Source organism: Streptomyces sp. NPDC002577, from assembly GCF_053594815.1.
This window is the reverse complement of sequence record NZ_JBSFWK010000006.1, coordinates 57,672-112,921: the sequence shown is the minus strand read 5'-3', so window position 1 is coordinate 112,921 and position 55,250 is coordinate 57,672. Positions and strand designations below refer to the sequence as shown.

Sequence of the window (55,250 nt, the reverse complement as noted above, 5' to 3'; positions counted from 1 at the left end):
ACGGTGCCACCCCGCAAGCCGTGCCGCTGTTCGCCACGACCACCGTGCCGGAGCCGTCGGTGCCGGGCGACGACGTGCTGAACCTCGGCATCGTCGCTCCGGCAGCGGACGACGACCGCGGGCCCTTCCCGGTCATGGTGTGGATCCACGGCGGCGCCTTCCTCGCGGGGAGCCCGGCCAGTCCGTGGTACGACGGCCGCGCCTTCGCCCGCGACGGCGTCGTCTGCGTCACCGTCGGCTACCGACTGGGCGTCGACGGATTCGCCGTACTGGACGACGTCCCCGCGAACCTCGGGTTGCGTGACCTGCTGCTCGCCCTCGACTGGGTACAGGAGAACATCGCCGCTTTCGGCGGTGATCCGGACCGGGTCACCGTCGCCGGCCAGTCGGCCGGGGGCGCAGCGGTGCTCGCGCTGCTCTCGTCGCCCGCCGGCAGCGGCCGCTTCCACCGCGCGGTCAGCCTGTCCGGTGGCACGTTCGCAGTAGGCGGAGACGCGGCACGCCACTTCCTGGGACGGCTCGGGGACAGGCTCGGCGTGCCGCCGACGCGCGCCGGATTCGGCAGTTGCACCGTGGAGCACATCCAGCAGGGTGTCCTCGATCTGCGGAGCGAGCGGGGCGACGACACGCTCGTGCTCGGCCCGTTCGTCGGCGACGACATACTGCCGGTGCCCATCGCCGACGGACTCAGCGTGCATGGGCACGGCGTGCCCGTGCTGCTCGGCGCGACGGGCGACGAGTTCGACGGCGATGCCATGCCCGGGCACCCTCACCCGAGCCCCTTCAGCACCGCCGAACTCGCCGCCGCCCGCGCGGCAGGTACCCGTGTGACAGACACCCTGTTCCGCGCCGCCTGCCCGCGCGCGGCGCACTCCCGTCGCGACGCCATCGCCGGCACCTGGCTGTATTCCTTCGAATGGGCATCGCCCGTGCTCGGCGGCGCCACGCACTGCATCGACGTCCCGTTCTTCTTCGACGTACTCGACGCACCGGGCGTCACCGAGGCGCTCGGACCGAACCCGCCCGCGGAACTGGCCACGTTGATGCACGCCGATCTGGTCGGCTTCGTCCATGGCCAGGAGCCGGCCTGGGCGAGGGCGACCGGGACGCTCGGCGATCCGGCTCGCGAATACGGTCGGCCCGGATCAGCGCTCGTGGCTGACACCACGGGCGTGTTCGATCCCGTGGTACGGGCGGTGTCCGAGGTGGCGGAGGCGTGCTGATGTCCGGGATGAACCAGAGCGCCGTCCGACGAGTCAACACCTCGGTCATCCTTCGCGCGTTGGCGGTGTCGGCCGGGCCGATGAAGCTGACCACCCTCGCCGAGCAGACCGGCCTTTCCCGCCGCACCATCGAACTCATCCTGGACTCGCTCGTCGAGGCGGGCTGGGTGACCGAGCTGGACCGCGTGCCGACGAGCGGCTGTGCCGGGCGCCCGGCCCGCCGCTACGAACTGCGCGCCGAACACGCGCTGCTGGCCGCCGCGCACATCACCACCTCGGACGTCTCCGCGGTCGTCGCCGATGTACGCGGCCGCATTCTCGGCCGGGCTCACCGGCCGCTGCGCGCCTACCAGGATCCGCAGGTCACGCTCGACGACGTGGCGGCGCTGGTGCTGGAGGCGCTCCACGACGCGGGCGGGTCGGCAGACCGTCTTCGCGCCGGCGCGGTCGCAGGCGGTGGTGCGATCGACGACGACGGAGTCGTGCGGCGCCTGGTGCACACGACGCGGTGGGAAGGTGTGAACCTGCCCGAAGAACTCACGCGACGCATCCGGGTGCCCTGGTTCGCGGACAACGACACCAACCTCGGTGCGCTCGCGGAGCGTTGGCGAGGGATGGCCGGTGACCACGACAACGTCGTATGGGCGGTGCTAGGGAACCGGACCGGTCTCGGCATCCTCATACGCGGGGCCGTGCACCGCGGTCTCGACGGCGCCGCGGGTGAGATCGTCGAGGCGGTGTCGATACCGACCGGCTCGGTCGAGGACCGCCCAGTGGCGTGGCTCACCTCACCGGAACCGGCCCAACGCAGGATTGCGCGCGACCGCTTCGACGTGGCCCGGGCCGGCGATGCGACCGCGCTCGCCGAGGTCGACGAATTCGTGGAGAACATCGCGTCGATCCTGACGACCTTGTCGTGGACGGTCGCACCGTCGCTCATCGTGCTTGGCGGCGGTCTGGAGGACGCGGCCGATGTGCTGCTGCCCCGGGTGCGTGAGGCGATGCGCGACGCGCGCACACCTGCGATCGAGCTGCGCGCCACCGGCCTGGGCCGAGACGCCGCGCTCATCGGCGCCGTCAAGTTGGCACTCGACCGCATGGACACCGAGTTGTTCGGCCCACTCGTCCCGAGCGCGTGACCTCCCACGGGCACTCACGCCTCCCCCTCAGCACCCGTGGCACAGACTGGAGTCTCACTGTGACCGACACCACCCGCACCGACGTCCTCATCGTCGGCAGCGGCATCATGGGATCCGTCGTGGCCCGACTGCTGCGAGACACCGATCCGGCACTGCGCATCACCATGGTCGACGGCGGCAACGCGATCGGCGAGGCCCCCGGCCTGCACCTGCACGACGTCGACGACCCGGTCCTCTGGTCGCGCTACAACGAACAGGTCGTCACCGGCGTCCAGGGCATGTACACGGGCGCCGAGGTGGTGCGCGAGGTAGCGGACCGCCTCACCGATCTCCCGCCCGGCATGTACCACGCACTCGCCTTCGACGAGGACGCCGAGGCGATGCCCGCGACAGCGCTCGCGTGGAACGCGGGTGGCATGGGCGTGCACTGGACCGCCGCGACGCCCTGGCCCGCCGGACACGAGGTGTTCGACTTCGGCGACCCGGCCCGCTGGGCGGAGGACCTGGACACCGCGTGCCGGGTGCTCGCGGTCACGCCCTCCGCGATCGGTCCGACCGAGGCCGGCCGGATGGTGCTCGATGTACTGCGCCGACGCTTCGACGGCATCGGACCGGACGATCGGCGACCGCAGCCGATGCCTATGGCCGTCACTGCGATGGCATCGGGTCCCATGCCGCGCACGGCTCCGGGGACGATCTTCCCTGCGATCGCGACGGGCGGGGACCCGGCCTTCACCCTGGTGACCGGTACGCTCGCGACGTCGCTCATCGTCTCGGGCGGCCAAGTCGCCGGCGCCCGGCTGCGTCGCATCGCCGACGGCGCCGAGTCGGAACTCCTCGCGGACGCCGTGGTGGTGTGCGCCGATGCGCTGCGCACCCCGCAACTGCTCTTCGCCTCGGGCATCCGGCCGAAGGCGCTGGGCCGCTACCTCAACGAGCACGCGTTCATCACCGCCCGGGTGCTGCTCGACCTCGACCGGTTCGGCATCGACCTCGACGCCCTGCCCCTGCCGCACGCCGGCGAGTTCAGCACGGATTCGCTCTGGCTGCCCCAGAACGGAGCGGCACAGCCGTTCCACGGTCAGATCATGAACCGAACGTACGTGGACGAAGACGGCCGCCCCCTGGCGCACTCCGTGGGCCTCTCGCTGTACGCCCCCGTCGAGTCACGCCCCGAGAACCGGCTCGTGTTCTCGGAGACCGAGACCGACCTCGCCGGAATGCCGCGGATCAGCGTCGAGTTCGGCTACTCCGACGCCGACCGCGCGCTGATCCGCCGGGCACTCGACGAGGTCCGGTCGATCGCCGAGGAATTCGGCTCGTTCGATCCCGCGACCGAACGTGCGCTGCTCCCGCCCGGCTCGTCGCTGCACCAGACCGGCACCGTCCGGGCCGGCGTCGCCGACGACGGCACCAGCGTGTGCGACCCGGACGGTCGGGTGTGGGGCTTCGACAACCTGTACGTCGCCGGCAACGGCGTGATCCCCACCGCAATGGCCGCCAACGTCACCCTGACCGGCGCGGTGACCGCCGTACGGACCGCCCGCGCCGTCGCCGAACGAAGCGCCGTGCTCACCGCACAGTGAGAGGAAGCCCGATAATGATCGACATCGCGAAGGAATACCGCGTGGCGCTGCCGGCGTGGATCGACGACGAACTGGCCGCCGTGCCCGCCGTCATCCCCGACCGCGACGACCGGATGCGCCTCGTGCACCACCTCGCCGACCGCAACTGGCGCGAGGGCAACGGCGGCCCGTTCGCGGCACTCGTCGCCGAGCAGGACACCGGCCGGATCGTCTCGGTCGGCGTGAACGTCGTGCTCGGCTCTGGTGTCTCGAGCGCGCATGCCGAGGTCGTCGCGCTCGGACTGGCGCAGACGGCGACCGGCGGTTGGGACCTCGGCGGCGACGGGATGCCGGCGCACGAGCTGGTCGTGAACTGGCGTCCGTGCATCCAGTGCTACGGCGCGGCGATGTGGTCCGGGGTGCGCGGCCTCGTGGTCGCCGGCGAAGGCCCGGAACTCGAGGAGATCACCACGTTCGACGAGGGCCCGCTCGGCACGGACTGGGCCGAGCAGTTCGAAGCACGCGGCATCAAGGTCACGCGGGACGTGCTCCGAGACGAGGCGCTCGCCGTGTTCCGCAGCTACCGAGACGCCGTCGACGCCGACGGCGTCGTCGTCTACAACGCCCGCGGAGGTGCCGAATGACACCACGGATCCGCCCGGAGACAGACCTCGTGGCACCACGTTTCGCAACCGACATCGTGACCTTCTACCACCCGGATTTCTGGGGACTCGAGTCCGCCGACGCCTTTCGCACCTGGGCCGTCAGGAACCCTGGGAGTTTCTGGGAGCGGGTGATGGACGCGCTGGCCGAGGCCGGTGTCACCGGCATCGAGCTGACCTTCCCGCCGGGCGACATCGACTCGGTCCTGCGAGCCTTCGGCAACGTACCGTCGTTCCGCCGCGAACTGGAGGCCCGAGGCCTGTCCGTCGTGAGCGCCTTCATCGCAGCCAGCGAATGCCCCGACTGGCGGGACAGCGAGAACCTGCCCGAGATCGTCGCCGACGCCGAGCGACGCGCAGCCTTCCTCGCCGACGTGGGAGCGGAACTCCTCGTCGCCGGACTGCCCATGCGTACGACGTTCGGGACGCGCCCGCCCTTCTTCGTCGACGCCGCGTACATGACCCGGATGGCTGAGATCGCCCACGTGGTCGGGGAGGCCGTCGCACAGCACGGTGTGAAGCTCGCCTTCCACACGGAGTCCAACAGCACGCTCTGGTACGAGAGGGACATCGACCTGTTCATGGCTCTGACCGATCCGCGCTACGTGTGGCTGTGTCCCGACTCGTGCCACATCGCACTCGGGGGAGGTGACCCCGTCGCCGTCGCGCGTCGCCACTCCCAGCGCATCGCACTCGCGCACTGGAAGGACGCGATCAAACCCATCGACGTCGAACTCACCATCGACGAAACGGTCTTCGCTCAGCAGCAGCCCTACATGACCGAACTGGGCACGGGCATCGTGGACTGGCGAGGATGGGCCGACGCGATGTCCCTCACTCCCGGCGCCGGCATCGTACTCATCGAGCTGGACGAGGCGGCTGATCCCGTTGCCGCTCTCCGGGCGGGGGCGGCCGTGGCGAAGATGGCTCGGGCCTGATCGACTTCGCCCCCGGCATCGAGGTGACGTTCCTCGAACACGACCGGGCACTCGACGACCGCGCCACGGCGATGGGCTGGACGCCGGGCTTCGGCCGCCTCGGCTCGATGCTCGCCCCGCCGCTGCTCGGGCTCATCATCGGGGCCGGGGGCGCGACCGGCTTCCGCTACCGGCCGCGCTGTCGCCTGCGGGGAAGGTTCCACCGCGGGAGGGGCCACCGCTTCAGGTGCGCATGAGGTCGGCCAGGAGTGCGGGTAGCAGGCGCTCCGAGGTACGGCGCCGCCCCGCGTCTTTATCATGGGGACAGGGCAAAGGCCCGGTCATGGAGACAGGGCAGAGGCCGGCGATGGGCTGGGGCCGATGAGCGTGCCTAAGACTTCCGGGCGCCGCAGCGCAGGATCACGAGACCCGCTGCGAGGATCGGAAACGGCCACCGCCTTCGTGGAAGGCACAGGCAGGATCGCCCTGTGGAGCCCGCAGGCAGAAGCGCTTCTCGGATATACGGCGGAGGTGGTCTGTGGAACGCCCGCAGTCAATCTGCTGACCACCCGGGAGTACCAGGAAGCGGCGCTCGCCGCCGGCGAGGGGCGGACAGGCGGGCAGGGCTGGGACGGCGTACTGACCTTGAGACACCGCGACGGGCATGAGCTGCGGGTCGCGCTGCGCATCCGCCCGGTGCTCGGCAGGGAGGACCTGGCCGGCTGGTCAGTCACAGCCGCCGACGCCCGCCAGGTGGAGCGGGAGGAGATCGATCACGCGATCCTGGAGGCGCTGTTCAGCCAGTCCCCGATGGCCATCACCGTCATGGACACCGAGCTGCGGTACCGATGGGTGAACGCCGCGACCGAGCGCGCGGTCGGCGTTCCCGCCGAGCGGCTCATCGGCAGGCGCATCGTCGATGACACACCAGAGGTCGACTTCCGGACGATCGAACAGGTCCTGCGCCATGTGCGGGACACCGGCGAGCCGGTGGTGGACTTCCACATGCGCGGCCGTATTCCATCGGATCCCGAGCGTGAGCGCGCCTGGTCGGGGGCCTCCTTCCGGCTGACCGACCCCCACGACCGGGTTCTCGGGATGTGCCAGACGTACGTCGACATCACCGACGGCTATAGGGCCCAACAGCGACTGGCGCTGCTGACCGAGGCCGGTACGCGTATCGGCACCACACTGGACGCGGTGACCACTGCGCAGGACCTGGCGGACGTTCTCGTGCCCGCTCTCGGGGACCTGGCATGGGTCGAGCTCGCCGAAGCGGTGTTCGACGGTGACGAACCCCCGAAGGTACTCGGCGGCGGAAGACAGCACTGGCGCCGGGCCGCCGTGTCCTCGGCCACCGGTGCATGGCCCTCCGGTCTCCTTGAGCGCGGCGCGACGGTTCCCCTGCTACCGGACATCCCCCACCTCCGCGGCCTTCAGCACGGCAAGGCCAAGGTGATCGACCGTGAGGCGATCGCCGTGTTCGGCGACCCGCAACTGGTCAAGCTGCTGGTTCCTGAGGGCGGGCGTTCAGGGATGGCGGCACCGTTGTTCGCGCGCGGTCTGGTGCTCGGCGTCGTCACGGTCTGGCGCACCGAGCAGCAAGAGCCCTTCGACGAGGGCGACGCGGAACTGCTGACCGAGATCGCTTCCAGGGCCGCGCTGAGCGTGGACAACGCCCGCCGCTACACCCGCGAGCATCGAGCGGCCGTCGCCCTGCAGCAGCGCCTCCTCCCGCCGGCCCTGACCGAGACCCCGACAGTCGGGACAGCGGGCTTCTACCTTCCTGCCGGCGGCGGAGCCGAGATCAGCGGCGACTGGTTCGACGTGATCGCCCTGCCCTCGCTGCGCACGGCGCTGGTCGTCGGGGACGTCGTCGGCCACGGCCTGCACGCCACCGCCACCATGGGCCGGCTGCGCACCGCCGTCCAGACCCTCGCCGATCTGGAGCTCGACCCCACCGAACTCCTCACCCACCTCGACGACCTCGTGCAGCGCCTCGCGGCTGAGGCGCCCCGCGGCCACCAGGACGCCGTCGGCGCCACCTGCCTGTACGCCGTATATGACCCCATCACCCGCCGCTGCACCCTGGCCAGCGCCGGCAACCCACCGCCCGTGCTGGTCCGGCCCGACGGCACCACCCGGCTCCTCGAGATCTCCCCCGGACCGCCCCTCGGCGTCGGCGGCATGCCGTTCGAGACCACCACCATCGACCTGGAGCCCGGGAGCGTCCTCGCCCTGTACACCGACGGGCTCGTCGAAGGCGACGACCACGACCTCGACGCCGGCACGCGACGGCTGACGGAGAACCTCGCGGCACTGTCCGGCCGCGACCGCGCCGTGGATGACATCGGGCGCGCGCTTCTCGCCGGGCTCGGCGACCACCCGCCCCGCGACGACATCGCCCTGCTGCTCGCCCGCACCAGGGCCGTCCCGGCGGAGTCCACCGCCAGCTGGGAGTACGCCGCGGACCCGGCCGTCGTGGCCGAAGCACGCGAGGCCACCACCCGCCAACTGACCGCCTGGGAACTCGACGACCTCGCCTTCACCACCGAACTGGTCGTCAGCGAGCTGGTCACCAACGCCATCCGCTACGCCGGCGGCCCGATCGGCCTCCGGCTCATCCGCGAGAACGTGCTGGTCTGCGAGGTCACCGACCCCAGCAACACCCAGCCCCGCCTACGCCGGGCCCAAACCACCGACGAAGGAGGTCGCGGACTGTTCCTGGTCGCCCAGCTCACCACCCGCTGGGGCAGCCGCTACGGCCAAAACGGCAAAACCATCTGGGCCGAACAACCACTCAACCCTGCGGCAGAGCGGCTCCGGGCGGCCTAGCGTCCCGGTCCGGAGACCCTGTCGCAGTAGCGGCAGATGCGATCGATGATCTGGTCGGCGGTCATGGTCCACTTGAACGGCCGGGCATGGTTGTTCCAGGGCTTGATCCAGTCCTCAAGGGCGGTCTTCAGCTCGTTGAGGGAGCACATCACGGGGACCGCCAGGCCGGGCTCGGTCTGGCGGTCGATCTCGTCGAGGAAGTCCCGGAAGTCGACCGCCCGGTGCTGCGCGGACAGCTTCCCGATCACCTTGCCGGTCGCGGTGTTCAGCGCGGCGAACAGATCGACGGTGCCGTACCGGAGGTAGTCGAAGCTGCGCCGCTCGGGGGTGCCCGGGATCATGGGCAGTACCGGCGCGGTCCGCTCCAGTGCCTGGATCTGCGGCTTCTTGAAGTCCTCGGTCCGCCACGGCTGCAGCCCGAACGCCCGCCAGATCCGCAGCACGCTCGTAGGCGAGATCCCCACCCGCTTCGCCAGCTCCCGCTTCGACCAGTGCGTCGCCCCGTCGGGAACCTCTTCCAGGGTGCGCACCACCACCTCCTGGCAGCGGTATCGCGCCCCAGCCCGCGTGCCACGGTGCAGCACACATGCCTGGTGGGCCGGGTACCGGCGGAGGACCATGCTGCCCGTGGCGTGACCGGGGATCCCGCCCGGGAACGGCCGGCAAGAGAGTGAGGGCAGTCGATGTTGCAGCCGACAGCGGCCACGAACTCCCTTTCCGCATGGCCCGCGGCGGATGCCGAGCCCCGATCCCCGAGTGCCAGTCGGCTCTCTGTCCTGCCCGCATCCGGACCGAGCCGCTCGGGTGCAGAAAGTGCGGTAGGTGCGTCGGACGACGTTGCCGTGGACCCGGCTGACACGGGTATGCGGCCGGAGATCGCACTGTCCTGGCGGCGCTCCGCGATGAGCGGGCTCACCACTTCGGCGTCGGACATCCCCGTGCACCCGGAAGCGGCCGATCGGCGCAGCCGTCTTGTGGTGGATGCCGAACCCGTGCTCGCCGAGGTCGCCGAGCAACTCGGTGACATGGGCTTCTGCGTCCTGCTCGCCGACCGGGACGCGCGGATCGTGAACGTCCCCGTCGGAGCCGGGACCCTGCGCAAGCGGCTCGAAGGGCTGGGCGGGGTGCCGGGCGGGGTGTTCCTGGAGGAGACGACGGGAACGAACGCGATCGCCACGGCACACGAACTGCGGCAGGGCTTCGCCGTACACGGCGAGGAGCACTATTGGAGCCGTTCAAGCAGTTGAGCTGCTACGGGCAACCCGTCATCCACCCGGTGACCCACCGGCTCGAAGGCGTCCTCGACATCACGTGTCTGGCCCGCGACGACTCTCCCCTGCTCGGTCCCTTCATCGCCCGGGCGGCACGGGACATCGAGGAGAATCTGCTGCGTACGGCTCGCCGCACGGAGCAGCGGATGCTGTCCGCGTTCCAGGCGGCGGCTCGTCGGAGCCGGCCGGTGCTGGTGATCGGCGAAGGCGTGGTGCTGGCGAACCCCGCGGCCACCGAACTGCTCGACCCGACCGACCACCGGCGGCTGCGGGAGCTGGCGAGCGGTTTCGAACGCCGCGCCGGCGGACCCGGTGAGCCCTGTCCTGTCCGCTCGGTGGAGCTGTCGTCGGGGCAAGTCGTGTCCGTCCGGATCCGGGTCGTCAGCCCCGGCGCGGACGGTGTGCTGTTCGAGTTCCCGGATCAGGAGGAACGGGCCGCCGTGCCTCGGCGGGTCTCCGGGCCGTCCGCACCCTCTGGGATGCCGTGCCGGGGAAGCCGACGTATGTGGGCGGGCCGCCCGGCACCGGGCGCTCGACGACAGCGCGGTCGCTCACCGGTGGTGACCCGGCCGGCGTCGTGACCCTCGACGCGTCGGACGTGGCCGCCCGAGGGGAAGAAACGTGGCTGTCCGCCCTGGAGAAAGCCGCGGACGGCGGGGCGAGGGTGCTGGTGGTCGAGGACGTCCACCTGTTGCCCGAGGCCTGCTGCGTTCGCCTGCGGCGGCTCATGGACCGGTGCGATCCGTGGATCGTCCTGACCGGTGCCCCGGCCACCGAACTCACCGGACACCATGCCGTGCTGGCCTCGGGCTGCCCTACCCGGATCGACCTGCCTCGGCTGCGGGACCGCTCCGCGGAGCTGCCTGAGCTGGTACGGGCGATGCTCCGCGACCTGGGCGCCGACAATCGGTTGCGCTTCACGTCCGCCGCGCTGGGCGTGCTGGCCGGCCACCCGTGGCCCGGCAACCTGCGAGAGCTGCACACGGTCGTACGAGCGGTCGTCGACAGCCGGTCGGCCGGCGATGTCACGCCCCACGACCTGCCCGCGGACTACCGGACCAGTCCCCGCCTGCGCGTCATGACACCGCTGGAGCGGGCGGAGCACGACGCGATCGTCGCCGCTCTGCGCGAGTGCCACGGCAACAAGGTGCACGCCGCCAAGCGGCTGGGCATCAGCCGGACGACGCTGTACAGCCGTATACGTGTACTTCGGATCACCGTGTGACGCGGCCCGGGGCACCCCTTGCCGATGTCGCCACGGCCACGTCAGTGGGGCATGTCGTCCAGAGCGGTGGAGAGACAGGCGACCTCGGGTCGCTTCACCGCGAACAGCATCACGCTGCCGTCGGGCAGATCCACTTCGGCGACCTGCAGGAAGCCTCCCGCCTCAAGGACCGTCTGCGTGACCATGTCGTCCTCGTCCGGGGCCGCGACGAGACGGCGGCAGTGCGGATCGGCAGCGAAGAGTGCCGGGACGAGCACGCGAAGCGGCCGGGCGGTCATGGTCCGCCCGGCCGGGTCGCCGGGAAGGACGCGTTGGACAGGGTCATCACGATGCTCGGTCTCGGCGGGCACCTGCAGTACCTCACGGTCCTCGATGTCGCCGAAGGGGCGGCCCGGATGCCGGTGCTGGTGGTGCTCATGGAGTGTCCTTCGCGTGTGGCCGTTGCCGTAACGATCACAGAGGCTGTTGAGGCAGGGGCTGTCGGCCCCTCACGAGCCGGGCCGCTCCTTGGCGCCGATCCTCTGCAGGGCCTCGATGAACGCGGCGCGCATGTCGGCCGGAATCCCGCCGAGGACGTGCTCGTCGACGGATTCACTCAGCGGCCGGATCCGTTCCACGGACCGCACGCCCTCGTCGGTGAGGGTGAGCAGCTTGCGACGACGGTTGGCGGGATCGACCCGGCGAGCCAGCACTCCGCGCTGCTCCAGCCGGTGCACCAGGGGGGCCAGCGTCGCGAAGTCGATTCCGGTGATCTCACCGAGCCGGGACTGGTCGATGCCGGGCCGCTCGTGGATGGTGAGCAGCACCGCGTACTGCGGCGGCGTGACATCGCCCACGACACTGTTCCACTGTGCGGCGTAGCTCTGCAGCGCACGCCGGAGCAGGTGGAGCGGCGACTCCAGCAACGATTGCGATGGGTCCTGCTCGGTGATGGCTGACTCCCTGAGATGAGCGGGGTGTGGCCCGATTCTGCCAGAGATATCACCGCACACGAACTTTTCGTGCACGAACGACGAGCGAAGAGACTCGGCGGCGGCCCTCGGATTCAATCTGCTTCAGGAGCGGCCGCCCCTCCGGGTGTCCAGGAATTGAACAGTTCGCCACGTGTGTGCGGCCCTACCTTGCCAATCAGGGACTCACGGCAAAGGAGCCGCACCATGCACATCACAGCCGCGCTGAACGAGGCCAAGGGCGCCCCCTTCATCCTCGCGCCTCTCGACCTGGACGACCCACGGCCAGGAGAGGTCGTCGTGAGGTTGGTGAGCTCGGGCGTGTGCCACACCGATCTCATCGTCCGGGACCAGTGGTACCGTTCCGCTTCCTGCCGTACTCGGCCACGAGGGCGCGGGCGTCGTGGAAACGGTCGGCGTCGGCGTCACCTCCGTCTCCCCCGGCGACCACGTCGTCCTGACCTTCAACTCCTGCGGCGGCTGCCGCATGTGTGTCCAGGGGCGGCCCGCGTACTGCGACCAGTTCTTCGCCTGCAACTTCGCGGGCTCGCGCGCCGACGGCAGCACACCCCTGCACCGGGAGTCCGGTGACGTACACGGCGTCTTCTTCGGACAGTCGGCGTTCGCCACCCACGCCCTGGCCAATGAGGGCAACGTGGTGAAGGTGAACCCGGGCGCTCCTCTCGAACTGCTCGGCCCGCTGGGCTGCGGCGTCCAAACCGGCGCTTCTCCCGCAAGTGGGTTCCAGAACACGGCGAGCCTGATCTCAGCATTAACGCAGTTCAACGTCGGTGATGCGGTGACTCCATGAGCAACAGAGCTGTTGTAACAAGGAGTTTCGCCCACCACCGCGCTGAGACCATCTAGGACGCTTGGTACTCCAGCCCGGGCTGTCGACTGCGTACCACGCCGCAGATGATCACGACTCGGCGCCAGCTGGAGCGGCCGTGTCCGGGCAGGTCGAGGGCGATGGCGGGCCGGTCCAGGCCCAGCAGTACGTCGTTCCAGGCCCGGGCGCTGGATCCGGCGTCGTTAAGGAGGACGATGGTGGGCCTCTGCGTGTGCCTGAAGACTCCGCCGATGCGGCCGCCGGTGGCCACGGTCGCCCAACGGCGCTGGATGACAGGGGCGTTCGACAGGTCGGCGAACTCCTCGACGGCGGTGCTCGTGGTCGTGAGCATGCGGTTCCCGGTATTCGGGACGGTCAGGGGGTCACATAGGGTCGGCCACCACCCTCACCGCGGCGGTGGCGGGGATCCCGGCGGGCAGGTCAGAGGGGTCGAGGTGGCAGTGCACGACATGACCCGCTCCCAGGTCCCGCTGCGGCGGGGTCACTGCCTCGCACAGACCGGTGATCCGCCGCGCGCAGCGATCGGCGAAGCGACAGCCACTCGGTCGTGTCGGGGCGTTCTCTGGTGCTTGTGGCGAACTCGTCGCCACCGGGCGCGAAGCGGCCTCGACGAGCAGGGCGGTGTACGGATGCGACGGACCGCGCAACACGTCGCCCGCGGGCCCCTCCTCGACGATCGCGCCGCGGTACATGACGGCGATCCGGTCGGCAAGATGGCCGACGACCGCGAGATCGTGCGAGATGAAGAGGTACGACGTCCCTGTACGGTCCCGCTGATCGGCCAACAGCTCGAGCACTGCCGCCTGCACGCTGACGTCCAGGGCGGACACTGGCTCGTCGCAGATCACCAGGTCAGGACGGCCCGCGAAGCTCCGGGCGATCGAGACACGCTGTTTCTGCCCGCCGGACAGCTGGGCGGGAGGCCGGTCGAGGAGGTCCGCGTCGATGCGGGTGCGGTCCAGGAGAGCTTCGAGGGACGTGGCCGCGGGATTTGCGAGGGTGGCCAGCGACCTCTTCAGGACGGTGCGTACGGTGTGGCTGGGGTTGAGGGAGGCGTCGGGGTTCTGGAAGACCATCTGGATGCGTGGGCGTACTTGGGTATCGCGTCGCCTCAGGCCCGTGGGGAGCGGTTCACCCCGTAGGCGTAGCTCCCCCTCGCCGTCGGGGGCGAGCCCCGCGATGGCCCGCGCGAGGGTGGTCTTGCCACTGCCCGACTCCCCTACCAGTCCCAGGACTTCGCCCTCGCGGATCGTCAGATCGACGTGGTCGACTGCGACGGTGGTCCCGAACCTCCGTACCAGGTCACGGACTTCGAGGAGGACGGTGGACGTCTCCTTCGGGCGTTCGTCGCCCGCCGCCGGTCGAGGCTTAACCGCCGTCTGGCCCGGGTGCACGCAGCGAACCGCTCGGCCCGGCACGGCCTCCGCGTTCAGCTCGGGTTCGGCTGCCCGGCAGGCGTCCTCGGCCAGCGGGCAGCGGGGCGCGAATGCGCAGCCCGTCGTGGTGTCGCCCGGTAGAGGAAGCCGTCCGGGTACGGGCCGCAGCGGGCGCTCGTGCCGGGTCGCACCGAGCACCGGTACGGCCGCCAGCAGGCCCGCGGTGTACGGGTGGGCTGGGGTGGCCAGGACCTCGTCGACTTGCCCGGTCTCGACGAGGCGTCCCGCGTACAGCACGCCCACGCGGTCGCACATCCGGCCGATCAGGCCGAGGTCGTGGCTGACGAAGACCACGGCGGCGTTGAGCCGGCCCCGCAACTCCTTGAGCAGGCCGAGCACTTCGTGCTCGACGGAGGCGTCCAGGCCCGTCGTCGGCTCGTCGAGGATCAGCAGACGGGGCTGTGCGGCGAGGGCTGCGGCGATGACGACGCGCTGCTGCTGGCCGCCGGACAGCTGGTGCGGATAGCGGTGCGCGAGCTGTTCCGGGTCGGGCAGCCGCACCGTGCGCAGGAGTTCGACGACGCGCTCGGTGGTCTCGGCACGCGACAGACCACTGCCGCGCAGGACCTCGGCCAGTTGCTTGCCGATGCGCATCGTGGGATCCAGCGAGCCTGCCGCGTCCTGGTGCACGAAGGCGAGCTGTGACGCCCGCCATTCCCGCAACCGCCGCCCGCCGAGGGCCAGTACGTCGGTGCCGTCCAGTCGTACGCTGCCGCCGAGCACTCGTCCTCCCGGTGCGAAGTGCCGGGCCAGCGCGTACGCCAGGGTCGACTTTCCGCAGCCCGACTCACCGACCAGGCCGAAGATCTCGCCGGGGGCGACCGTGAACGACACGTCGTGCAGAACCTGGTCGTTGCCGTAAGCGGTGTTCAGCCCCTCGACCTGGAGCCCCTGTTCGTCGGTACTCATGTCGGCCTCAAGTCCCTGTTCGTGCGTACTCATGGTGTTTCTCCTCCTGCCGCCCGCCGTGAGGTGTCCGCGACCAGCGCGACCCCGACCACGAGCGAGACGATCGCCAGGGCGGGGGCGAGGACCGTCCAGGGTGCGTTGTTCAGCCACACGCGGTTGTCGGCGACGGCGGCGCCCCATTCCGGTGAGCCCGGTGGCTGGCCGAGGCCAAGGAAGGAGAGGGTGGCTGCGGCGAACACGGCGTCGCCGAGTCGGGCGGTGGCCTCGACGTACACGGTGCGGCGGACGTTGGGCAGGATCTCGCGTCCGAGCAGCGACCACAGCGGCTCGCCGCGGAGCCGGGCGGCTTCGACGTAGGGCTTCTCCCGCTCGACCAGGGTCGCCGCCCGTACGCTGCGCGTGACCGGCGCCGTGAGGGCGGCCGCGACGACGAGCACGAGTACGGTCGTGGAGCGGCCGAGCAGCGCGGCGAACAGGATGGCGGCGATGACGGCGGGGAAGACGACCACCGCGTCGACGATCCGCATCACTACGTCGTCGAGCCAGCCGCCCACGCCTCCGGTGACCAGCCCGATGACGGTGCCGGCGAGGACCGCCAGCGCGGTCGCGGCCGGCGCCACTTCCAGGACGGGGCGTGCCCCGGCAACCATGCGGGAGAAGACGTCACGGCCGAACTGGTCGGTGCCGAGCCAGTGGGCTCCGCTCGGAGCCAGGAAACGGTCCTGCGGACGCTGGACGTCCGGGGCGTAGGGCACCAGGTGTGGCCAGAACAGGGCGACGGCGGTCCACACCGCGATCAGGGTGGCCCCGAGGGCAGAGGCGACGGGCAGCCGTCCCACTCGTCCCAGTGGCCGCAAGACGATCGTCGGGGTGCTCAAGCCGCACCTCCGAGGCGTATCCGCGGATCCAGCAATCGGTGGACCACGTCGGCAAGCAGCATGACCAGCATGTACAGGACTCCCAGCACCATGGCGCTCGCCTGTAGCGTCGGCAAATCCTTGTCCTGAGCCGATTGCAGCAACAGGGCTCCGACACCGGGGTAGTTGAACAGCAGCTCCACCACGACGATGCCGCCGAGCAGGTACTGCAGCTGGACGCCGAGGGCGCTCGTGGCCGGCACCGTGGCATTGCGCAGCACATGCCGAACGACGATCCGGGCGGAGCCGACACCCCTCAGCCGCGCCGCACGCACGTAGGGGCCCTCGACGACGGCGACGGTGCTGGCGCGCACGTGTCGGGCGACGTATCCGGTGCACACCAGCACCAACGAGATCGCCGGCAGCAGGAGGTGCCACAGAGTCTGCCCCAGGCCGTCGGCCCCGGGCTGGGTCTGCGCCGATGCGGGCAGCCAGTGCAGTTGCACCGAGAACACCACCAGGAGGACCACCCCGGTGACGAACTCCGGTGTGGCGCCCAGCGCCAGGGTCGTGGAGGTGATCGTCCGGTCCAGGGCCCGGCCGTGGTACAGCCCTGCGATCAGGCCGAGCGTCAGCGCGACCGGCACCAGCAGCATGAACGCGAACACCGCCAGGAACAGCGAGTGCCCCAGCCGCTCCTGCAGCAGCCCGGGCACGGGCACGTGCAGTGTGTACGACGTGCCCCAGTCGCCGGTGACGAAGTGCCCGAGCCAGCTGCCGTACTGCACGGCGAGGGGCCGGTCGAGGCCGAGTCGGTCGTTGAGGGCACTCACGGAAGTGTCGGAGGCTTCGCGGCCCAGCACAGTGCGTGCCACGTCACCGGGCAGCACCTGGGTGGCGAGGAAGACCAGGAGCGAGACTCCCAGGAGCGTCAGGGGGATGGCGGCGAGGCGCCGCAGCAGGATCCGGGTCATGGTTCAGGCCTGGGAAACGGTGGTGAAGTCGACGTACTGACTGGGATGGGCCTGGACACCCCGGAACTTGGTGCTGTTGTAGGCGCGGACCCCGCCGCTCCAGTACGCGATGACGATCGGCACGTCCTCGTGCAAGGTCTTGGCAATGGACTCCGCCTGCTTGCGTCGCTCGGCTTCGCTGGTGGCAGCGTCGTAGGCCTCTGCGGCCGCATCGAGGGCCTTGTTTGCGTATTTGGAGCCGTTCCAGACGCCGTTGCTCGTGACCATGGGGATGATGAACTGGCTGGGCACGGCTCTGCCCGTCCAGTTGACCAGGTTGGCGGTCGTGAACAGCCAGGGCGTGTCCGTGGCCTGGTCGCCGCCGTAGAACTCCCTCGAGGAGCGAAGGTCGAGGTCGACGGTGATGCCGGCCTCCTTCAGCTGGCTCTGGATGGTGACCGCGTAGTCCTTGTTGGGCGGGTCGAAGGTGAGGGTGAAGCGCAGGCTGTCCAGGCCGGCCGTCTTCAGGAGCTCGGCGACCTTCGCCTTGTCCATGGCGCGCTGCGGGATATCGGTGGGGGCGGCCGGGAAGAGTGGCGCGAGCAGGTGGTCGTTGCCGAGGTCGCCGAGTCCGCTGCCGGCGGCCTGGCGGACGGCGGGACGGTCGAGGGCGTAGGCAACGGCCTGACGGACTTCCTTGCGGTTGAAGGGTGCCTTGTCGACGCGGAGGGTGAGGACGGTGACTGAGGTGCCCTTGACCTTGTCGACGGCGATGCCCCTGCTGTCGCCCAGGGGTTCGACGAGCGCGGGCTGGCTGAGGAACTGGGCGTCGATGTCGCCGGATTGCAGGGCGACGAGATCGGCCTGGTCATCGGCGTAGAACTTCACGTCCACACCGTCGAGATAGGGCTTGGGGGTGTTCCAGTACGTGGGGTTGCGGACGAAGGAGGCGCCGGTGGAGACGTCGTACGACGTGAGGGTGAAGGGCCCTGTGCCGATGCCGTGTTTGGTGAAGTCGCCTGCGTAGTCCTTCTTGAGGATCACCGTGTTGTAGTTTCCGGCCGAGACCAGGTACGGAAAGTCGGAGAAGGGGCGTTCAAGGGTGAAGACGACGGTCGAGTCGCCCTGAGTGCTCACGCCGCCCGCTCTGAGGACGGTGTCGAAGGCGGACAGGGCCGCCGAGTTGCTTTTCGGGTCGAGCAGCCGGTCGAAGGAGGCCTTCACCGCGGCGGCATCGAGCTTCGTGCCGTCGGAGAAGGTGACGCCCTCGCGCAGAGTGAAGGTCCACTTCCGGGCGGACGCGTCTGAGGTCCACTTGGTGGCGAGCCGGGGAACCAGCTTGAAGTCCTTGTCGAGCCAGATCAGGTATTCGGCCACCAGCTGGTAGAGGGCGATCGCGGTGCCGTCGTACGCCGTGACCGGGTCGAGGGCGGTGGGCGGCGGCGGGGCGCCCACGCGAAGGGTGCCGCCACGCTTGGCCGGGCCCGTGCCCGAAGCTTTCGCCCCTGTCGATGCGCCGCCGGCACTCGGCGCGCAGGCCGCGAGCAGGGCGGCCAGGGCGCCGCCGCCGGCCAGGGTGAGGAAGCCGCGGCGGGAGGGGCCGGTGGGAAGGACGTCCTGCCAGTGCTGGGACAGCGCGTCGGCATCGGATGCAGGCATGGGTTCTCCAGGGAATGATCAGCGGCACAGCACAACCTGGGGGAGCTGTACGCGGGCGTGAGCGGTGTGAGCAGAAAGGTGAAAGTGAAGAAGAGTGGAGCCGAGGGTGCCCGTCACCAACGTCCCCGGACTGGCCGACCTCCGACGGCACGGCGCGGCGCCTCGAACACCGACGGCGCCACGCATGCGGCACGGTCACTCAGGCTGTGACGGCACCGCGAAGCCGGTCACGATGACGGCGTTGGTGTCGGCCGCAGCCTGCCGCAGGGGCTTCGCCTTCTCGTACACGGCTGACTCGTACCAGGCCCTGGCTGCCTCCACCGAGGCGAATTCGAGGACGATGGTCTGGTCGCCGTGCCAGTCGCCTTCGAGAACCTGCGGTTGCGTGTCGGCCACCAAGATCGAAGCGCCGGACTCTGCGAGCGAAGGTGCGGAGGCCTGGGCATAGGCGGCCATGCCGTCCGGGTCCCTGACCGCCTCGGTCAGAATGACATATGCCTTGGGCATGGGATTCTCCTCATGAAGTAGGACTGCGTTTGCGGGAAGTTGACTTGCGGTGAGTGACGATCCGGATGAACGTCAGTTCGGGACTGCCAGGACGAGGGCGTAGCGGGCGGCTGGGTCGGTCCACCAGTGGCGGACGGTGAAACCGCCTGCTTCGAGTTCGGCGGTGAGCGTGTCGCGGCGGAACTTGCAGGAGAGCTCGGTGCGCAGGTCTTCCCCTTCGGCGAGGTCGAGGGTGAGGTCGAGGTCAGGGATTTCGACGGTGTGGGCGGTGCGGGAGCGCAGGCGCATCTCGACGCGTTCGTGCTCGGTGTTCCACAGGGCGATGTGGTCGAAGAGGTCGGGGTCGAAGTCGGCGCCGAGTTCGCGGTTGAGGATGTGGAGGACGTTCTTGTTGAAGTCGGCGGTGACGCCAGCCGCGTCGTCGTAGGCGCGGACGAGGATCTCGGGATCTTTGACCAGGTCGGCGCCGAGCAGCAGGACGTCGTCGCTGCTGAGGGCGTGGGACAGAGTGCGGTAGAAGGCGCCGCGCTGTTCCGTGTCGAAGTTGCCGATGGTGCTGCCGAGGAAGGCCAGCAGGCGCGGGCCGGGCTCGTCGGACAGAGCCAGGTCGGTTTCGAAGTCGGCTACGGTCGCGGAGACGGTGAGGCCGGGGTAGTCGTGGCGGATGGCGCGGCCTGCCTCTTCCAGGGCGGGGGCGTTGACGTCGAGGGGCGCGTAGCGGCGCAGGGTGCCGGCGGCGGTGAGGGCGTCGAGCAGCAGCCGGGTCTTGCGGGAGGAGCCGGAGCCGAGCTCGACCAGGGTGGCGGCGCGGGTGAGTTCAGCGATCTCCGGGGCGCGGCGGGTGAGGATCTCCTCCTCGGCGCGGGTGGGGTAGTACTCCGGCAGCCGGGTGATCTGTTCGAACAGTTCGCTGCCGCGCTTGTCGTAGAACCACTTGGGCGGCAGGGTGCGCGGCGCGTGGCCCAGACCGTCGCGGACGTCGGCGTGGAGCGTGGTGGTGAAGTAGTCGGCAGGCAGCCGGTCGGTGAGGGTGAAACTGCCGTCGGTCATGGGGCGTCGTTCCTTGGGGTCAGGGTCGTGCGGGGTGTGCAGGGGGACGATCCGTACGCCGGCCTTGGCGGCCAGGAGCAGGGAGCGGTCGGGGACTTCCTGCCATTCACCGGGGGTGTCGTCGGGCTCGGAGGCAACCAGAACCGTGCCGGGTCCGGTGCGGTACCACAGGGTGTCGCCCCAGGCGGTGGCGGCGATCGTGTGGCCGTCCGTGAGCAGGAGGTTCAGCCGGGCGGTGGGCCGGGCCGCGGCGACCTGGCGGATCACCGCGGCCAGGGCGCCGGCGGGCGGTTCGCCCTGGCGCAGGCGGCGCACGGTCATGGCCCACAGCAGGGCCGAGTCGCTGTGGGCGTCCAGGGCCAGCAGCTCGGCGGGGCTGAGGTCGGTGGGCAGGCGGGTCCAGTCGGGGACGGCGCCGTTGTGGCTGAACAGCCAGCGGCCGTCGCGGAAGGGCGCGGCCGCCGACTCGTCCTGGGTGGTGCCCTCGGTGGCGGAGCGGACGGCGGCCAGGACGGCGTGGCTGCGGATCGTCGCGGCCAGTTCGGGGAAGTTGGCGTCGGCCCAGATGGGCACCGCCCGTCGGTAACGGGCGGGTTGGGCGAACCCGGCGTCGCCCTCCCCGGTTTCCGTGTCGTCTGGGTACCAGCCGACTCCGAACCCGTCGGCGTTGACCGTCCCGTGCTGCTGTCTGGCCGGCTGCCAGGACTGCTCGTGCAAACTGTGCGCAGGCTCGGTGAGCAGCCGTGCGAGTGGCACGGGCGGTCCCACGTAAGCGAGGTGACGGCACATCAGGCGCGTCCGTTCTCAGACGCGTCGCGGGCGGTGCGGAAGCCGGCGAAGATCTGCCGCCGGATCGGGTAGTCCCAGTTGCGGAAGGTGCCCCGGGCGGCGACCGGGTCGACGGAGAAGGCACCGCCGCGCAGCACCTTGTACTCGGGGCCGAAGAAGACCTCGGAGTACTCGGCGTAGGGGAAGGCGGTGAAGAGGGGGTAGGGGGTGAAGTCCGAGGCCGTCCACTCCCAGACGTCGCCGATCAGCTGCCTGGCCCCGCTGGGTGCGGCGCCGGCCGGGTAGCTGCCGGCCGGCGCCGGCTGGAGGTGGCACTGTCCGAGGTTGGCGTGCTCGGGACCGGGCTCCGCGTCGCCCCAGGGGTAGCGGCGGGAGCGGCCGGTGGCGGGGTCGTGTCGTGCCGCCTTCTCCCACTCGGCCTCGGTCGGTAGCCGCCGTCCGGCCCAGCGGGCGTACGCGTCGGCCTCGTACCAGCTCACGTGCAGTACTGGCTCGTCGGCAGGGACCTCCTCGGTGACGCCGAACCGGCGCCGCAGCCAATGCCCGCGTTCCTGATGCCAGAACAACGGCGCCTCAATGCCTGTCGCCTGGATGTGCAGCCAGCCGTCGGGCGTCCACCACTGGGGATCGCGGTAGCCGCCGGCCACGACGAACTCCTGGTAGGCGGCGTTGGTGACGGGCACGGTGTCCAACCAGAAGGAGGGGACGTCCACGGTGTGGTGCGGGCGTTCGTTGTCCAGCGCCCACGGGTCGGTGCTGGTGCCCATGGTGAACGGGCCCCCGGGAACCAGCACTTCACGGGGCAGCCCGGCCGCGTCCGCGGGTGCCGGGGGCGGTGCGGTCGCGTGCAGGACGGGGGCGCCCTTACGCAGCTGGAGGGTGGCGAGTATCGTCTCGTCGTGCTGCTGTTCGTGCTGGGCGAGCAGGCCGAAGACGAAGGCGTCGGCGAGCAGCGGATCGGCACTGCCGGGTGAGGTGTCTACGGCAGCCAGCACGTCCCAGGCCTCGGCGCGCACCGCGGCCAGGTAGTCACGGGCTGCGTCCGGGGCGAGCAGCGGCAGGGCGGGGCGGTCGGCCCGGGGGTGCTGGAAGGCGTCGTAGAGCGGGTCGAGGTCGGGGCGCAGCCCAGGGCGGCGGCCGGCCGTGCGGACCAGCCACAGGTCTTCCTGGTTGGCGATGTGGGCCAGGTCCCAGACCAGCGGGGACATCAGCCGGGAGTGCTGGGCGGTGAGATCCTCGTCGGTGAGCTGGTCGGTGAGGGCCAGGGTCCGGCGCCGGGCGGCCTCCAGCGCGGTGCGGGCAGCGGAAGACGGGGACACGGGCGGTCGTACGGAGGTCTCGGCGGCCGGGGAAGCAGGCGCGTCGGGGTCGGACGTGGCCCCGTTTCGGGACGTACTGGTGGCAGGGTGAGAGTTCGTCACGGCATGTCTCTTCGGAGGTTCAGGTGCGGCGGAGCGCGTGCAACTGGTCATGGGCTGGGGACAGGCCGCGCTCTGTGTAGCGCCCGGCGAAATCGGCCAGCGCCTGCCGCAGGGCCGCCGGGGTCCCGGGGCCGGCCAGGGCACTGTCGGCCGCGGCGAAGCAGGCGCGGGCGGCCTTGGCGAGGTCCGGGTCGGCGAGGCCGGTGCGGGCCGCCCGCAGCCAGATGTCGTCCGAGGGGACGGGCCGTGCGTCCGGGCAGAGCGGCTCGGTCGCCGCGTAGGCGGCATCGGCGGCGGCCGGGTCGTTCAGGAGGGTCGCGGCCAGCACGGTCGGCACGATCCAGCCGTCGCCGCGTTGCGCATCCGTCATCCGCAGCTCCAGCCAGCCGCGCGGCCTTACCGGCGGGAACAGGGTGCTGAGGTGGTAGTCCAGGTCGGCCAGGGTCGGCCGCCGCAGACCTGGTGCGCCGCGCAGCCAGTCGCGGAAGGTCAGCCCCGGCGGCGCGGACCAGTCGCTGTTGTCGTCACCCGGTATGCACATCACCTTCGCGTCGAGCGCGTAGCGCGCCCAGGCAACGCGGGGGTCGGGGTGGTAGCGGGGCTGGTGAGTGCGGCCGGCATCCATCCGGGACCAGACATCCTGCCGGGTGGACAGCCACCCGGTGGGCCAGCCGTCCTGCAGCGGGGAGTTGGCGAACGCGGCGACGAAGACGGGGCCGATACGGTGGGCGAGTTCCCAGCGGTAGCGGTAACCGGAGACACCGTGGGAGTCGTCGCCGGCATCCAGGTTGATCTGCACGGACGCGGTGCGGCGCATCATGACGCGGCCCCAGGGGCCCTCACGGTCGAAGAAGGTCTCCATGGCCCGGTAACGGGGCTGGTCCAGCAGGCGAGGCGGTTCACGGTAGGGGTCGAGGCCCCGGCCGACCAGTGTCAGACCGGCCTGTTCGACGGCCTCGCGCAGCACGGCCAGGTCCGTGGCCATCGCCTCGACGCACGCGGTGAGCGAGAGGGCCGACGGGGAGCTCAGCTCCACCTGGCCGCCCGGCTCACGGGTGAGCCTGCTGCCTCCGGGCAAGGCGCCCGCTGCTTCGACGGGCGCGAGGGCCGCGTTCAGCCGGGCGACGGATATCGGCAGCCCAGGGTCGTGGCGGTCCTGGACCAGCCACTCCGTCTCCACACCGGTCCGCCGGGGCGGGCCGGTCTTGAAACACACACCTTGTGCATGCGCTTCCGCCTCCTCCAGTGTCAGTTCGGTCGTCATGGTCTTTTCCTCTCTCATCGGATTGGGGCGGAGCAGTCGGTATTCGGGGGTGCGGGGTGGGAGTGGCGTGACACCGTGAACCGCTCCCACCCTGGACAAGGCCGTCAGTCGCTTACGGCCTCGGAGACAGTGATCTGCACGTGCTCGGGGTAGAAGGCCACGTGACCGGCGATCGCCCCCACGGCCTCGTAGGGCTCCTCGTAGAACCACACCGCGTCCGCGATCACGCTCGCGGAGGTGACGAGGTTGTAGTACGACGCCTCACCCTTGTAGGGGCAGTAGGTGTCGGTGTCCGTTCGCTGCAAGAACTTCTGGTCGACGTCGGCCAGAGGGATGTAGTGGACGGGCGGGAAGCCGGCTTCGTTCAGCGTGACGGCGGAAGTCGTCTGGGCGACGACCTCTCCTCCAAGTCGAGCGACCACACGTATGAGACTGGGGTTCTCGGTGATCTCGATCGGGTGGTCCGGCCCGGGGATCCTTATCTCACGGGACATCAGTTTTCTCCTTCTCTTTCTCTGTGGGACTGCAGGTGATCAGACGGATCTGATTCAGCCGCCGTCGATGACGTAGTCGGCGCCGACGATGTTTCCGGCGACGCCGGAGAGGAGGAACGCGATCAGGGACGCGACTTCCTCGGGTTCGGTGATGCGCCCGCTGGTGATGTGGAAGGCCTCCGGGATTCGGCGGAGGAACTCCGCCTGCTCGACTCCGGCTGCGGCCGCGAGCTGGCCGCCGCCTCTGCCGGCGTCCTCCCAGGCCGAGGTGCGGACCACTCCGGGGGAGACGGTGTTGACACGCACACCCTGGGGGCCGAACTCTTCGGCCAGAGACTTCCCGAACACGTTGAGAGCCGCCTTGGCCGCACCGTAGGCACCCATGCCAGGGGCTGGCTGTCGGGCGCCGGTGGATGAGACGTTGACAATTGCGCCGCGGCGCTCGATCAGGCTGGGCAGCGCGGCCCGGGTGGCGCGGACGGCGCTGAGCAGGTTGAGGTCGAAGACGCGGGCCCACTGGGCGTCATCGGTGTCGAGGAATCCGACGATGTCTCCTACGTCCCCGACGTTGTTCACCAGCAGGTCGATGCCGCCCAGTTCCGCGAGGGCGCTGTCCATCAAGGCGGTGACGCCTTCGGCGGTGCTCAGGTCCGCCGAGAACGTGAGAGCACCGGTTTCCTTCAGCTCAGGCGTGATGGTGCGGGCGGCACCCATGACGCCGACGCCCTCGGCGATCAGCGCGCGGACGGTGGCCAGTCCGATGCCACGGCTAGCGCCGGTGACGACCGCCGTCTTGGAGGTGAGATTGAGGTTCACGATATTCCGATTCTTGAACTGCGGCTACAAAATAAGGCCATGAAGCGCCCCGACAGTTGCGACTGTCGGGGTTTGAGTCAGAGAGCGTCGATCGTCGCGTCGATCACCCGGTGGAGCCGGTCCGGTCCGTCTTCGATGCGCGCCAGGAGCCGCAACCCCACCATGGCACTCAGGAGCAGGCTCCCCAGGGTCGCGGGGTCGCGGTCGGGAGCGATCTCTCCCGACCGCTGCCCTTCCTCGACCAGCGCCCGGAAGACGTCCTCAACGAGGTCGAAGTCACGACGGACCACGCGGACCGCCGCCTCATCAGTTCCCGCGAGTTCTCCCGCGGTATTGACCATCATGCAGCCCTGGGCACCCTCGTCGACCATGAACTCCAGCGCCTTACGGAGGCGCTCCCTGACCGGGGCAGACCCCTCGAGCAGCTCCGCCAGGACGCGAAGCCGACCGTCGACATAGCGACTCAGCGCCCGTTCGAACAGTGCATGCTTGCTCCCGAACGTGTTGTAGAGGCTACCCATGCCGATGCCGAGCGCGTCCGCCAGGTTCCGCGGGGTGGTCGCGCCATACCCCTTCTGCCAGAACACCTCCATGGCCTGCTCGACGGCGACATCCGGATCAAACTGCTTCGGCCTTGCCATGAGAGACACACTAACACCATTCTTGAGCTCTAGCTCAAATTATGGAAAGCTCACCCCGCCCAGCCGGCGCATCCAGGCTGCCGTCGAGCTGTCGAACGCTCCTCGCCCTGGTCCTCGCCACCGGCCGCCGTCGCGCATTCTGCAGATCTCGGAAGGCGAACACCGACCAGTTCTTGCACGGCGACCCGAGGGTCCGCACCGCACCGGCAGCCCAGGAACAGCGAAGGGAAAGTCCATGACAACGTTTGGAATCATCGGCGCCGGAGAGATGGGGGTCACTATCGCGCAGGCAGTCATAGGTCTCGGCCACGATGTCGTGATCGCAAACTCCCGTGAGCCCGAAACGCTCGCGACGCTGGTTGCGAAACTCGGCCCGAAGGCTCGCGCTGCGACCGCTGTCGAAGCGGGTGAAGCCGCGGACGTCGCGGTCGTCGCGGTGCCATGGAGAGTGATCTACGACATCCCTGTCGAGCCGCTCGCAGGCAAGATCGTGATCGACCCGAACAACTACAGTCCACTGCGCGATGGCGTATTCGAGGAACTCGAACGCGGGGAGAAGACCACCTCCGAGCTCCTGCAGGCCCATCTGCCGACTTCGAAGGTCGTCAAGGCGTTCAGCCACCTCAACTACTTCGCCATCATCACGGACGGGGCGCCTGCCGGCTCGCCGAACCGCCGCGCACTCGGCTACGCCAGTGACTACCGTGAAGCGGCTGAGTTCGTTGCCGATCTCTACGAACGACTCGGCTTCGACGCTGTCGACACGAGTCCGCTCAGTGAGTCATGGCGGCTTGAGCACCCCCGCCCCGCGTACCCCATTGCTCGGGTGAACAAGAGGCAGCTGAGCGCCTATTTTGCGAGGGCCAAGCGCATCGCTTGACGGTCCACAGCCTCCGGAGGCGACGCCGGACGCCTCCAGATGAATGACGCCGCGAGTCTCGGCCCGCCACTGCGCATGGATGCGCCTCGTCTCAAACGCGTCCGCCATCCAGCCGTCGGTGACCTCGCCCTCGGCTTCGAAGCCATAGCGCGGTGCGCCGCCCCCGGAAGCTTGTTCCGCCTTGCCGGACACCGTTGGCGTGATGGTTGGGCTGCGAGTCCGGTCTCGTACTCGGCAGGGCTGCCGTGGCCGAGGTGTGTGCCGCAAAGGCGAGCAGCAAGGAATCTCGCAGCTCGTCGAGTGCGGACGAGTCAATGACGTTGGACACGTTCCACCACAGACCGAACTGACTGTGCAGCCTGCTCCATCGCACCGCGAGAGGCCATCGTGCAGCCCATCACGGAAGGTGCTCCGGCTGCCGGGGCAGGACACGGACCTTGGCTGCCGCCGCGTCACGTCCGGACTGAGCAGCCTGCTCCAGTGACAGGAGGTTGAGGGCGGTCGCATAGATTTGGAGCCGTTCCTCCAGGAACCGGCAGTGGGCCTGCAACGCCATGTGCTGCGTCTTCAACTTCTCGTAGGCATCCGCAGACCGACCCTGTGAGGCTCGCTTCGCCTCCTCCTCGGAGGTCTTGGCCTGGAAGAGATCTTTGAGGTCGGGATGCTGGTGAGTGAAATGCCAGCGTTTGACGTTGGCCTCAACGGCCAGTCGGGACACGTTAAGCCGCCCGTTCGACCGCTGCGGAGTGCCGGCGAACAGCCGGTTCATCGCGGCGAGGATCGCTCGGCGGACGGGGTCCGCCTCGTTGTCGAAGGGGAAGGTGGTCATCGGTCTGCGGCTCCTCGCTCATGCGCCTCGATGATCGACTTCAGGCGGCTGAGTTCGCGCCGCTCGCGCTCGTGACGGACCGGTGGAGCCAATGGATCCGCGACGATCTCGGCGAACTCGGCGGCCGCTGCCCGCGCCGCCTTCGACGACCCGTCGGGCTGGGCGACTTGGGAGCCCGCCCGGCGTGCCGAGGTGATGGACCGCCTCGCCGACGCCATCGACAAGCGAGCCGACGCTTTCGTCGAGCGGGTCAGTGCCCAGACGGGATGCCGGTCGCCGTGGCCCGCCAACTGGAGGCCGGCTACCCGAGCGCCGTACTGCGCTATTACGCGGGACTGGCACGCCAGTTGGCCGTAACGGAGACACGGGACGGCCTGTTCGGCGGTTCCATCGAGGTCCGCAAGACGCCAATCGGTGTCGTCGCGGCCATCGTGCCGTGGAATTTCCCACAGGCCCTGACCATGTTCAAGATTGCACCGGCGATGGCCAACGGCTGCACCCTGGTCATCAAGCCCTCGCCCGAGACCGTGCTGGACGCCTACCTGCTGGCCGAGGCGGTCGCGGAGGCCGAGGTTCCGGCCGGTGTCGTCAACATCGTCCCGGCCGGGCGCGCGGTCGGCTCCTATCTCGTCTCCCACCCGGCCGTGGACAAGGTGGCCTTCACCGGCTCGACCGCCGCCGGGCGGAACATCGCCGAGGTGTGCGGCCGCCTGCTGCGCCCGGTCACCCTGGAACTCGGCGGCAAGTCCGCCGCGATCGTCCTGGACGACGCCGACCTGAACCTGGCCGAGATCGGCGAGGGTCTGTTCGCCTCCACCCTCCTCAACAACGGCCAGACCTGCTTCGTCGGCACCCGCGTCCTCGCTCCGCGCAGCCGCTACGCCGAGGTGGTCGACGTCTTCACCGCCTTCGCCGGCTCCCTGACCGTGGGCGACGCGAGCGACCCGGCGACCCAGATCGGCCCGATGGCCACCGCCCGCCAGCGCGAGCGCGTCGAGTCGTACATCGCCAAGGGTCGCGGCGAGGGCGCCCGTCTGACGACCGGCGGCGGACGCCCCGACGGCCTGGAGCGGGGGTGGTTCGTGCAGCCGACCGTGTTCGCCGACGTCGACAACAACGCCACGATCGCCCAGGAGGAGATCTTCGGACCGGTGCTGTCGCTCATCCCGTACGACGACGTCGACGACGCCGTCCGCATCGCCAACGACTCCGCATTCGGGCTCGGCGGCACGGTGTGGACGTCCGACCCGGAGCGCGGCGCGTCCGTCGCCCACCGGATCCACACCGGCACGATCGGCGTCAACCGCTACCTGCCCGACCCTGTCGCCCCGTTCGGTGGAGTCAAGGCCAGTGGCCTGGGCCGCGAACTGGGCCCCGAGGGCCTCGCGGCCTACCAGCAGTCGCAGACGGTCTATCTGTGAGCGCGTGTCGGTGACCCCGCAGTCTCCTCCCACTCCGGCGGCGAACGCGTTCCGACGCAGGACACCCCGTTGTTGAGGGGTGTCCTGCCAGTACACGTAACGGGCGGCCCTTCCACACACCGGTGAGCCACGGTTTCATCGGCTGTGGCACCAGGCGGGGCCGCCCCGGCTCTGTTATGGATGTTCCAGAGTGGTGCAAGAGCCACCCCCGCACGAAAGCGCGACGGCGCCGGTTGCCACACCACCGCTTCCGGGAGGACACACGATGCACACGCGCACACTCGGCCAGGGTCTGCAGGTCTCCGCCATCGGCCTGGGATGCATGGGCATGTCCCAGAGCTACGGCCCCAACCCCGGCGACCGACAGGACATGATCGCCGTACTCCGCGCCGCCGTCGACCGCGGCATCACCTTCTTCGACACCGCCGAGGTCTACGGCCCCTACGTCAACGAAGAACTCGTCGGCGAAGCCCTCGCCCCGGTGCGGGACGAGGTCGTCCTCGCGACGAAGTTCGGCTGGCGCATCGAAGACGGGAAGGTCACCGGGCTCGACAGCCGGCCGGAACAGATCAGGCGTGTCGCCGACGCCTCTGTGCGCCGACTGCGCGGCGAGACGATCGACCTCTTCTACCAGCACCGCGTTGATCCCGACGTCCCCATCGAGGACGTCGCTGGCGCGGTCGCCGAACTCGTACAGGCGGGCAAGGTACGCCACTTCGGCCTGTCCGAGGCCGCGGCGACCACGATCCGCAAGGCCCATGCCGTCCATCCCGTGACGGCGGTGCAGAGCGAGTACTCCCTGTGGACCCGCGATCCGGAGCCCGAGGTCCTGCCCACACTCGCCGAACTCGGCATCGGGTTCGTGCCGTTCAGCCCGCTGGGCAAGGGCTTCCTCACCGGCACGGTCGACACCACGACCTCGTTCGCCGAGGGCGACGTCCGCGCCACGATCCCCCGCTTCAGCGAGGAGAACCGGGCCGCCAACCAGGCGCTGGTCGACCACGTCGCCGCGCTCGCCAAGACCAAGGGCGCCAGCCTCGGGCAGGTCGCCCTGGCCTGGCTGCTTGCGCAGCAGCCGTGGATCGTCCCGATTCCCGGCACGCGACGCGTCGCGCGCCTGGAGGAGAACGCCGGCGCGACCCAGGTCGCCCTGTCCTCCGACGAGGTCGCCGACCTGGACGCGACGGCGGCACGCCTCGGCGTGTACGGCGACCGCTACAACGAGATGCACATGGGCATGGTCGGCCGCTGACCTGTCACCCCAGCAGCGCTACACCGGGGCGGAGAAGGCCGCACGGAGCTGCTCGGCCATCAGGTCGAGGGTGGCGCGAACGGTCTCGGGCGGTCCGTTGTGGGTGAAGAAGTGGTCGACGCCCTCCACCATGCGGTGCACCACGGGGACTCCGGCGGCGGCCAACGCCTCGGCGTACGCGTCACCCTCGTCCCGTAGTGAGTCGTACTCGGCGGTGATGACCAGGGCAGGTGGCAGGCCCGCCAGGTCGGTGGCGAGCCCGGGGGAGGCGAGCGGGTCGCGGCGGCGGCTCTGGTCCGGTACGTAGGTACCGGTGAAGATGCGGGACAGCAGCGGCGAGATCATCGGCCGTCGGGTGCGGGCACGTTTGGTGGCTGGGTCCGCGGCCAGGTCGAGTGGTGCGTAGTCGATGATCTGGAGAAGCGGGGTGAAGGTGCCTCGCTCTCGGGCCGTGCGGCACACTCCCGTCGCCAGTGCGCCGCCGGCGCTGTGGCCGCCGACAGCGAGACGCCCACCGTCCCAGCCGTGCTCGGCCCCGTGCTTCACCGCCCACTCGCAGGCCTCGTACGCCTGGACGGGCGCGGTCGGGAAGCGGTGCTGCGGCGCGGTCCAGTAGTCGATGTTGAGGACGACACAGCCCGCCTCGGCCGCGAGATGGCGGCAGATGTGGTCGTCCTGCTCCGGATGCCGAATCACGTATCCGCTGCCGTGGAAGTTGACGAAGACCGGCAGTGCCTCTCCAGCGAGGGCGGGTGCAGGGCGGTAGACGTCGCACCGCATGGATCCCGCGGAGGTCGGGATCTGCACGGTCACGGGCGAGGGCAGGTCCTGCCCCGCGAAGCGGAGTTCGTCCGGCACGCTGACCATGCGACTGCTCAGCGTCTGGACGAGCCTCGCGGCGATGTCGTATCTGATGGCCATGGGAGGTTGCCTTCGGGTTGGGGCGGGCGGTTCGGCACGGCGTGGAGAAGGGCCCCACGACGCGGCGCTGGTGCCGTCCGGGACACGATGGTGCTCCCGCGCGACCGGCGCCACCGCGCGTGTCGCGGAGTGGCACGCGCGGTGGTGAGGGCAAGGCGGGAGCACCGGTCCTTCTCTCCTGCGACCGGCCTCAGTTGGGCCAGTTCTCCAGCACCTGCTGCTGAACCTCCGCCGGGAAGAGGTGGGAGAAGGAGCTGCGCGGTTCGCGGCCTTCGTCGGAGGCGGGCAGCAGGGCGTCGTAGGTGACCTTGTCACCGGTCCAGGAATGCCGCTGCTCGAAGGGGTAGCAGGACAGCAGCGGCAGAATCTTGCCGTTGCGGACGATGCGCCGTTCGGTCGGGTGGACCCGGGTGGCCAGCGCCCACATCAGCTCGCCGACGTCCGAGGCGTCGACGTCGTCGTCGAGCACGAAGATGCGCGGCACCAGGTACTCGAAGCGCCGGGCGGCGATGACGTCGGGGTCGTGCAGCGCCGTAATCACATCGCCCTCGACTGGGACAACGCCTGGCGCCTCGACACCGGCGGATCGGATCACCTGGACCGTGAGGTGATCGACGTCTCGGTCCGCTTTGCGGCGCGGATCCCTGTCCGGCCGGTGCGACTGATCGCTGAAGGGTGCGGTCTTTCGCGGGCCGAGGTCGAGAGACTCATCGCGGAGGGGAAACTCGTCTCGGCAGTCCGGCTGAGCGGCAAGCTCTCCGGCGACTTCACCTTCACGCTCAAGCGCTGAGCCCCCTCGGGACCTGGGGCCTGTCCGGCAAGATCCGCCGGACGGCCAGCGCCCTGACGACGCGCCCTCACCGCATCGAGATGACGCGAACCGGCCGTCCGGCTCTCTCGGAGCCGGACCGCCGGTCGTCCTCGAAGGTGCAGACCCTTGGCTCTACAGGCGTCCGGTGGGGTGGTCTGAGCCGTTGCCAATGAGGTCGCCGAGGGCCTGGGCGCCGCCCTGGAGCCTACGGTCGCGCTGGCTGGTGCCGAACGCGCCGTAGGGGTAGCCGCCCGGCGTGGGGGCGCTGACCTTGTCGAGGGCGGCGGTGGCCTCGTCGTCCAGGGTGAGGGCGACGGCCCCGAGGCTGTCGTGGAGCTGTTCCAGGGTGCGGGCGCCGAAGACCGGGGCGACCACACCGGGACGGTCGGCGATCCAGCTCAGGGCGACCTGGGCGGGGGTGGCGCCGGTCTCCTTGGCGATGCGGACGACCTCGTCGATGGTGGCCCAGTTGCGCTCGGACGCCGCGTACTCGGCCGACACCCACTGGTACAGCTCGTTCACGGAACCGGCGCGAGTGTCCGAGGCCGGAGTGGCGCCGCGCTGGTACTTCCCGGTGAGGAAGCCGCCGGCCAGCGGCGACCAGGGCAGCAGGCCGATCTTGTTGTGCAGGGCGGCGGGGACCATCTCGTACTCGCTCTCGCGGGACAGCAGGCTGTACTGCTGCTGGAGGGTGAGCGGCACGTGGGAGCCCATCGCCTTCGCGGTGGAGACGGTCAACTGGAGCTGCCAGCCGGTGAAGTTCGACAGGCCCGCGTAGTGGATCTTTCCGGCGCGGACGGCGTCGTCGAGGAACGACAGCGTCTCCTCTACGGGGGTGTGCGCGTCCCAGCCGTGCATCTGGTAGAGGTCGACGGTCTCCACGCCGAGGCGGCGCAGGGAGGCGTCCAGTGCGTGGCGGAGGTGACGGCGGGACAGGCCGAGGTCGTTGACGTCGGGGCCGGTGGTGAAGCGGCCCTTGGTGGCGAGGACGACGCGGTCGGTGATCTCGCGGGGGCGGGCGGCCAGCCAGCGGCCGATGATCTGCTCAGAGAGGCTGCCGGAGTAGACGTCGGAGGTGTCGAGCACAGTGCCGCCTGCCTCGGTGAAGGCGTCGAGCAGCGCGAACGCCTCTTCCTCGGTGTTCTCGCTGCCGAAGTACATCGTGCCGAGCGCCAGCCTGGACACGGCGAGACCGGAGGTGCCGAGCGTGCGGTACTGCATGGCTTTCCAAGCCTTTCTGTTGCGGATGACGGTCGAGCCGAGCGACTGACAGAAGAGTTCGGCCGTGGTTCCGTGGTCAGAACCAGGAAGGCCCGACGTTGGTGTACGGCGCCTGCAGCGCTGCCACTTCCTCGTCCGAGAGCTGAAGGGCGAGCGCGTCCACGGCCTGCTGAAGGTGGTGGGGCTTGGTGGCTCCGACAATGGGCGCCGAGACCAGCGGGTTGCGCAACACCCAGGCGAGGGCGATCTGGGCCATGGGGACGCCGCGGGCTTGGGCGAGCTGCTGCACGGCGTTGATGACCGGCTCGTCGTACTCACTGTCGAAGGCCTGCACGACGTGGTCGGTGGTGGAGCGGGTGCTCTGCTCGCCGACGGGACGAGCGAGGCGGCCCTTGCCGTTCGGGGAGTAGGGCACCAGCCCCACGCCCATGTCGCCGCACATGGCCATGAGTTCCGGCTCGTCCTGGCGGCGCAGGAGGTTGTACTGGTTCTGCATGGACACGAAGCGGGTCCAACCGCCGAGGTCGGCGGCGTGCTGAAGCTTGGCGAACTGCCAGGCGTACATCGAGGATGCGCCGATGTAGCGGACCTTTCCGGCCTTGACGACGTCGTGCAGTGCCTCCATCGTCTCCTCGACCGGTACATCGTCGTCGAAGCGGTGGATCTGGTACAGGTCGATGTAGTCCGTGCCCAGCCGTAGCAGGGAGGCATCGACCTGCTCAAGGATCGCCTTGCGGGACAGCCCCTCACCGCCCGGACCCTCGTGCATCGGGCCGCGGACCTTGGTCGCCAGGACGATGTCCTCGCGGCGGGAGTACTTCGTGATGGCGCGGCCGACGATCTCCTCGGAAGTGCCGGCCTGGTAGACGTTGGCGGTGTCCCAGAAGGTGATGCCCAGCTCAACGGCCTGCTGGAAGAACGGCGCGGCCTTGTCCTCGGTCAGCGCCCAGGGGTGGGCGCGAGGCACGGTCGGGTCGCCGTAGCTCATGCAGCCGAGAGCGAGCCGGCTCACCTTCAGACCGGTGGTGCCGAGACGGGTGTACTCCATGGTGACGCTCCTTCACGGTCACATGCGGTTCCACGCTGTGGAGTTGGGGCCGGGGACTTGAGTGGCGGGCCGTTCCGGCCTTCGCATGCCATGCGATCGGCAGTACGGCGACCGCCCGGGGCCCGTCGCTGTCGCTCCGTCAGCCGGTCTGTGCGGCAGGGGTGATGCGGACGGTGGACGAGCGGGGGCCGCTGCGCAGCATCGGCTCCAGGTAGGGGCTGGAGGCGTACTTGGTGCGGTAGGCGTCGTCGACCGCGTCGAGAACGGTGTCGTCCGCGGGTACGAAGGCGACCTCGTGCTCGGTGCCTGCGATGCGGATACGTCCGGCCTTCTGGGACAGTGCCGCCCGGTACCAGCAGGAGTTCCGGCCGTTGTAGGGACGGACGTAGAGGTCGCCACACGCGACGACGGACCAGATCCACGTCGGTGTGCCGTAGGTGCGGCCGTCCTCGCGGTACGGCGAGATGTGCAGGTCGTCGGCGGCTGCGAGCCCGCGCAGCTGAGCCTGGTCCCAGGTGCTCATCGTGGGTCCTCCGTGTGCGGTAGGTGGTGCCCCGGACGGGACGGGCCTGCGGCCGTGTGCCGTCCGGCCCCCGCCGCCGATCGAGGTGTACGGGTGTTCAGTGCGTGGTGTAACCGCCGTCGACAGGCAGCGCGACACCGGCGACGAGGCTCGCGGCCGGGCTGCACAGCCACAGGACGGCCGCGGCGATCTCGTCGGCCCGGCCCAGTCGTCCGATCGGCTGCTGCTTCATGATCTCGGCCATGGCCTCGGCCTGGCCTTCGAGCATGTCTGCGACCATCGGGGTGTCGATCACGCCGGGGCACACCGCGTTGATCCGGATGCCCTTGGGCGCGTACTCGACCGCGGCACTCTTGGTCAGGCCGATCACACCGTGCTTGGACGCGTGGTAGGCGGCCCGTTCCGGCAGGCCCACAAGGCCGCCCAATGAGGAGCAGTTGACGATGGCGCCGCTGCCCTGTTGCCGCATCTGGCGCAGTTCGTGCTTCTGGGCGGCCCAGACGCCGCGCAGATTGACGGCGTTCACGTGGTCGAAGTTCGCGGCCGTCTCGTCGGCCGCGTCACTTGGCGGCGCCTGCACACCGGCGTTGTTGAACGCCATGTCCAGGCGGCCGTAGGTCGCGACCGCGCGGTCGACGGTGGCGGCCGCCTGCTCCTCGTCCGTGACGTCGCAGGCGACGCCGATCGCCTGATGACCGGCCGCCGTGAGTTCCTCGGCCGCACGCTGGACGGCCTTCTGGTCGATGTCGGCCAGGACGACGGCGGCACCGGCCTCGGCGAACGCCCGGGCGGTGGCCAGGCCCATGCCGGAGGCCGCACCGGTGACGAGGGCCACCTGCTGATCGAAGTTGTACGTCGGGTTCACGGGACGTGGTTCCAATCGTGGGTCGGCGTGGGTTCCGGCCGGGCTGGGATCGGCGGGCTTTCGCCACTGCGGTGTCCGGCGCCGGTGGCCGGCCGGCGTGTCAGGGGCGCAGCAGCGTCTTGATGGCGCGGCGCTCGTCCATGGCGCGGTAGCCCTCTGCGGCCTGGTCCAGCGGCAGCGTCAGGTCGAAGACCCTGCCGGGCTCGATACGGCCGTCGAGGACGCGTTCGACCAGGTCGGGCAGGAAGTGGCGCACCGGGGCGGGGCCGCCGCGCAGGCCGACGTGGGAGAAGAACAGTTCCTGGCCGTCGATGGCCACGTCGTGCGGGACGCCGACGAACCCCACATTGCCGCCGGGGCGGGTGGCCTGGACGGCCTGCCGCATCGACTCCTGCGTACCGACGCACTCCAGGACGGAGTCGGCGCCGATGCCGCCGGTGAGTTCCTTGATACGGGCGGCACCCGCCTCGCCGCGCTCGGCGACGATGTCGGTGGCGCCGAACTCGGTCGCCAGCCGCTGCCGGGAGGCGTGCCGGCTCATCGCGATGATCCGCTCGGCGCCGAGTTCCCGGGCGGCGAGAACGCCGGACAGGCCGACCGCGCCGTCACCGACCACGACAACCGTGGAGCCGGGCTTCACCTCGGCGGCGACGGCCGCGTACCAGCCGGTGCCCATGACGTCGGAGAGGGTGAGCAGGCTCGGGACGAGCTTCTCGTCGGGCTGCCCGCCGAGGGCGACCAGGGTGCCGTCGGCGAGCGGGATCCGGATGTACTCGGCCTGGCAGCCGCCCACGAACTCCTTGTGCGGGCAGGAGGTTTGATAGCCGGCGCGGCAGATCGGGCAGGTGTTGTCGGAGGCGAAGAAGGAGCCGATGACGAACTGCCCGGGCTTGATGTCCTTCACCTCGGCGCCGGTCTCCTCGACCACGCCGACGTACTCGTGGCCGATCGGTGTGGGCTGGGCGACCTCGTTGATGCCGCGGTAGTCCCACAGGTCGGAGCCGCACACACAGGCGGCGACCGTCCGGATCACGGCGTCGGTGGGGGCGACGATCCTCGGTTCGGGGAGGTTCTCCACCCGGATGTCACCGGGGGCGTGGATCACGGTTGCGCGCATGGCTCATTCCAGAGTGAGGGGAAGGTTGAACGGGGTAGGGCGTCAGCTGCCGGGGCCGTGCGAAGCGGAACGAGTCGGCCGTTCCGTACCGCTCGCCCGGCTCTGCGGACGGCGGCGCGTCGAGGTCATCGGGTCGGCGGCGCTCAGCATCGATTCGGCCGTCACGGCGTTGTCGAGGAGGCACATGGCGGTTCCGCTCGGCGATCTCCCGTGAGCGTGATCACCGCCACCGTATGAGGTGTGCCGTGGGGCCCCGGTCACTGCTGACGCTCACGCTCCTGGCAGCCGCGATCAGTGCGAGGTACGGGTGCTGCTGCGCGGGCCGCCGTACTCGGCGTCGGTGACGTGCTCCAGCCAGTTGACCTCGTCGCCCTCCCACAGCGCGATGTGCTCCATGAACTGGTCCGGGGTCGCGCCGTGCCAGTGCTCCTCGCCGGGCGGGCAGCCGATGGTGTCGCCCGGGTGGGCCTCGATGATCACGCCGTCCCGGGTGCCGATCAGGGCGACTCCGGACACGACGTGCAGGGTCTGGCCCAGGCCGTGGCTGTGCCAGGCGGTGCGGGCACCGGGCGCGAAGCGGACCATGTTGGCCCGTGCCCGGGAGGGCTCCTCGCCCCGGTAGATCACATCCGCCCAGGCGTCGCCGCTGAACATCTGGGCGGGCAGCTTCATGGTCACCGGCTGCTTGAGGATCTCCATGGTGGTACTCCTTGCGTCGGCCGCCGCAGGGCGGCCGTGAGTGGGTGATGAGAACGAGGTCCCGCGGTGGGACGGGTTCAGGCCGAGCGGAACACTTCGCGGGCCACGGTCAGCGCGGACATGGCCTTGGGCCATCCGGCGTAGAACGCCATGTGCGTGATCGTCTCGATCAGTTCCGCCTCGGTGACACCGTTCTGCTTGGCCAAGGGGAGGTGGAAGGTGAGCTGCTCGCTGCTGCCGCCGGTGATGAGGCTGGCCACGGTCACGAGACTGCGGTCCCTCGGGGACAGCTCCGGGCTCTTCCACGCCTGCCCGAACAGCACGTCCTCGCTGTAGCCGGCCAGCGCGGGAGCAACGTCTCCGAACAGCTCCCGCGGGCCCGGCTGGGTCTTCTCCGTCATCGTTCGTGTCCTTTCCACGTGTCTCGGCGCTGCTCATCGGCCCGCCGTCAAACGGGCGGGCGACACCGCGCCGGGGTTTCATTCCGCCCGCAGGCCGCGGCCGCCGCCACCCGGACGACCGGGCCGTTCGGCCTGGCGCCGATCGCGCCACAACCGATGGAACCGCAGGTCCCACGCGCGTGGAAGGACTCGTTGATACGTGTACTGGCAGTACACCCCACAGTCGCGGAAGCCGACGTAGCCTCGAAGCCATGGACAACCGAAGCGAGGTACGCGAGTTCCTGACCAGCCGCCGTGCCAAGATCACGCCACAGCAGGCGGGGCTGCCCGCCTACAGCGGCAACCGGCGCGTCAAGGGGCTGCGCAGGGAAGAAGTCGCGATGCTCGCCGGCGTCAGCGCCGAGTACTACGCCCGCCTGGAGCGCGGCAACCTCTCCGGCGTCTCCGAGACCGTCCTCGACTCCCTCGCCCGCGCCTTGCAGCTCGACGAGGCCGAGCGCGCCCACCTGGACGACCTCGCGCGCACCGCGAACACCACCCGCCGCCCCACCCGTCGACGAGCCCCGCAGCCGATCCGGCCCAGCCTGCAGTATTTGCTCGACGCGATGACCGAGGCCCCGGCCTTCATCCGCAACGGCCGCCTCGACATCCTGGCCACCAACAGGCTCGGCCGCGCCCTGTACGACCCGGTGTTCGCCGACCCGGCCCGGCCCGTGAACCTCGCCAGGTACGAGTTCCTCAACCCTGGTGCGGCCGACTTCCTGCCCCAGCTGGAGGCCCAGGCGGCCGGAGCGGTGGCGCTGCTGCGCACCGAGGCGGGACGCGACCCGTACAACCGGGACCTGACCGATCTCATCGGCGAACTCTCCACCCGCAGCGAGAAGTTCCGCACCCTGTGGGCCGCCCACGACGTGCGACTGCACCAGACCGGCGTCAAGCACTTCCGCCACCCCGCCGTCGGCGAACTCTCCCTCCCCTTCGAGGCCATGCCCATCCCGACCGACCCCGGCCTCACCCTCACCGCCCTCAGTGCCGAACCCGGCACCCCGTCCCACGACAGCCTCAAACTGCTGGCCAGTTGGGCCGCCACCCTCGACCAGGACGACCAGGACGACCAGCCGGACACCGCGGCCACCAGCGGCGAACAGAGCGCATAGCGGAGCTGCGTAACGCCACGCCGCCATGAGCCCGCATGCGGCCACACAGCCCGGACGTAGATGCCGAGTTCGACGCCGGGCAGTCGGACAGCCTTCGGCGCGGCCGTTGTCCTCCGGGTCAGAGGCCGACGCTCAGCGGGTGGCTGAACCCTTGGTCGGAGATGAGCCGGGCCGCCGCGCCCAGGGCGGCGGCGAAGCGCTCCATGGCCTCGTACGGGAAGCGCTGACTCGGGCCGCTGAGTGAGAGGGAGGCGATGACGGCGCCCGAGCGGCCGGTGACGGGGACGGCGACGGCGGTGAGCCCCTCGTCCCACTCGCTGCTGCTGACCGCGTAGCCGTGCCGGGCCTGCGGGTGCCGATAAATCATCCGGCCAGGTCACGACCTTGATCACTGATCCTCGGCCGCGCCCGTCGCTCCCCCTCTGTCTTCACCTTGACCGAGGACGGACGGCATCATGACCTGTCGTGCTGCTGCGCCTGGCCTACCTCGCTGCGTCCAACGCCCTCGCCCTGCTGCGCCTGCTGCCGATGAGCGACCGGGAGAAGGACGTGGAAATACTGGCGCTGCGGCACCAGCTCCTGGTCCTGCAGCGCCAGGTCGGCAGGCCCACGTTCACCGCCACCGACCGCGCAGTCCTCGCCGGCCTGCTCCACCACCTGCCGATGGAGAAGCTGCGGCACCTCCTGCTGCTGGTACGACCAGAGACGATCTTGCGCCGGCACCGCGACCTGCTTAAGCAGCGCCATGCCGCGACCTGCGTGCGGAAACGACGCGGCCGCCCGCCCACCATCCGCTCGATCCGAGCCCTGGTCCTGCGCCTGGCCCACGAGAATGGCTCATGGGGGTATCGCCGGATCCACGGTGAGCTCGCGGCACTGGGCATCAAGGTCGCCGCCTCCACCGTCTGGGAGATCCTCCGCGAGCACGGCATCCCGCCCGCGCCGGAGAGGGAAGGCACGACCTGGGCCGACTTCCTGCGCAACCAGGCCGATGCGCTGCTCGCCTGCGACCTGTTCGAGACCCGCACTCTGACCGGAGCGCGCCTGTACGTCTTCGCGGCCATCGAGCACGCCACCCGGCGCGTCCGGATCCTGGGCGCCACCGCACACCCCACCGCGAACTGGATCGTGCAGCTCGGACGCAACCTCGTCATCGACTTGGAGGACGCAGGCAGCAAGGCCAGGTTCTTGATACGCGACCACGACTCCAAGTTCACGGCAGCCTTCGACGCGGTGCTGACCGATGCCGGGCTGGAGATCGTCACCAGCGGCATCCGGATGCCGCGGATGAACTCGATCGTAGAGCGCTGGACACAGACCTGCCGACACGAACAGCTGGACCGCACCCTCATCTGGGACCAGCGCCATCTGCTCCATGCCCTGCGCGAATTCGAGTTGTACTACAACGAGCACCGACCGCACCGAGCCCTGAATCAAACCGCCCCACTCCGCCCGCTGCCCGAACCGATCACCGAGCCAGGAGCTGGGCGGCAAGGCACCCAGCATCGTGCTGCCCGACGCCGACCTCGACGCGGCCGTCGCCGGCTGCCTGCAGGGGGCGCTGCTCAACAGCGGCCAGGTGTGCGCCGCGTACACCCGCTTCCTCGTGCACCGCTCCCTCGCGGACGAGTTCGCCGAGCGCTGCGCCAAGACCGCCGGCCAGATGCGCCTCGGCCCGGGCGGCGACCCGGGCACGGAGCTCGGCCCGCTGGTCACCGCCGACCACCTGGCCCACGTCGACGCGCTCGTCCGCAGCGGCGTCGAAGAAGGTGCCACGCTCGTCACGGGCGGCTCCCGTGCCGAGGACCTGCCCGGCTTCTTCTACCAGCCCACCGTGTTCACCGGCGTACGCGACGACATGCGCGTCGCCCGTGAAGAGATCTTCGGCCCCGTGTTGTCGGTCCTCCCCTACGACGACGAGGACGAGGCCGCCGCCCGCGCCAACGACACGGAGTACGGCCTCGCGGCGGCGGTCTGGACCCGCGACGTGGCCGCCGCCCACCGCGTCACCGGCGCGCTCCGCGCAAGAACCGTCTTCATCAACATGCCCAACCCCGTCGACGCCTCGGCCCCCTGGGGCGGCTTCGGAGCCAGCGGCTGGGGCCGGGAGATGGGCAGCGGCGCTCTCGACCTGTACACCGAGGTCAAGAGCGTCTGGACCTCTCTGACATAGCTCCGCACATCGATTGGTGCTGGGGGGCCGCCAGAAGTCGTTCCCAGAACCACCTGGCGATTCGCCCTCAGCACCGTCATCAGCCGTACGGGAGGAACCTGGTCTGTGACAACTGTCCCGCGGCGGTCTTCACGGTTCGATCTCTTCTGCCTCGCAGACCGCGTCGAAGTCACCGCCACGGGATCGTGTACCCGGCAGACGACCAACTGGACCCGTCCCTGCGCCGCCAACTCGACAGGTATACCCCGGACTGCCGCTCGGTGCGGCCGACGCTGGAGGGGCTGTCGATAGTGGAGAGCAGGCAGGACAGAATGAAAGGACAGCATGGCGAGGAAGGAGGCGCCGAGGCCCGCCGTCCTCCGCCAGGGAAGCACGAGGAGAGAGCAACGAGCTTCTTGATCCCACCCCCAGAGCCAGGCAAGTCAACTCGCCGACACAGCAGCCGAGTTCGAATTGGCCACCAAGATCGGGCAAGGTTCGACGGCCGCGCGTAACGCCCCCCACGAACGTCCCGCTCAGGCCGCATGCCCCTGCGGCTTCCACCCCTTCTCGGTCGTGACCAGCACCCGCTGCCCGGCGAGGGCGCGGTCACCGGCGATCTCGACGAGAGCGCGTGCGACGTTCGCGAACGGGAGGGTGGGCAGGCCGGGAACCTTGGCGACCCCATCGATGCGCTTGACCGTGGCGGCGGGTGCGGCGGGGGCCTCCTTGAGGTTGACCGGGTAGACGGTCGTCCAGTTCAGGCCGCTCGCGGGCAGGCTCTGCTCCGAGAGCTCCTTGTCCTTGAAGATCGCGGCGACGACCGTCTTGTAGACCAGCCGCCCGAGGAACGACGCCTTCGCCACCGTGTCCCCGACACCGAACGCGGAGACCAGCACGAACCGCTCGACACCGGCATCCTTCACCGCGGCGGTGACGACCGGCAGGGTGCGCTGCATCAGGTCGATGGGCTTCTTCGCGCGCAGGGCGACCCCGACGGCCGAGATCACGGCGTCGCTGCCGGCGAAGGCCTTCGCCATCGCGGCCCGGTCGTCGAGGGAACCCCGCACGACGGTCAGCCCGGCCTGCGGCTGCACCGCGTCGGGGTTGCGGACGTAGGCCACGACCTCGTGCCCCTGGGACAGCGCCTCCTTCACGACGTGTGAGCCGATGTTGCCGGTGGCGCCCAGTACGACGATCTTCATGGTTCTTCTCCTCTGCTCCCCGGCTGCACGGACGGCATCCGGAGGACTTCCGTGGGACTTCCACAGGAAGACGGACGGGTGGGGTGAGAGCTGGGAAGGTCGCTCGACGGCAGCGGTCCCTCCCACTCTCCATTTACTTCGAATTCGAAGCACTAACCCAAAAAAGTGCTTCGAATTCGAACCACATGATGGAGGACGGTAGCATACTTCGAACTCGAAGCAAGGACGGTGGACCATGGAGCCGACACCCCGACACATCGCGGCCTACTTCGCCCTCATGGAGGCCGGAGCCCTGCTGCAACAGCTGGTCGAGCAGCAGCTGCGCCGAGACGGCGACCTCAGTTACATCCAGTTCCGCGTCCTGGCCCAGCTCGCCGAGGCCCCCGACCGGAGTCTGCGCATGACGGACCTCGCCGACGGGGTGGTCTACAGCCGCAGCGGACTGACCTACCAGGCCGACCGTCTCGAGCAGAACGGCCTGATCACCCGCACCCCCTCGCCCGACGACGAACGCTCGGTGACCGTGACGATCACCGAGGCCGGCCGGGAAGTGCTGGCGCGGGTGCTGCCCGCCCACATCGACCTCGTCGCACGGGAGCTGTTCGGACCCCTGAGCGAGCAGGACGTCACGGCGATGGCGGACGTGCTCACCCGCGTTCGCGATCACCTGCGCACCGCCCCGCGCCGCCCGACACCCCGCCGGCGCCCCACGGCGACCTGATCCACGACCGCCGCCTCCTTCGACGACACGACGACACCACTCCGACCCACGCCCGACCGACCCTTGACAGACTTACGGCATAAGCATTCTACTGCAGCCATCCTTACGGCATAAGTCAACGGCTTTGGGACGGAGCCCCTCTTATGGCACCTTGGACTGCCCCTCGGACAACACCGCCGCCACAGGCGTTCACGGCGCAGCGACCGGTGATCATCGTGGGCTGTGGCCCCGTCGGGCTCGGTGCCGCGCTGGAACTCGCACGCTTCGGCGTTCCCACCGTCGTGCTGGAGCGGCGTAGGTCGCCGTCACGGCACCCGAAGACGCGTAACTTCAACACCCGCACGATGGAGATTGCCAGGGGCTGGGGCCCAGCGGTCTACGAACGGCTGCGCGGCATCGACACCCCGGACGGCTGGAAGAGTCCCATCCGCTTCTTCGACACCATCGTCGGCAAGGAGTTCGGAACGACTCCCAAGGCTTCGAGGGGCCGGGACCCGAGGTCAGCCCCGCGCTCCCGGTGATGTCGTCACAGGACCTGCTCACGGAGATCCTGCGCGACGCCGCCGCGGCGACCGGCCTGGTGGAGCTCAGGTTCGGCCACCGGGTCACCGAGCTCACCTCCGGTGCGGGCGACCTGGACGCCGAGGCGGTCGTCCAGGTCGTCGACGAGGCCACCGGTGCGTCATACGCGCTGTCCGGCGCGGCCCTGGTCGCGGCCGACGGCGTCGACAGCCTCGTACGGCAGTCGCTCGGCGTGCGCCTCGAAGGCGAACAGGGCATCCACCACTTCGTCAACTGCTACTTCCACTCCCCCGTGGAGCAGTACGTCGGTGAGCGGACCGGAGTGCTCCTGTACGTGGCCAGCCCCGACGCGATCGGTGTGCTGCAGCCCCTCGACGCGGACGGCCGCTGGCTGTGCCAGATCTCCGTCCCGCCGGAGCAGTGGAACCGTGAGACCTGGACGGACGACAGGGTGCGCCACTGGGTCCGCGCCGCGGTCGGGGTGTCCGGCCTGGAGGTGGACGTACGGAGTGTGGGCGTGTGGCGGATGAACGTCACCGTCGCCGAACGGCTCGTGCTCGGGCGGGTCGTGCTGTGCGGGGACGCGGCCCACCAGTTCCCGCCCACCGGCGGACTCGGCGTCAACACCGGTCTGCAGGGCATGCACAACGCCATGTGGAAGCTCGCCCTGTGTGTGCGGGGCCTCGCCGACTGGTCGTTGCTCGACACGTACGACACCGAGCGCCGGCCTCCGGCACGCCGAACGGCCGACCAGTCGTACGAGAACTTCCGCAACGTCTCCCGCATGGGCGCCGCGGCCTACGGCTTCGGTGAGGACCTGGATCCGGACGCGATCCTGCGCGAGACCCGCCGTTACGGCAACCACCTCGGCGTCGAGTTCGGCACCGTCTACGACTCCGCCGCGGTCGTCCCGGACGGCACCCGCCCACCGGCGGTCGAGGACGACTACTTCGACTATGCGCCCAGTGCCACTCCCGGCTGCCGGGCCCCGCACGTCCGCCTCGGCCCCGACGGCGCGCTGTCCACCCTCGACCTGTTCGGACCTGGCTTCACCGTGCTCACGGGCCCGGACGGCGGCGTCTGGCGGGAGGCCGCCGTGGCCGCCGCCCACCGACTACGGCTCCCAGTGGCGGGTTACACCATCGGCTCTCCCGGACTGACCGACCTCGACGGCCTGTTCCTACGGCGCTACGGGATCGGCTCCGAAGGGGCCGTCGTCATCCGGCCGGACGGATACGTCGGCTGGCGGTCCACCGACGCGGCGACGGCCGCCGGCCAGGAACTCACGGAGGCGATCGAGCAGATCATCGGCCAGGGGGAGTACTGACGGTTCATCATCTACTTTGTCCGTCCGGCTGCTTGAGCGAGGAAAGCGAGAAAGAGGCATGGATATCGGCGCCGAACGCCGTGGCCCGGATGTGACAGCCATGCTGCGGGGCCTTCGGGCGCCCAGCCTCGCCCCGTGGGCGCACCTGTACGAGCCGCCGGCACCGCTTCGGCCGGGGGCACCGCACTCCGTGTTCCTCGGTGTGTCCACGATCCTGCTCGGCGACGGTGACACCGCGATCCTCACCGACGGATTCTTCAGCCGTCCCGGCCTGCTGCGTGTGCGGTTCGGCCGGGTGCGACCGGACCGCGCTCGTATCACCGCGGCCCTGCGCCGGGCCGGTATCGATCGCCTCGACGCCGTGTTCGTCGTCCACTCGCACTACGACCACGCACTGGACGCCCCCGAGGTGGCCGCGGCCACCGGCGCCCGTCTCATCGGCTCCTCCTCGACCCGCAACATCGCCGCCGGGCATGGCTTCCCCGACGACCGTTTCCAACTGGCCGTCACCGGCGAGCCGTTCACGATCGGGCGCTTCGCACTCACCGCCCTGCCCGCCCGGCACAGCCCGGGCGACCTGGCCCCCGGCCGGATCGACCGGCCCCTGAGGCCCCCGGCCCGCGCCACGGACTACAGGACCGGCGACTGCTACACCCTCCACGTCCGCCACGGCGAACGCGAACTCCTCATCCACGCCAGCGCCCACAGCCTGCCCGGCGCCCTCGACGGCCGCCGTGCCGACACCGTGTACCTGGGGATCGGCGCGCTCGGCAAGCAGGACGAGGCGTTCCGGGAGGAGTACTGGGACCGGCTGGTCACGGGTACGGGCGCCCGGCGCGTCGTGCCCGTTCACTGGGACGACTTCACCCGCCCCCTGGACCGGCCGCTGCGGCCCTTCCCCGCCTTCTTCGACGACTTCACGACCACCATGACCTTTCTGACCCGCAAGGCCGAACGCACGGGAGTCGCCCTGGCCCTGCCCGTGGTGGGTCAACGAGCCGATCCGTGGCCGCCCTGACCCGGAGGCCCCGGTGACTCAGCCAGCCAGGTCGAAGCGGCGGCGCGCTCCGTCGACGACGAGTTCCAGCTCGAACTCCATCTCGGCCTCGTGATTGCAGAACGCCAGGTCGGCCGCCACCGCGGATGGCGGGCAGCCTGCTATTGACGAGGTCCTGCCCCCGATTGGCGACGACACCCGGGACAGCGCCGGCGTATGTCGGCGCCGAGCCGATCTCGCGTGCGACGGTCCCGATCAGGAAGGCGATGAAGGCCCGCAGGACGTGCACCGCACCCCCACCGCCGCCGCGATCTTGTGGAGCGACAGCCTCTCGATACCCTCCGCCTCGGCCAACTCCAGGGCGCGGCGCACGATCTCCTCCCTGGTCAGCGGCCCGCGGCGGGGCATTCTCTGTGCCATCGCCCATCCCTGCGTCGGTGGTGGGTGCATCCGGATCGAACGTGCGGCGTAGGCCCGAGCGGAGAACCGCCCTGCCCGTGGGACGCACGTTTGACAGCACTTATGTCGTAAGTCTAACGTGAAGGAAGGTGAACATACGCCGTAAGTGTGCGGGGGTCGCGGATGATCCGCACCAAGCGCGCCTACCGGGCCGTCGGGAAGATCGCTCTCGAACTGTCGTAGCCGTGCGGAACCGGCCGCCGTCCACGCGCGACCGCTGCCGGGCCGTTCAGTGCCACCCGCCCCTCATACCTCCAAGGACACCCGCCATGAAAGTCCACCACCTCAACTGCGGCACCATGCATCCACCCGGCGCCCGTCTCATCTGCCACGTGCTGCTGATCGAGACCGCGAACGGCCTGGTTCTCGTCGACTCCGGTTACGGCCTCGACGACATCGCCGACCCCAAGCAGCGCGTCGGACCGGCGCGCCACTTCATCCGGCCGGTGTTCGACCCCGACGAGACGGCCGCCCGGCAGGTAGAGAAGCTCGGATTCCGCCGGGACGACGTCCGCCACATCGTGCTCACCCACTTCGACGCCGACCACATCGGCGGCCTCTCCGACTTCCCCCACGCCCAGGTCCACCTCACCGCGGACGAGGCGCGCGGAGCCGTCCACTCCCCCTCCTGGCGGGAGCGGATCCGCTACCAGCAGCCCCAGTGGGCACACGGCCCGCAGCTCGTCGAGCACCGTCCCGACGGCGACAAGTGGCGCGGGTTCGCCGCAGCCAGGGAACTCGACACGATCGCGCCCGGCATCGTCCTGATCGCTCTCCCCGGCCACACCCGCGGCCACGCCGCCGTGGCGGTCGACGCCGGTACACGCTGGGTACTGCACGTCGGTGACGCCTTCTACCACTACGGCACCCTGGACGGTCACTCCCCCGTCCCGGCTTCCCTGCGCGGCATGGAGGCCGTCATCGCGTACGACGGGAAGAAGGTTCGCGACAACCACGCCCGTCTCGCCGAGCTGTACCGGCAGGCCGACCCCGACCTGATGATCATCAACGCCCACGACCCCGTCCTGTACGAGAAGGCGCGCGCGAGCGCGTAGCCAGGGAGGAGACGGAATGACGACCATGCGCGCGGTAAGACTGCCGCGGTGCCCCAGCTCATCCGTCTGATGGAGGCGGGCCGGCTGGACTTCGCGCGCTCCGTCTCGGACGTCCTGCCACTCGATCAGGCGGCCGACGCCGTCGAACGGCTGGAGCACAAGAAGGACGATCCCATCCGCCTGGTACTGCGTCCCTGAGCAGGCCGCCGGATCGCTCCAGCAAGGCGAGGTACGGCGAGGCTCGGGACGACTCGCCGACTCGCCGTACCTCCTCATCCTGACCCGGCAGCCCACCCGCGGCCGGCTCCGGAGCGGACACCCACCCGCCAGGTCCCAGACACGACGGAGAACCATGACCGCCGATGGCACGACCCCCGACGCCGCCCCGCAGGCCGGCGCCGCCGCGCTCCTGCGTCGCCCCAAGCTGTGGCTGATGCCCACGATCCTCACTGGCCTGCTCGCTCTGCTGCTGTCCCTGCTCTACATGGGCGGCATCGTCAACCCGCAGCGCGACCTGCACGACCTGCCGATCGCGCTCGTCAACGCCGACCGGGGAAAGCCGCTGCCCGGGCAGAAGGAGAACCTGGGCACGCAGATCAGCGCGGCCATCACCGCCGACACCTCCAGTGACAAGGCCGAGTGGCGGACGCTCACCCGGGCCGAGGCCCAGGACGAGCTGGACTCCGGCAAGGTCTACGGCGCCCTGGTGATCCCCTCGGACTTCACGGACTCCGTCGCCGCGCTCACCACGGTCAAGGCCACCGGGCGTCCGGTCATCACGGTGCTCACCAACCCCGGCAAGGGCAGCCTCGGTTCCTCCCTGGCCGCGCAGATCAGCACGCAGGCCGCCCACCAGGCCTCCCAGACCATCGGCAAACAGCTCACGGCGGCGGTCACAGCCGGCTCCAGGACGAAGCTGCTGCTCGCCGACCCGGTGAACGTCACCACCCAGGTCGGCCACTCCCTCGGCGACCAGAGCGGCCTGGGCCTGACCGCCTTCTACTACACCTTGCTGCTCGTCCTGGCCGGCTTCCTGGGCGCCAACGTCATCAGCAACAGCGTCGACACCTCCCTCGGCTACGCCGACAACGAGATCGGCCCCTGGTACACCCGCCTGCCAACGGTCCCCGTCAACCGCACCCAGACGCTGCTGCTGAAGATGGCCATGACGGCCGGCATCACGGTCATCAGCGTCTCCCTCGTGATGCTCGCCTGCGTCAGCATCCTCGGCATGGACGCGACCCACATTCCGCTGCTGTGGATCTACTCCTACTGCGCGGCCCTCGCCGTCGGCCTCGGCGTCCAAGCCATCAACGCCGCCTTCGGCGGCATCGGCCAACTGGTCTCCATGTTCGTGTTCATCGTCCTCGGCCTGCCGTCCTCCGGCGCCACCGTCCCGCTTCAGGCCGTCCCCGCCTTCTACCGCTTCCTGTCCCACTTCGAGCCCATGCGCCAGCTCAGCGACGGCGTCCGCGCCATCCTCTACTTCAACGCCCGCGGCGATGCCGGCCTGACCCGCGCCTGGATCATGATCGCGATCGGCGCGGTCATCGCCCTGCTCTTCGGCTTCGCGATGACCGCCTACTACGACCGCAAGGGCCACAAGCGCCTTACCCCGCAGCCCGCTTGAGCCATGGGCTCAGGAAGCCGGGAGCCACTCCGGGCGGCTAGAGCCCCGAGGTACCAGGATCGGGTCCTGCCAGCGGGGCGGGGTGGCGGAGAAGCGGACCGGCGGGGCGAGGGTGTGCAGGTCGCCGAGCGGGGTGGCGGCGTCGTACGCGGCGGGCTCACGCAGGGTGTGCTCCTCGTCCCGGCCGGCGTCGGCCGGGACGACGAGGCCGAGGGCCTGGTACCACATGGCCGTACGGGTGAGGTTGACGGTCACGTGCCAGCTGCCGCCCTCTGTCGCCCTCTTGTACAGCGCGGCGGTGGCGCCGAGAGCCCCCATGTAGCCGGTGATGAAGTCGTTGATCATGCCGGTGACGGGCAGGCGCGGCTCCTCGGGAGTGCCTTCGAGCGTCATCAGGCCGGAGGCGGCGGAGCCGTTCATGTCGAAGCCGCCGCGGTCGGCCCACGGGCCAGTCGAGCCGTAACAGGTAACCGAGACACTGATCAGGCCTGGGTGCCGTTCGGCCAACTCCCTCGGTTCCAGGCCGAGTTTCTCCAGCTTGCTGCCCCGGTGGTTGTTGACGACGACGTCCGCGTCGGCGAGCAGCGTGTCCGCAAGTTTGCGGCCCTCCTCCTGGGTGAGGTCGATGTAGGCGCTGCGGGAGCCGATATTGGCCTCGTCGTAGATGAAGTCGTGCTCGTAGTCGTTGGGCCGGGTCGCGCACAGCACGTCCGCGCCCTGCTCGGCGAGAGTGCGGCCGACGGTCGGCCCGGCGATGGCGTGCGTGAACGACAGCACGCGTACACCCTCCAAGGGCCGCCCGGCGGCGGGGAATTCGCGTGGCGGGGCGTCACCGATGCGCTCCAGGCCGATCACCGGCTGGGAGGCGAGGAGCCGGCCCTGCGGATGTGCCAGCCATTCCTCGGGGGTACGCGCCACGCACACCGGCAGCCCGGCGGCGTTCGCGGTCTCCTCCAGTTCGAAGGCGTCCCAGCGCGCGAAGGCCGCGGCGACCTTCTGCTTGTCCGGCGGTACGTCGAGGAAGCGCAGCCACTTCGCGGCCAGGTGCGGGTAGACCCCGGACGCCATGACCGTACGGCGGTCCCGGGTGCGGTAGGAGTCCAGCAGGAACGGGTTGTCGGCGACGAGGGGGTGCGGGGGCAGGGAGCCGTTCAGGGTGGGATGCCAGAACGCGTGCGGGGTGATGCCGTGCACCGCCTGGCGCAGGTCCAGGTGAAGATCCTGCCCGGACCCGGTGCGGTGCCGCCACAGGGCCGCGGCGCCGAGCGCACAGCCCATCACGGGGATGCCGATGGCGGCGCCGAGCCGGTGGCGGGCGGGGACGATCGGGTCCTGCCCGGCGAACGTCACCCGGCCGCCCGCGTCGGAGGAGTCGAGCCCCACGTCGGCGAGCAGCGCGTCGAGCGCGGCCATGGGGTCGAAGGGGGAATCGGTCATGGGGATCGGCCTTCTTTCGGTGGGCGGCTCGCGTGCCGGGGCGCGCCCGTATCGCCCGGCCCGGCACCGCGAAAGGGGGGATCAGCCTGCGTAGACGTCCTCGATGTACCGGCTCCGGTCCATCAGGTGCCGCAGCCACTCCTCGGCGGCTGCCTCGTCGGCACCGGGCGTGTGCTGGGCGTACAGGCCCCGGAAGGCCTCGCGGACACCGGCCGCCATGTGCCGGCCGTCACCGCAGACGAACACTTTGGCTCCTGCTTCCAACAGTTCCCACACCTCGTCGGCCTCGGCGGCGATCCGGTGCTGCACGAATCGCAGGCCGTCCGCCGGCGCCTCGCTGAAGACCGGCCGCATGGACACCGCTCCCGCCTCCTCGGCGGCCCGCAGCTCCTCGGCGTGCAGGTAGTCCGCGTCGGGCGCGTCGCAGCCGAAGTAGCAGAGTGCCGGGGCGAGTCGGGCTCCCGACTCGGCGAGCGTACGGCGGTCGGCGATCGCTCCGCGGAACGGCGCGAGGCCGGTGCCTGCGGCGATCATGATCACCGGGGTGTTGTCGTCGTGCGCGATGCGGAAGGCCTCGCGGCAGGGCTGGAGCCGGGCCAGTACGACGTCGCCGGGGCTTACGGCGTTCAGGTGCCTGGAGCCGGTGCCCCGGTGGGTTCCGCGTCCCGAGCGGGCCGGTGCCTCCAGCAGCGAGACCATCAGATCGACGTGGCCCGGGGCGGTGGCCGGCGAGGAGGAGACCGAGTAGGTGCGCGGGCGGATCGGCGGGAGCAGGTCGAGGACGTCCGGCCAGGTGAGGGCTTCTCGCAGGGCGGGATTTTCCTCGATGACGTCGAGCAGGGTACGCGGGTCCGCGGCCAGGGCCTGCTCGTCGTCCGCCAGGGCCGTCAGCGCCCGCTGTTCGGGCGGGCACGGGTTGGCGGCGGCCAGGGTGCGCAGCTGGTCGGCGGTCGGCCGGTCCTGGAGCTCGACGTGGTGGGTGAGCAACTCCCGTACGGTCACGGGCCGGTCGAGGGCGAGGCCGTCGGGACGGGGGTGTGCGGACGTGATGTTGAGGACGGTGTCGAGGTCGGCGCCCAGGAGTTTGGCGGCCCGCTCGACCAGGGCGGGGTCGTTGGCGGGCAGCACGGCGAGGTGGTCGGCGGTCCGGTAGGTCTGCCCCGGCGGGAGCGCGACCCGCACGAACCGCTTGACGCGCGGGTAGGAGGGGTCGCTCAGGCTCCTGGTCTCGGTGACGGTCATCGCGGTCATGCCGTGGCGGGTGGCCAGGGCGTCCAGCGGGCCGCCGGTCACCTCGGTCACGAGGTATCCAGAGCTCGTCGTAGCGGAGGCAGCCGCCGCGGACGCCGGGTCGCCGGCGTGTTCCAGGAGAGCGGTGCGCATGCGGTCCGTGAACTGCCTTACGGCGCCTGCGAGATCGCCGGATGCGTCGCCTTCGGCGCGCTCCAGGAGCCGGGTGCCGCCGAGTTCGGCGAGCCGTCGGTCGATGAGGGCGGGGATGCGCTGGTAGGTGGCTGCCCAGTTGCGGTCGCCGATGCCCAGGACGGCATAGGTGACGCCGTCCGCCGTGCCGGGCTCGGCGGTCTCCAGCCACCGTACGAAGGCGGCCGCGTCGTCGGTGGGCTGCCCGTTGTAGGAGGCGGCCGTGATGATCAGGGGCCGGTCGACGGGCAGTGCGCCGGCATACTCGTCGAGTGGCGCGACCTCGGTGTCGCAGCCCAACTCCCCTGCAGCGGCAGACAGTCGGCCAGCGAAGTCGCGGCAAGCACCGTAGTTGGATCCGTGCAGCAGGAGCAGACCCGTTCCTTGCTTCACGCGCGTGGGCAGGGAGCTGTCGGCAGCCGGTGCGGAGGCGGAAGGCGTGGACCGCGTGGCACGGTCGGCGGGTGTGCGCGGGACGAGGCTCAGGGTGAAGCCGTCGGGCTTGATGGTGAGCGTCTGCTTGATGGTGAGCTCGTAGCGGTCGCGGTCGATCAGGCGGTAGCGGTGGGCCAGCATGCCCAGCAGCATCGTGGCCTCGTGCAGGGCGAACTGCCGCCCGATGCAGGCGCGTTCACCAGTGCCGAACGGCTTGAACGCGTGCGGGGAGCGGGCCGCCTCCGCCTCGGGGTCGAAGCGGGAGGGGTCGAACAGGTCCGGGTTGTCGCCCCACACCGGGTCGCGGTGCAGCATCGGGATCGACACCAGGGCGGGCTGCCCGGCGTGCATCCGGACGCCGTCGCCGATCACCGTGTCTTTCAGGGCCTGTCGCGCGAAGCCGGGGGCCGCCGGCCACAGGCGCAGGGTCTCGTTCAGCACCTGCCGGGTGTAGCGCAGCCGGCCGACGTCCTCGTACGTCGGCTCGGGGTCGGCCGTGTCGCCCCACAGTTCGTCCACCTCCCGCTGCACCCGGTGCAGGACTTCGGGGTGCTGGGACAGGAAGTACAGCGCGAAGGCGAGCGTGCCGGACGTCGTCTCGTGGCCGGCGATCAGGAAGGTGATGACCTGGTTGCGGATGTTGTCCTTGTCCAGCGTGGTGCCGTCGGACGGGTGCCGGGCGCTCAGCATCAGCCCCAGCAGGTCGTCGGCCTCGGGTTGCGGTACGGCGGTGCGCGCGGCGACGACCTCGTCCACCACCGACGCGAGGTAGGCGGCGTCGGCGCGGAACGCCTCGTCGACCTCGCCGTAGTCCACGCCGGGCTTGCGGCCCGTCTTCGTCATCGCCCAGGTCAGGCACCGCACCATCGCGCCGACGAACGGATGCGGGCGGTCGCTGTCGAAGGAGCCGAAGTCGAAACCGAACCCGGCCAGACCGATGGTGTCCAGCGTCATCCGGGTCATGTCGTCGGCCACGTCGACCGGAGTGCCGGCGGCCGCGTGGCGGTCCCAGGCGTCGAGCAGGCGGCGGGCGACGCGCAGCATGACCGGGTGGTAGCGGCGCATCGACCCGAGGGCGAAGGCCGGCATGAGAAGGTCGTGGGCCTTGGCCCAGTTCGGCTCGTCGTTGAAGGCGGTGAACAGGCCGTCGCCCGCGAACTCGCGGACGTTCACCAGCGCGGGGCCGACGAACTTCGAGAACCGCTGCTCGTCGGCCAGTTCGGTGACCAGGTCGAGGTCACTGACGAAGAGCACGTCGAAACCGCCGAAGCGCTGGAAATAGGCGGGGCCGTACGTTCTGGCCCGTTCCACGTTCGCCAGCACGGGCGCGCCGGCGGGGAGGGGGGAGGTGGCGAGATCGACGACGGGCAGCCCGTCGCGCGTCTCGGTGTGCGGCGGGAGAATGACCTCGGTCATGTGGGGCTTCCCTCTGCGTGCAAGGCTGTTGGGGCGGCCACCGGCACAGGCGGCCTGCTCCAGCCTCACACCGGGCGAGCGGCGCCCGACGCCCCGCTCCTACCAGAATTGGTAGTCGACACTCGTCGGCAGGGCTTGCCCGCGTATCGATCCGGCGCCCGAGGCGACGTCTCACGCGAGGAAGGACTCGAATGGACTGCGCGGAGCATCGCCCGGACAGCCCGCCGGACGGCCTTCCGGCCACCCATTCCCCGGTGCCGGACAGCGCGGCGGCCGTCTTCTGGCGCAACCGCGCCACCGGCCTGTTCGACCGCATCCCGCTGCCCGCCGCCTTCTGCAAGGCCGACGGCACCATCCTGCGGGCGAACCCCGCCCTGGCCGCCGAATGGGGGGAACTCGCGGGGTCGTTGCGCGGGCGCAGCGCCCTGGACCTGTTCCATCCGGAAAGCAGGGACCAGCTCCGCTCGATCGCGGAGGCCATCCGCCTGCACCGCCGGTCGCGCTACCCGGTCGCCGTCCGCTGGACCACCGCGAGCGGCGTCGAGCGGCGCGGGGAGGTGAGCGTCGACCTGGTCGACGACACCTCCACCGACGAGCCGAATCTGCTGGTCATCGTGCGCGTGGTGGAGGAGCTGCCGATCGGCCCTGCCATCCCTGCCGACGCGGTGGCGGACACCGAGGTCCGTATCCTCGCCCTGACCGCGCATGGTGCCACCGCGGCCCAGATCGCCTCGACCATCGGCCTCACGGCGGACGGGGTCAACTACCACCTCAAGCAGCTGTCCCACCGCTGGGGCGTGTCCGGCAAGGCAGCCCTGGTCGCCCGCGCCTACGTGGAAGGGATCCTGGCACCCGACGTCTGGCCGCCGATGCCCGCCCGGACCGCCGATCCCCGCAGTTCGGGCAGGTGAGCCATCCCCGACCCGACGCCGCACACCATGCTGTGGCGCCTGCTGGCGGCGGTCGCCGCGGCCCTGTGAACACCCGCCCCGCAGGCCTGTCGGTGCTCAGACGGTCAGCCCGGCGGACAAGACGCGCAGGCTTTCTCGCCGACGGAGCGAGGTGGATCGTCAGAGGGACATGAGACTCCGAGGGAACCATAATGGGAACGCCCTCCTCTGGAGCAGCCGCACTGCCACGAGGAGCAAGATGAGCACCTCAACCGGCCACAAGGGCGACGGGGCTTCCCCTTTCGATACCCCGGCAGCCGCTGTACTCGACGAACAGGGAATGGTGCTGCGGTGGTCCCGTACGGCGGAGGAGCTGGTGGGGCGCACGGCCGGAGAGGTCTGTGGTCACCCGGTCCGGGAACTGCTCGCAGACATTCCCGGCCTGCCGCACGCAGCCGCGGTCGGTGACACCGGAATTCCAGCGTCGGGCCGGGCGGGGCTGCGGCACCGGTCCGGCGGGACGATCGACGTGACGTACCGGGTGATGCGGCTCGCGTCCTCCGAGCTTCTGGTCCTGGCGATCCCCACCTCCTGCGTGACGGATCGCGAACAGAGCGTTGCCTTCGCGCGGGCACTGTTCGCCCAGGACGTGATCGGGGTCGGTATCCACGACACGGACCTGAACATCGTGCGGACCAATGTCACTCCCGAGATGTTCGGCGGACCTGCCGTACCTGCGGGCAGCCGCCTGCGGGACGTGATGTCCGCCGAGGACGCCGAGGCTGCCGAGGCCGCGCTGCGCCAGGTGCTGGAGACGGGCGTGCCGGTGGTCGCGAGGGAGCAGCGGATGCGGTCCCCGCTCGTTCCCGGGCGGCAGTGGACGCTGTCGCTGTCCGCCTTCCGGCTGGAGGACGAGCGGGGACGCCCGACCGGAGTCGCCGCCGTAGTCGTCGATGCCACCGAACGGGAGCGGGCCCGCCGCCACCTGGAACTCCTCCATGAGG

At 70.2% G+C, this 55,250-nt stretch carries 52 protein-coding genes and 6 pseudogenes (2 of these 58 cut by a window edge); 27 read left to right on the top strand and 31 right to left on the bottom strand.

Annotated elements, in window-relative coordinates; all coding sequences use genetic code 11:
• The 7 genes from ACWD4J_RS11250 to ACWD4J_RS11220 all read left to right on the top strand — a co-directional run.
• On the top strand, positions 1-1,223 hold the 3' portion of the coding sequence (locus ACWD4J_RS11250; protein ID WP_451395075.1) for a carboxylesterase family protein. The gene continues 202 nt to the left of window position 1, outside the view; only the last 1,223 of its 1,425 coding nucleotides appear in the window; its start codon lies beyond the left edge, outside the window; the stop codon is at positions 1,221-1,223.
• 8 nt (positions 1,224-1,231) lie between these two features.
• Positions 1,232-2,362, top strand: a complete 1,131-nt coding sequence (locus ACWD4J_RS11245; protein ID WP_451395260.1) for an ROK family transcriptional regulator — start codon at positions 1,232-1,234, stop codon at positions 2,360-2,362.
• Between the two features lie 59 nt (positions 2,363-2,421).
• Positions 2,422-3,948: a GMC oxidoreductase gene (locus ACWD4J_RS11240; RefSeq protein WP_451395074.1), complete on the top strand. Its 1,527-nt coding sequence runs from the start codon at positions 2,422-2,424 to the stop codon at positions 3,946-3,948.
• A 14-nt stretch (positions 3,949-3,962) separates the two neighbouring features.
• Positions 3,963-4,571, top strand: coding sequence for a nucleoside deaminase (locus ACWD4J_RS11235; protein ID WP_451395073.1), 609 nt, complete (start codon positions 3,963-3,965; stop codon positions 4,569-4,571).
• A 29-nt stretch (positions 4,572-4,600) separates the two neighbouring features.
• Entirely contained in the window at positions 4,601-5,527 is a 927-nt protein-coding gene (locus ACWD4J_RS11230; protein ID WP_451395072.1) for a sugar phosphate isomerase/epimerase family protein, read from the top strand.
• Positions 5,528-5,550: 23 nt separating this feature from the next.
• Positions 5,551-5,763, top strand: coding sequence for a hypothetical protein (locus tag ACWD4J_RS11225; protein ID WP_451395071.1), 213 nt, complete (start codon positions 5,551-5,553; stop codon positions 5,761-5,763).
• A gap of 175 nt (positions 5,764-5,938) precedes the next feature.
• Positions 5,939-8,341, top strand: a complete 2,403-nt coding sequence (locus ACWD4J_RS11220; RefSeq protein WP_451395259.1) for a SpoIIE family protein phosphatase — start codon at positions 5,939-5,941, stop codon at positions 8,339-8,341.
• 206 nt (positions 8,342-8,547) lie between these two features.
• Here the strand turns inward: ACWD4J_RS11220 and ACWD4J_RS11215 are convergent.
• Positions 8,548-8,727, bottom strand: a pseudogene (locus ACWD4J_RS11215) (IS630 family transposase); the annotation flags it as partial.
• Between the two features lie 456 nt (positions 8,728-9,183).
• Between ACWD4J_RS11215 and ACWD4J_RS11210 the strand changes: the two are divergent.
• From ACWD4J_RS11210 to ACWD4J_RS11200, 3 genes are read left to right on the top strand one after another with little or no spacing between them, the layout of a single operon-like run.
• Positions 9,184-9,588: a hypothetical protein gene (locus tag ACWD4J_RS11210; RefSeq protein ID WP_451395070.1), complete on the top strand. Its 405-nt coding sequence runs from the start codon at positions 9,184-9,186 to the stop codon at positions 9,586-9,588.
• The gene (locus tag ACWD4J_RS11205; RefSeq protein WP_451395069.1) at positions 9,567-10,193 is read left to right on the top strand and encodes a hypothetical protein; all 627 of its coding nucleotides are present in this window, start codon (positions 9,567-9,569) and stop codon (positions 10,191-10,193) included. The genes ACWD4J_RS11210 and ACWD4J_RS11205 overlap by 22 nt, the downstream gene beginning before the upstream one ends.
• Positions 10,190-10,837, top strand: a complete 648-nt coding sequence (locus ACWD4J_RS11200) for a helix-turn-helix domain-containing protein (RefSeq protein ID WP_451395068.1) — start codon at positions 10,190-10,192, stop codon at positions 10,835-10,837. Before ACWD4J_RS11205 ends, ACWD4J_RS11200 begins: the two co-directional genes overlap by 4 nt.
• A 41-nt stretch (positions 10,838-10,878) precedes the next feature.
• Here ACWD4J_RS11200 and ACWD4J_RS11195 read toward each other — a convergent pair whose 3' ends face one another.
• Together ACWD4J_RS11195 and ACWD4J_RS11190 are read right to left on the bottom strand one after the other, a co-directional pair.
• Complete coding sequence (locus ACWD4J_RS11195) at positions 10,879-11,187, bottom strand: hypothetical protein (protein WP_451395067.1); 309 nt, start codon at positions 11,185-11,187, stop codon at positions 10,879-10,881.
• A 138-nt stretch (positions 11,188-11,325) separates the two neighbouring features.
• Positions 11,326-11,742 carry a MarR family winged helix-turn-helix transcriptional regulator gene (locus ACWD4J_RS11190; RefSeq protein WP_451395066.1) on the bottom strand — a complete coding sequence of 139 codons (417 nt, stop codon included), beginning with the start codon at positions 11,740-11,742 and terminating at the stop codon, positions 11,326-11,328.
• Positions 11,743-12,190: 448 nt separating this feature from the next.
• Here ACWD4J_RS11190 and ACWD4J_RS11185 point away from each other — a divergent pair, with 448 nt between their 5' ends.
• Positions 12,191-12,598: an alcohol dehydrogenase catalytic domain-containing protein gene (locus tag ACWD4J_RS11185; RefSeq protein ID WP_451395065.1), complete on the top strand. Its 408-nt coding sequence runs from the start codon at positions 12,191-12,193 to the stop codon at positions 12,596-12,598.
• Between the two features lie 52 nt (positions 12,599-12,650).
• Here the strand turns inward: ACWD4J_RS11185 and ACWD4J_RS11180 are convergent, their stop codons facing one another.
• From ACWD4J_RS11180 to ACWD4J_RS11120, 13 genes and pseudogenes are all read right to left on the bottom strand, one after another.
• Complete coding sequence (locus tag ACWD4J_RS11180) at positions 12,651-12,968, bottom strand: alpha/beta fold hydrolase (RefSeq protein WP_451395064.1); 318 nt, start codon at positions 12,966-12,968, stop codon at positions 12,651-12,653.
• A gap of 31 nt (positions 12,969-12,999) precedes the next feature.
• Positions 13,000-15,015, bottom strand: a complete 2,016-nt coding sequence (locus tag ACWD4J_RS11175; protein ID WP_451395063.1) for a dipeptide ABC transporter ATP-binding protein — start codon at positions 15,013-15,015, stop codon at positions 13,000-13,002.
• Positions 15,012-15,860 (bottom strand): ABC transporter permease, encoded by an 849-nt coding sequence (locus ACWD4J_RS11170; RefSeq protein ID WP_451395062.1) that lies wholly within the window; start codon positions 15,858-15,860, stop codon positions 15,012-15,014. Before ACWD4J_RS11170 ends, ACWD4J_RS11175 begins: the two co-directional genes overlap by 4 nt.
• Positions 15,857-16,813: an ABC transporter permease gene (locus tag ACWD4J_RS11165; protein ID WP_451395061.1), complete on the bottom strand. Its 957-nt coding sequence runs from the start codon at positions 16,811-16,813 to the stop codon at positions 15,857-15,859. Before ACWD4J_RS11165 ends, ACWD4J_RS11170 begins: the two co-directional genes overlap by 4 nt.
• A gap of 3 nt (positions 16,814-16,816) precedes the next feature.
• On the bottom strand, positions 16,817-18,451 hold the full coding sequence (locus ACWD4J_RS11160; protein WP_451395060.1) for an ABC transporter substrate-binding protein: 1,635 nt from the start codon (positions 18,449-18,451) through the stop codon (positions 16,817-16,819).
• Positions 18,452-18,646: 195 nt separating this feature from the next.
• Positions 18,647-18,958, bottom strand: coding sequence for a DUF1330 domain-containing protein (locus ACWD4J_RS11155; RefSeq protein ID WP_451395059.1), 312 nt, complete (start codon positions 18,956-18,958; stop codon positions 18,647-18,649).
• A 72-nt stretch (positions 18,959-19,030) separates the two neighbouring features.
• Positions 19,031-20,008 (bottom strand): L-histidine N(alpha)-methyltransferase, encoded by a 978-nt coding sequence (gene egtD / locus ACWD4J_RS11150; RefSeq protein WP_451395258.1) that lies wholly within the window; start codon positions 20,006-20,008, stop codon positions 19,031-19,033.
• Between the two features lie 99 nt (positions 20,009-20,107).
• Positions 20,108-20,797, bottom strand: a pseudogene (egtC, locus tag ACWD4J_RS11145) (ergothioneine biosynthesis protein EgtC); the annotation flags it as partial.
• Positions 20,797-22,116, bottom strand: coding sequence for an ergothioneine biosynthesis protein EgtB (gene egtB / locus ACWD4J_RS11140; RefSeq protein ID WP_451395257.1), 1,320 nt, complete (start codon positions 22,114-22,116; stop codon positions 20,797-20,799). The pseudogene egtC and the gene egtB, both read right to left, overlap by 1 nt.
• A 121-nt stretch (positions 22,117-22,237) precedes the next feature.
• Positions 22,238-23,482 (bottom strand): ergothioneine biosynthesis glutamate--cysteine ligase EgtA, encoded by a 1,245-nt coding sequence (gene egtA / locus ACWD4J_RS11135; protein ID WP_451395058.1) that lies wholly within the window; start codon positions 23,480-23,482, stop codon positions 22,238-22,240.
• Positions 23,483-23,586: 104 nt separating this feature from the next.
• Complete coding sequence (locus tag ACWD4J_RS11130; RefSeq protein ID WP_451395057.1) at positions 23,587-23,976, bottom strand: DUF427 domain-containing protein; 390 nt, start codon at positions 23,974-23,976, stop codon at positions 23,587-23,589.
• A 54-nt stretch (positions 23,977-24,030) separates the two neighbouring features.
• Positions 24,031-24,792, bottom strand: a complete 762-nt coding sequence (locus tag ACWD4J_RS11125; RefSeq protein WP_451395056.1) for an SDR family NAD(P)-dependent oxidoreductase — start codon at positions 24,790-24,792, stop codon at positions 24,031-24,033.
• A gap of 77 nt (positions 24,793-24,869) precedes the next feature.
• Positions 24,870-25,433, bottom strand: coding sequence for a TetR/AcrR family transcriptional regulator (locus tag ACWD4J_RS11120; RefSeq protein WP_451395055.1), 564 nt, complete (start codon positions 25,431-25,433; stop codon positions 24,870-24,872).
• A gap of 235 nt (positions 25,434-25,668) precedes the next feature.
• Between ACWD4J_RS11120 and ACWD4J_RS11115 the strand changes: the two genes are divergently transcribed.
• Positions 25,669-26,313, top strand: coding sequence for an NADPH-dependent F420 reductase (locus ACWD4J_RS11115; RefSeq protein WP_451395054.1), 645 nt, complete (start codon positions 25,669-25,671; stop codon positions 26,311-26,313).
• Positions 26,314-26,710: 397 nt separating this feature from the next.
• Here ACWD4J_RS11115 and ACWD4J_RS11110 read toward each other — a convergent pair whose 3' ends face one another.
• The gene (locus ACWD4J_RS11110) at positions 26,711-27,142 is read right to left on the bottom strand and encodes a hypothetical protein (protein WP_451395053.1); all 432 of its coding nucleotides are present in this window, start codon (positions 27,140-27,142) and stop codon (positions 26,711-26,713) included.
• A 105-nt stretch (positions 27,143-27,247) separates the two neighbouring features.
• Between ACWD4J_RS11110 and ACWD4J_RS11105 the strand changes: the two are divergent.
• Both ACWD4J_RS11105 and ACWD4J_RS11100 read left to right on the top strand, forming a co-directional pair.
• Positions 27,248-28,563: pseudogene (locus ACWD4J_RS11105) on the top strand (aldehyde dehydrogenase).
• A 265-nt stretch (positions 28,564-28,828) separates the two neighbouring features.
• Positions 28,829-29,815, top strand: coding sequence for an aldo/keto reductase (locus tag ACWD4J_RS11100; RefSeq protein ID WP_451395052.1), 987 nt, complete (start codon positions 28,829-28,831; stop codon positions 29,813-29,815).
• An 18-nt stretch (positions 29,816-29,833) separates the two neighbouring features.
• On the opposite strand, the gene ACWD4J_RS11095 is transcribed toward ACWD4J_RS11100, so the two are convergent.
• Together ACWD4J_RS11095 and ACWD4J_RS11090 are read right to left on the bottom strand one after the other, a co-directional pair.
• Positions 29,834-30,736 (bottom strand): alpha/beta hydrolase, encoded by a 903-nt coding sequence (locus ACWD4J_RS11095; RefSeq protein ID WP_451395051.1) that lies wholly within the window; start codon positions 30,734-30,736, stop codon positions 29,834-29,836.
• Positions 30,737-30,926: 190 nt separating this feature from the next.
• Positions 30,927-31,163, bottom strand: a complete 237-nt coding sequence (locus tag ACWD4J_RS11090; protein WP_451395050.1) for a hypothetical protein — start codon at positions 31,161-31,163, stop codon at positions 30,927-30,929.
• A 93-nt stretch (positions 31,164-31,256) separates the two neighbouring features.
• Between ACWD4J_RS11090 and ACWD4J_RS11085 the strand changes: the two are divergent.
• Positions 31,257-31,526 (top strand): annotated as a pseudogene (locus ACWD4J_RS11085) (DUF1062 domain-containing protein); the annotation flags it as partial.
• A 153-nt stretch (positions 31,527-31,679) separates the two neighbouring features.
• On the opposite strand, the gene ACWD4J_RS11080 reads toward ACWD4J_RS11085, so the two are convergent.
• The 7 genes from ACWD4J_RS11080 to ACWD4J_RS11050 form a co-directional block, all read right to left on the bottom strand.
• A complete protein-coding gene (locus ACWD4J_RS11080; RefSeq protein WP_451395049.1) occupies positions 31,680-32,768 on the bottom strand; it encodes an aldo/keto reductase in 1,089 nt (362 codons plus the stop codon).
• A gap of 76 nt (positions 32,769-32,844) precedes the next feature.
• Positions 32,845-33,816 (bottom strand): aldo/keto reductase, encoded by a 972-nt coding sequence (locus ACWD4J_RS11075; protein ID WP_451395048.1) that lies wholly within the window; start codon positions 33,814-33,816, stop codon positions 32,845-32,847.
• A gap of 139 nt (positions 33,817-33,955) precedes the next feature.
• Entirely contained in the window at positions 33,956-34,339 is a 384-nt protein-coding gene (locus tag ACWD4J_RS11070) for a DUF2255 family protein (protein ID WP_451395047.1), read from the bottom strand.
• Positions 34,340-34,436: 97 nt separating this feature from the next.
• Complete coding sequence (locus ACWD4J_RS11065) at positions 34,437-35,204, bottom strand: glucose 1-dehydrogenase (RefSeq protein ID WP_451395046.1); 768 nt, start codon at positions 35,202-35,204, stop codon at positions 34,437-34,439.
• 100 nt (positions 35,205-35,304) lie between these two features.
• Positions 35,305-36,321, bottom strand: coding sequence for a zinc-dependent alcohol dehydrogenase family protein (locus tag ACWD4J_RS11060; RefSeq protein ID WP_451395045.1), 1,017 nt, complete (start codon positions 36,319-36,321; stop codon positions 35,305-35,307).
• 291 nt (positions 36,322-36,612) lie between these two features.
• On the bottom strand, positions 36,613-37,020 hold the full coding sequence (locus tag ACWD4J_RS11055; RefSeq protein WP_451395044.1) for a (R)-mandelonitrile lyase: 408 nt from the start codon (positions 37,018-37,020) through the stop codon (positions 36,613-36,615).
• 77 nt (positions 37,021-37,097) lie between these two features.
• Positions 37,098-37,421 carry a carboxymuconolactone decarboxylase family protein gene (locus ACWD4J_RS11050; protein WP_451395043.1) on the bottom strand — a complete coding sequence of 108 codons (324 nt, stop codon included), beginning with the start codon at positions 37,419-37,421 and terminating at the stop codon, positions 37,098-37,100.
• A 251-nt stretch (positions 37,422-37,672) separates the two neighbouring features.
• On the opposite strand from ACWD4J_RS11050, the gene ACWD4J_RS11045 reads away from it, so the two are divergent.
• Complete coding sequence (locus ACWD4J_RS11045) at positions 37,673-38,578, top strand: helix-turn-helix transcriptional regulator (RefSeq protein WP_451395042.1); 906 nt, start codon at positions 37,673-37,675, stop codon at positions 38,576-38,578.
• A 118-nt stretch (positions 38,579-38,696) separates the two neighbouring features.
• Here the strand turns inward: ACWD4J_RS11045 and ACWD4J_RS11040 are convergent, their stop codons facing one another.
• Positions 38,697-38,945 (bottom strand): IclR family transcriptional regulator domain-containing protein, encoded by a 249-nt coding sequence (locus ACWD4J_RS11040; RefSeq protein WP_451395041.1) that lies wholly within the window; start codon positions 38,943-38,945, stop codon positions 38,697-38,699.
• 98 nt (positions 38,946-39,043) lie between these two features.
• Between ACWD4J_RS11040 and ACWD4J_RS11035 the strand changes: the two are divergent.
• A pseudogene (locus tag ACWD4J_RS11035) lies at positions 39,044-40,114 on the top strand (integrase core domain-containing protein); the annotation flags it as partial.
• Positions 40,086-40,751 (top strand): aldehyde dehydrogenase family protein, encoded by a 666-nt coding sequence (locus ACWD4J_RS11030; protein WP_451395040.1) that lies wholly within the window; start codon positions 40,086-40,088, stop codon positions 40,749-40,751. The pseudogene ACWD4J_RS11035 and the gene ACWD4J_RS11030, both read left to right, overlap by 29 nt.
• 515 nt (positions 40,752-41,266) lie before the next feature.
• On the opposite strand, the gene ACWD4J_RS11025 is transcribed toward ACWD4J_RS11030, so the two are convergent.
• On the bottom strand, positions 41,267-41,935 hold the full coding sequence (locus tag ACWD4J_RS11025; RefSeq protein ID WP_451395039.1) for an NAD(P)-dependent oxidoreductase: 669 nt from the start codon (positions 41,933-41,935) through the stop codon (positions 41,267-41,269).
• Between the two features lie 235 nt (positions 41,936-42,170).
• On the opposite strand from ACWD4J_RS11025, the gene ACWD4J_RS11020 reads away from it, so the two are divergent.
• The 4 genes from ACWD4J_RS11020 to ACWD4J_RS11005 all read left to right on the top strand — a co-directional run bounded on the left by ACWD4J_RS11020 (position 42,171) and on the right by ACWD4J_RS11005 (position 45,523).
• The gene (locus ACWD4J_RS11020) at positions 42,171-42,656 is read left to right on the top strand and encodes a MarR family winged helix-turn-helix transcriptional regulator (protein WP_451395038.1); all 486 of its coding nucleotides are present in this window, start codon (positions 42,171-42,173) and stop codon (positions 42,654-42,656) included.
• 143 nt (positions 42,657-42,799) lie between these two features.
• Positions 42,800-43,177, top strand: a complete 378-nt coding sequence (locus ACWD4J_RS11015; protein WP_451395037.1) for an FAD-dependent monooxygenase — start codon at positions 42,800-42,802, stop codon at positions 43,175-43,177.
• Positions 43,177-44,505, top strand: a complete 1,329-nt coding sequence (locus tag ACWD4J_RS11010; RefSeq protein WP_451395036.1) for an FAD-dependent monooxygenase — start codon at positions 43,177-43,179, stop codon at positions 44,503-44,505. The genes ACWD4J_RS11015 and ACWD4J_RS11010 overlap by 1 nt, the downstream gene beginning before the upstream one ends.
• A 58-nt stretch (positions 44,506-44,563) precedes the next feature.
• Positions 44,564-45,523: an MBL fold metallo-hydrolase gene (locus ACWD4J_RS11005; RefSeq protein ID WP_451395035.1), complete on the top strand. Its 960-nt coding sequence runs from the start codon at positions 44,564-44,566 to the stop codon at positions 45,521-45,523.
• 234 nt (positions 45,524-45,757) lie between these two features.
• Here the strand turns inward: ACWD4J_RS11005 and ACWD4J_RS11000 are convergent, their stop codons facing one another.
• The gene (locus tag ACWD4J_RS11000) at positions 45,758-45,922 is read right to left on the bottom strand and encodes a hypothetical protein (RefSeq protein ID WP_451395034.1); all 165 of its coding nucleotides are present in this window, start codon (positions 45,920-45,922) and stop codon (positions 45,758-45,760) included.
• Positions 45,923-46,230: 308 nt separating this feature from the next.
• On the opposite strand from ACWD4J_RS11000, the gene ACWD4J_RS10995 reads away from it, so the two are divergent.
• From ACWD4J_RS10995 to ACWD4J_RS10985, 3 genes and pseudogenes are all read left to right on the top strand, one after another.
• The gene (locus ACWD4J_RS10995) at positions 46,231-47,016 is read left to right on the top strand and encodes an MBL fold metallo-hydrolase (RefSeq protein ID WP_451395033.1); all 786 of its coding nucleotides are present in this window, start codon (positions 46,231-46,233) and stop codon (positions 47,014-47,016) included.
• Positions 47,017-47,064: 48 nt separating this feature from the next.
• Positions 47,065-47,214, top strand: a pseudogene (locus ACWD4J_RS10990) (zinc-binding dehydrogenase); the annotation flags it as partial.
• 154 nt (positions 47,215-47,368) lie between these two features.
• Positions 47,369-48,646 carry a YhgE/Pip domain-containing protein gene (locus ACWD4J_RS10985; RefSeq protein ID WP_451395032.1) on the top strand — a complete coding sequence of 426 codons (1,278 nt, stop codon included), beginning with the start codon at positions 47,369-47,371 and terminating at the stop codon, positions 48,644-48,646.
• Between the two features lie 9 nt (positions 48,647-48,655).
• Here the strand turns inward: ACWD4J_RS10985 and ACWD4J_RS10980 are convergent, their stop codons facing one another.
• Both ACWD4J_RS10980 and ACWD4J_RS10975 read right to left on the bottom strand, forming a co-directional pair.
• A complete protein-coding gene (locus ACWD4J_RS10980) occupies positions 48,656-50,083 on the bottom strand; it encodes a CoA transferase (RefSeq protein WP_451395031.1) in 1,428 nt (475 codons plus the stop codon).
• 81 nt (positions 50,084-50,164) lie between these two features.
• Complete coding sequence (locus ACWD4J_RS10975) at positions 50,165-53,356, bottom strand: cytochrome P450 (RefSeq protein WP_451395030.1); 3,192 nt, start codon at positions 53,354-53,356, stop codon at positions 50,165-50,167.
• Between the two features lie 191 nt (positions 53,357-53,547).
• Between ACWD4J_RS10975 and ACWD4J_RS10970 the strand changes: the two genes are divergently transcribed.
• Both ACWD4J_RS10970 and ACWD4J_RS10965 read left to right on the top strand, forming a co-directional pair.
• Positions 53,548-54,267, top strand: coding sequence for a helix-turn-helix transcriptional regulator (locus ACWD4J_RS10970; protein ID WP_451395029.1), 720 nt, complete (start codon positions 53,548-53,550; stop codon positions 54,265-54,267).
• A 238-nt stretch (positions 54,268-54,505) separates the two neighbouring features.
• Positions 54,506-55,250, top strand: partial view of a SpoIIE family protein phosphatase gene (locus tag ACWD4J_RS10965; protein WP_451395028.1) — the 5' end (the start) only. It continues 1,673 nt past the right edge of the window; only the first 745 of its 2,418 coding nucleotides appear in the window; the start codon lies at positions 54,506-54,508; the stop codon falls past the right edge of the window.

What these genes read in the sequence shown, in the direction of transcription:
- ACWD4J_RS11245 (WP_451395260.1), top strand. Translation starts at nt 1,232, where the DNA reads ATGAACCAGAGCGCCGTCCGACGAGTCAACACCTCGGTCATCCTTCGC.
- ACWD4J_RS11235 (WP_451395073.1), top strand. Translation starts at nt 3,963, where the DNA reads ATGATCGACATCGCGAAGGAATACCGCGTGGCGCTGCCGGCGTGGATC.
- ACWD4J_RS11180 (WP_451395064.1), bottom strand. Translation starts at nt 12,968, where the DNA reads ATGCTCACGACCACGAGCACCGCCGTCGAGGAGTTCGCCGACCTGTCG.
- ACWD4J_RS11175 (WP_451395063.1), bottom strand. Translation starts at nt 15,015, where the DNA reads ATGAGTACGCACGAACAGGGACTTGAGGCCGACATGAGTACCGACGAA.
- ACWD4J_RS11165 (WP_451395061.1), bottom strand. Translation starts at nt 16,813, where the DNA reads ATGACCCGGATCCTGCTGCGGCGCCTCGCCGCCATCCCCCTGACGCTC.
- ACWD4J_RS11160 (WP_451395060.1), bottom strand. Translation starts at nt 18,451, where the DNA reads ATGCCTGCATCCGATGCCGACGCGCTGTCCCAGCACTGGCAGGACGTC.
- ACWD4J_RS11155 (WP_451395059.1), bottom strand. Translation starts at nt 18,958, where the DNA reads ATGCCCAAGGCATATGTCATTCTGACCGAGGCGGTCAGGGACCCGGAC.
- egtD (WP_451395258.1), bottom strand. Translation starts at nt 20,008, where the DNA reads ATGACCGACGGCAGTTTCACCCTCACCGACCGGCTGCCTGCCGACTAC.
- egtA (WP_451395058.1), bottom strand. Translation starts at nt 23,482, where the DNA reads ATGACGACCGAACTGACACTGGAGGAGGCGGAAGCGCATGCACAAGGT.
- ACWD4J_RS11130 (WP_451395057.1), bottom strand. Translation starts at nt 23,976, where the DNA reads ATGTCCCGTGAGATAAGGATCCCCGGGCCGGACCACCCGATCGAGATC.
- ACWD4J_RS11120 (WP_451395055.1), bottom strand. Translation starts at nt 25,433, where the DNA reads ATGGCAAGGCCGAAGCAGTTTGATCCGGATGTCGCCGTCGAGCAGGCC.
- ACWD4J_RS11115 (WP_451395054.1), top strand. Translation starts at nt 25,669, where the DNA reads ATGACAACGTTTGGAATCATCGGCGCCGGAGAGATGGGGGTCACTATC.
- ACWD4J_RS11110 (WP_451395053.1), bottom strand. Translation starts at nt 27,142, where the DNA reads ATGACCACCTTCCCCTTCGACAACGAGGCGGACCCCGTCCGCCGAGCG.
- ACWD4J_RS11100 (WP_451395052.1), top strand. Translation starts at nt 28,829, where the DNA reads ATGCACACGCGCACACTCGGCCAGGGTCTGCAGGTCTCCGCCATCGGC.
- ACWD4J_RS11095 (WP_451395051.1), bottom strand. Translation starts at nt 30,736, where the DNA reads ATGGCCATCAGATACGACATCGCCGCGAGGCTCGTCCAGACGCTGAGC.
- ACWD4J_RS11090 (WP_451395050.1), bottom strand. Translation starts at nt 31,163, where the DNA reads ATGTGGGCGCTGGCCACCCGGGTCCACCCGACCGAACGGCGCATCGTC.
- ACWD4J_RS11080 (WP_451395049.1), bottom strand. Translation starts at nt 32,768, where the DNA reads ATGCAGTACCGCACGCTCGGCACCTCCGGTCTCGCCGTGTCCAGGCTG.
- ACWD4J_RS11075 (WP_451395048.1), bottom strand. Translation starts at nt 33,816, where the DNA reads ATGGAGTACACCCGTCTCGGCACCACCGGTCTGAAGGTGAGCCGGCTC.
- ACWD4J_RS11070 (WP_451395047.1), bottom strand. Translation starts at nt 34,339, where the DNA reads ATGAGCACCTGGGACCAGGCTCAGCTGCGCGGGCTCGCAGCCGCCGAC.
- ACWD4J_RS11060 (WP_451395045.1), bottom strand. Translation starts at nt 36,321, where the DNA reads ATGCGCGCAACCGTGATCCACGCCCCCGGTGACATCCGGGTGGAGAAC.
- ACWD4J_RS11055 (WP_451395044.1), bottom strand. Translation starts at nt 37,020, where the DNA reads ATGGAGATCCTCAAGCAGCCGGTGACCATGAAGCTGCCCGCCCAGATG.
- ACWD4J_RS11050 (WP_451395043.1), bottom strand. Translation starts at nt 37,421, where the DNA reads ATGACGGAGAAGACCCAGCCGGGCCCGCGGGAGCTGTTCGGAGACGTT.
- ACWD4J_RS11045 (WP_451395042.1), top strand. Translation starts at nt 37,673, where the DNA reads ATGGACAACCGAAGCGAGGTACGCGAGTTCCTGACCAGCCGCCGTGCC.
- ACWD4J_RS11040 (WP_451395041.1), bottom strand. Translation starts at nt 38,945, where the DNA reads ATGATTTATCGGCACCCGCAGGCCCGGCACGGCTACGCGGTCAGCAGC.
- ACWD4J_RS11025 (WP_451395039.1), bottom strand. Translation starts at nt 41,935, where the DNA reads ATGAAGATCGTCGTACTGGGCGCCACCGGCAACATCGGCTCACACGTC.
- ACWD4J_RS11020 (WP_451395038.1), top strand. Translation starts at nt 42,171, where the DNA reads ATGGAGCCGACACCCCGACACATCGCGGCCTACTTCGCCCTCATGGAG.
- ACWD4J_RS11015 (WP_451395037.1), top strand. Translation starts at nt 42,800, where the DNA reads ATGGCACCTTGGACTGCCCCTCGGACAACACCGCCGCCACAGGCGTTC.
- ACWD4J_RS11010 (WP_451395036.1), top strand. Translation starts at nt 43,177, where the DNA reads ATGTCGTCACAGGACCTGCTCACGGAGATCCTGCGCGACGCCGCCGCG.
- ACWD4J_RS11005 (WP_451395035.1), top strand. Translation starts at nt 44,564, where the DNA reads ATGGATATCGGCGCCGAACGCCGTGGCCCGGATGTGACAGCCATGCTG.
- ACWD4J_RS11000 (WP_451395034.1), bottom strand. Translation starts at nt 45,922, where the DNA reads ATGGCACAGAGAATGCCCCGCCGCGGGCCGCTGACCAGGGAGGAGATC.
- ACWD4J_RS10995 (WP_451395033.1), top strand. Translation starts at nt 46,231, where the DNA reads ATGAAAGTCCACCACCTCAACTGCGGCACCATGCATCCACCCGGCGCC.
- ACWD4J_RS10985 (WP_451395032.1), top strand. Translation starts at nt 47,369, where the DNA reads ATGACCGCCGATGGCACGACCCCCGACGCCGCCCCGCAGGCCGGCGCC.
- ACWD4J_RS10980 (WP_451395031.1), bottom strand. Translation starts at nt 50,083, where the DNA reads ATGACCGATTCCCCCTTCGACCCCATGGCCGCGCTCGACGCGCTGCTC.
- ACWD4J_RS10975 (WP_451395030.1), bottom strand. Translation starts at nt 53,356, where the DNA reads ATGACCGAGGTCATTCTCCCGCCGCACACCGAGACGCGCGACGGGCTG.
- ACWD4J_RS10970 (WP_451395029.1), top strand. Translation starts at nt 53,548, where the DNA reads ATGGACTGCGCGGAGCATCGCCCGGACAGCCCGCCGGACGGCCTTCCG.